This window comes from Acinetobacter puyangensis (genome assembly GCF_900096995.1).
Classification (GTDB): Bacteria; Pseudomonadota; Gammaproteobacteria; order Pseudomonadales; family Moraxellaceae; genus Acinetobacter; species Acinetobacter puyangensis.
Window position 1 is genome coordinate 115,344 of sequence record NZ_OANT01000004.1, and the last position, 57,671, is coordinate 173,014.

The following is a 57,671-nucleotide window of genomic DNA, read 5'->3' on the forward strand; positions in this document are numbered from 1 at the left end:
TCCTGCCAGTGACGTGGTACCAGCGTTAGACCAATACTTGGTAAGGCAAGTAATTTAAGCTGTTTGGCCTGACTGGCATCAAGTTTAAATTTAAAGTCGCAAGTTTGAGTGGTACATTTGTGAAAATCCCTAATCAGCCTTTCTCCATCACCATCAGCAGGATTTTCCGCCGTTACACCATAAAAAGGCACTGTAACATGATTCTGAAATTTTGCTTCACCAAGATAGTAAAGTTGATTATTGGCTTTTCGTTCCGCTGATGAATTATAAAATGTAGGGAAGCTCGGTTTAAAGGTTTCAACGTCGGCATGGCTAGGCTGAATCGTAGCCAATAATCCAAATAATAGCGGTAGATATAATTTTGATGTCATACTTTTCTAAAAATTAAATTGATGATTTTAAAATCTAGCAGAATTTAAGCGGTAAATGTGATGAAAATTTTTAACATGGCTCGGTTTTAGCAGGGCGTATTTTTAAAAAATTGCCCACTATTTTTAGAACAGATTACTTTGTTGTAGCACTGATTTTGTGGATGGCATTTTTGGGATACTCAGGCGATACAGTTGTAAGTGGTGAAATGTGGAAGGCTGTGATACAAAGGGATAGAATTTTTATTAGAGTCAGCGCTATGTTAGGTCATGTTTATGGCATTGTTCGTCGCCAATGTTCTCATTTAAGTCGTTCTTTTTGTTTGGCTGTTGCTGTGTTGGGGACGTCACAAGTTGCCATGGCAAGTCCGTCGGTCGATCAATTGAGTGATTGTCTGGTGAAAGCGACCACAGCAAGCGATAAAACTGCGGTATTACAATGGACCTTTGTGGCGTTGTCTGCACATCCCGATCTTGCAGCATTTAGCAATGTCACTGCCGAGCAAAAAAATCAGCTTGATCAAAAGTTGGCACAGGTCTTACAACGTGTGATTGTCGAGCAGTGTGCAGCACAAACCAAAGCCGTGATCCAAAGCGATGGCGTACAGGCAGTGGCAGAGAGCTTTCAGGAATTGGGTCGTCAAGCTGGTGAGGATATTCTTAAAGATCCGGCCGTGCGCCAACAGTTACAGGGCACTTTGCGCTATATTGATTTGAATAAGCTGGTAATGACTTTTTTAACGCCGGATATTTTTGGCAAGTTGGGGTTGTAGAAAGATTTTTTTTAAATCTTTCTATTAAAGCTGGGTATGGATTTTTAAATTTTGTCTTTATGTCGTGCTAGATTTAAAACTTTTCCAAAAAGATTACCGTGGTTTTCCCTAAAACTTCCTGTTTAAAAATTCGATAGCCTTTACGTTGGTAAAGTTGAAGGTTACGGATACTTTTTTCTCCGGTATATAATTCAAAGCGTTTCGCAGATGAATACTCTTGTTCTAATTGATCTAAAATAGCTGAACCTAATCCTTGCCCTTGAAATTCGGGGTGTACAATTAAACGTCCAATATAACAGGTGTTATTCTCAATATAAGCCTGACCACTGGCGATAATATGGTCATTTTTTTCAATTTTTAGAATCAATCTTTGGGGGAATTCTTCGATATATTACGTTAAAGTTTGGGTAAGCGGTGGAATATTATCATCATTATTGAGTTCGGCCTCGGATTGGTAAGCCAACTTTTGTAATGCCAATAATTCTTCTGAATCGGAAAGTCTGGCCTGTGTAATTAACATCATATTTGTCCTAACTATTTTTATTTAAATGAAAAAAACCTCGTACTCAACGAGGTTTTTATCTCATAAAAAATAAGGGTTAGTCAACAATTAACCAATCAACTTTTTCATCAATTCATTGACTTGTGCTGGATTGGCCTTACCACGAGAGGCTTTCATCACCTGACCAACCAGACCATTAAAGGCTTTGTCCTTACCTGATTTGTACTCTTCCACCATTTTTTCATTGGCAGCAAGGACTTCTTTAATGATGGCCTCAATCGCACCGGTATCGGTTTCCTGTTTTAAGCCTTTCTCGCTGATAATCTCATCAGCAGATTGACCGTTGGATTCCCACATAAAGCCGAAGACCTGTTTGGCAATTTTACCGCTAATGGTGTTGTCCATGATACGTGCGATCATGCCGCCCAGTTGTTCTGCCGATACAGGGGAATGGGTAATTTCAAGGCCAGCTTTGTTCAGTGCACCTGAAAGTTCACCCATGACCCAGTTGGCTGCGAGTTTGGCCTGTTTGGCATCACCGGCAAATTTCACCACATCTTCAAAGAAATCTGCCATTTCACGGGAAAGGGTCAGTACACGAGCATCATATTCCGGGATTTGGTACTCACTGACAAAACGTTCACGACGTGCCGCAGGCAGTTCTGGTAAATCGGCCTGAATGGTTTGAATTTGTTGTTCCGTGATATGCACAGGTAACAAGTCGGGATCGGGGAAGTAGCGGTAATCGTTGGCTTCTTCTTTGGAACGCATGGAGCGAGTTTCCATTTTATTCGGGTCGAATAAACGGGTTTCCTGAATAATACGTCCACCACTTTCCAGAATTTCAATTTGACGTTCGATTTCGACATCAATGGCTTTTTCGATAAAGCGGAAAGAGTTGATGTTTTTCAGTTCGCAACGGGTACCAAATTCATCGCCAGGACGACGCAGGGACACGTTACAGTCACAGCGGAACGAACCTTCTGCCATATTGCCATCGGAAATCCCGAGCCAGCGTACCAATGTATGAATGGTACGTACATAGGCAACAGCTTCTTCCACCGAACGCATATCCGGTTCAGATACGATCTCAAGTAAAGGTGTACCGGCACGGTTCAGGTCGATTCCGGTATAGCCTGCAAAGTCTTCGTGCAGTGATTTTCCGGCATCTTCTTCCAGATGGGCGCGGGTTACGCCAACACGCTTGGTACTGCCATCTTCCAGATGAATATCGACAAAGCCTTTACCGACAATAGGATTGTCCATCTGGCTGATTTGATAACCTTTAGGCAAATCCGGATAAAAATAGTTTTTACGGGCAAATACCGAGTTACGGTCAATTTCTGCATTAATACCCAAACCAAAACGAATAGCTTTGTTGACGACTTCGGCATTTAATACTGGTAATACGCCGGGCATGGCAAGATCAACCAGACTGGCTTGGGTATTTGGTTCTGCACCAAATTCAATACTGGAGCCGGAGAAAATTTTGGAATGTGTGTTGAGCTGAGTGTGGATCTCAAGACCGATAACGACTTCCCAGCCTTCAATGAGTTTTGCCATTATGCATTCTCCTCAGCAATTGCCGCACGTTTTGTATGCCAGTCAGTGACCTGTTGATATTGATGAACGATTGATAGCAATTGTGATTCAGACCAGTAGTTACCAATCAGTTGTAGACCAACTGGTAAGTTGTGCTGATCAAAGCCAACCGGTGCATTGATGGCGGGTAAACCTGCTAGGTTGACTGCAATGGTATAAATATCACCGAGATAAATTTCAACCGGATCCAGTGATGCACCGATTTTATAGGCAGTGGTAGGTGCAGAAGGCGCTGCAATCACATCCACCTGCTCAAACGCTTTTAAAAAGTCTTGTTGGATTAAACGACGTACTTTTTGTGCTTTGACATAATACGCATCGTAATAACCGGCAGACAGGGCATAAGTACCAATCAGAATACGACGTTGTACTTCTGCGCCAAATCCTTCCGAGCGAGAACGACGATAAAGATCATTCAAATCCTGCGGATTTTCACAGCGATAGCCATAACGTACGCCATCATAACGTGACAAGTTTGAAGAGGCTTCGGCAGGTGCGATCAGATAATAGGTGGGTACATAGGCATCGACCATGGATAGATCAATCTCGACCAGTGTCGCGCCCAGCTCTTCCAATTGTTTTAAAGACTGCTCGACACGCGCACGAACGTCTGCATCCAAACCTTTGACATCAAAATACTGTTTTGGAATCCCAATGCGTAAACCTTTGATGCTGGTTTGATTTAGATTGGCGACATAATTATCGACGTCTTGGTCAATCGAAGTGGAATCCTTGGCATCATGACCAGCCATCACATTGAGCAAATAGGCGCAATCTTCTGCTGAACGTGCCAGTGGACCACCTTGATCCATAGAAGAGGCGTAGGCAATCATACCGAAGCGTGAGACGCGACCATAAGTAGGTTTTAAGCCTGTCAGACCACAGAACGATGCCGGCTGACGGATAGAACCACCGGTATCTGTTCCGGTGCTAAAGGGTGCCAGATCAGCCGCAACGGAGGCTGCCGAACCGCCTGATGAACCACCTGACACATGCTGTAAATTCCATGGGTTTTTGGTTGCACCGTAATAGGAGTTTTCAGTGGCAGAGCCCATGGCAAATTCATCCATGTTGACTTTGCCCAGCGTGACCAGACCTGCGGCTTTGGCTTTGGCCACCACAGTCGCATCATAGGGTGAAATAAAATTATCCAGCATTTTTGAACCGGCAGTGGTTTTAATCCCTTGGGTACAAAAAATATCTTTATGGGCCAGTGGAATACCAGTTAAGACAGTGGCTTTGCCTGCCTGAATGGCTGCATCGGCAGTATCGGCCTGTGACAATGCAAACTCGGGCGTAACTGTGACAAAACTATTAACTTGCGCATCAATTTTTTCGATACGGTTTAAATAGTGCTGTGTCAGTTCACGAGAGGAAAACTGTCCTGATGACAAACCTTCAGACAGTTGTCGGATAGATAAACGGTGTAAATCAGTCATAAGTCTTTTCTTTATATATTCAAATTTATTTCAAAAAAACAATCGAACAAATTTTATTCAATCACACGAGGTACAAGATACAATCCATCCTGTGTTAATGGGGCGACAGCCTGATATTGCTCCCGATGATTGGTTTCACTTACAACATCGCTACGTAATGGCTGTGGATGGTCAAAAGGACTTTTCAAAGGTTCAATACCCTCGGTATTAATGCCTTTTAAATGTTCCATCATCAATAAAATTTTATTTAAACTTGTAGCATATTCAATTGCTTGTGCATCATTGAGTGAGAGTTTTGCAAGCGTTGCAATGCCTGATACTGTCTGTGCATTCAAGTCTGTAGATTGTTGCGCTTCCGATGAAGACATGCCGTCACCTAATTCATTTTCAAAAAAAATCAAAATATCGTGCGTTATAATAAGCGATTGACTTGTTCAAATCATCACATTTCGTTAAAGTTGCGGTCTTGAGTCGCCACTTGATTACACTGAGAACACCCGTGATATTTTTTAAACGAATTTTTGGCTGGTTTTCCCCAAATTTGGCCATCGATCTAGGAACTGCAAATACACTGATCTACGCACCAGATCGTGGCATTATTTTAAATGAACCGACTGTGGTTGCGATTCGTCAAAGCGGTTCGCAGAAAATTGTTGCCGCAGTTGGAGAAGATGCAAAGCAGATGCTGGGTCGGACACCTGCCAATATTGCAGCAATTCGTCCAATGAAAGATGGTGTGATTGCTGATATTGAAGTGACAGAGACCATGTTGCATCAATTTATTACCAAAGTAAATCAGCGTGGTTTACTGCCAAATCATCCAAAAGTTGTGGTGTGTGTACCGTGCAAGTCCACACTGGTTGAGCGCCGTGTCATTCGTGAAGCTGTATATAATGCAGGAGCACAAGAAGTCCGTCTGATTGAAGAACCGATGGCAGCAGCGATTGGTGCGGGTATGCCGGTTGAACAGGCTTGTGGTTCAATGGTGGTGGATATCGGTGGCGGTACCACAGAGATTGCTATTATTTCCCTCCAAGGCTGTGTTTATGCAGATTCATTACGTATTGGTGGGGATATGTTTGACGAACATATTATCAACTATGCACGTAAAGCACATGGCTGCGTGATTGGTGAAACCACAGCCGAACGGATCAAAAAAGAAGTCGGCATGGCTTTCTCTGATGGTATCGTAGAAGAGATCGAAGTCCGTGGCCGTAACCTTGCAGAAGGTGTTCCACGTTCATTTACCATGAATTCAGATGAAGTCCTGTCTGCCATTACCGATCCCTTACAAAGTATTGTCAGTGCGGTAAAAACTGCGCTTGAGCAAACACCACCGGAATTGTCTTCAGATATCGCAGAGCGCGGTATTGTGTTGACGGGTGGCGGTGCGCTATTGCGTAATCTGGATAAACTGCTGGCACAGGAAACAGGCTTACCTGTGGTGGTTGCAGAAGATCCTTTGACTTGTGTGGCACGTGGTGGCGGTAAAGTACTGGAATACTTTGATAATCCAAATCATGAAATGTTATTTATCGAATAAGTTTAAGGAAGAAAGACGGTGCAAACCATTTTAACCAGACAGCCACCGTCTTTTCGTTCGTTTGTTCTTGCGATTATTGTTTCGATTGTTGCCTTGTTTATCAATTGGCAATTTCCTCAAGTTGTTCAGCCTGTTCGGGATGTATTAAAAGCTGCCTATAATCCAATTTATGCAGTGGCGAATTATCCTGTGCTTTCAGGGGACTGGATGCGACTACAGGTCAAATCCGAACAGGATTTACGCCGTGAGAATACTGCCTTGCGTGCAGAGTTATTACAGGCTCAGGTTCGCTTACAAAAACTTTCCGAATTATCGGCCGAGAATGCCCGTTTGCGTGGTTTGGTCAATACCCCATTAATTATTGATGGACGTGTTTTGATTGCAGAAACCATCGGTGTTGATTCCAACCCCCTCAATCATATTTTAATTATCAATAAAGGCCGTGCCGAGCATGTGCAAGAAGGGCAAACCATACTGGATGATAAGGGCATTATGGGACAAGTCATCAGTGTCTATCCACATAGCGCCCGTGTCATGTTACTGTCAGATAAAGATAGCTCAATTTCGGTTCGTCTGGAGCGTACCGGAATGCGGGCCATTGTTTCTGGTAAAGGTGACTATGGTGAGCTTGAGATGGAGTATGTGCCTTCCAGTTCGGATATTAAGGTAGGCGATCAAGTTTATAGTTCTGGTTTGGGTGAACGTTATCCGGCAGGTTATCTGGTGGGTATGGTGAGTAAAATACAGCGCCATCATTCCGGTGAGTTTGCACAAATCATGGTGAAACCAGCAGCACAACTGGCAAGTGGGCATCATGTGGTGGTGTTATTTTCTCAGGGGCTAGCGCAGGAGCAACCGAATGCAACTCGCTAAAAAAGAAAATTTTCAAAGCAAGGACCCTTTATGGGCAATCATTTTTTCGATTGTGATTGCTTCGGTGTTAATGGTTTATCCACTATCTTATGAACTTAGCGCATGGCGACCTGCATTTATGTTGCTGGTCATGCTGTTTTGGGTGTTATGCCAACCAGCTTGGTGTGGCGTGTGGTTTGCATTTGTACTGGGTATGGTCACTGATTTGTTGATGGAAATGCCTTTGGGGGCAAATGCCATGAGTTTTGTCATATTGGCATTTTCTGTCCGATACTTTACTCGTGACAAAAGGGTAATGACCGAATCTAATCTATGGGCGATTTGCGCTTTGTCCGTGGTGGCATATTTATTACAAACCTGGTTAATTCTGATTATGTCTGGTGAATATGTATCGATTATTCGTCACTGGACACCTTTATTGAGCAGTATTTTAATTTGGCCATTGGTTTATTTTGGATTAAAAAAATGGCGCGCCGTATAATACTTGCTTCACAATCACCTCGCCGTAAAGAGTTATTACAACAAGTCGGTCTAGTATTCGATGTTGTGGTGGCCGATATTGATGAATCGGTGCAGACCGGTGAGTCCGCTGATGCTTATGTGCTACGCGTAGCAAGCAACAAAGCGCAGGTGGTTGCAGGACAGTATCCTGATGCCATTGTGATCGCTGCCGATACCACAGTAAGTATTGACGATCAAATCCTGACCAAGCCACAGGATTTACAGGATGCAATGCGGATGTGGCGTTTACTCTCCGGACGTGCACATACGGTAAAAACCACCGTTGTGATGTGCTGTTCAAATAAAATTTGGCATGATACAGTCACAACACAGGTCGACTTTAAAGATTTAACAGATACAGAAATGTTTGCTTATTGGCAAACAGGCGAACCGCAGGACAAAGCTGGCGGTTATGCTATTCAGGGTCGTGCGGCTGCATGGGTCAAACGAATTGAAGGCAGTTATTCCAATGTTGTGGGATTGCCACTGTTTGAAACATTACAATTACTCGCTCAGGCGCAGCACGCACAGCCTCTGAACTGAAAGGAATTTACATTTAACATTTAGGTTAATCATCATGGCTGATGAGTTGTTAATTAACATCACTCCGATGGAGTGCCGTGTCGCTTTAATTGAAAATGGCACGGTGAACGAGTTGTTTGTTGAGCGGGCTGCAAAACGTGGTCTGGTTGGAAATATTTATAACGGTAAAATTGTACGTGTTTTACCCGGAATGCAGGCTGCATTTGTTGATATCGGGCAATCCCGTACGGCTTTTTTGCACCTGAATGATATGGTCTGGTCACGGACCCAGTCTGCACCCAATATTTTTGAGCTACTGCATCCTGGACAGGTTCTATCGGTACAGGTGATGAAGGACATGTTGGGTTCGAAAGGTGCAAGACTGACCACTGATCTTTCGATTCCTTCGCGTTATCTGGTGTTGATGCCTTATGGCAATCATACCGGTGTATCACAGCGTATCGAGCAGGAAGAAGAACGTCTAAGATTAAGAAATTTAATCGAGCAATTGCAACAACAACTGAAATTACCCGGTAGTTTGATTGTGCGTACCGCGGCCGAAGGAATTTCCGAACAGGAAATTTGTCAAGACATGGCTTACTTGGCAAAGCTGTGGGAATATATTCAACGTAAACAAAAAGAAGTCGAAGCAACAGGACTGATTTTTGAGGAATTACCGCTACCACAGCGGGTCATTCGTGATCTGGCCAGTGAAGATACCAGTAAAATTTATGTTGATTCCAGAGAAATATTTCATAAATTGCAGGAATTCGTTGCCGAATTTGTACCCAGCATTCAGGATCGTTTGATTCATTATCCTGGCGAACGTCCGCTGTTTGATTTGTACAATGTTGAAGAAGATATCCAGAAAGCCTTACAAACCCGGGTTGATTTAAAATCTGGTGGTTATCTGATGATTGACCAGACCGAAGCAATGACTACCATTGATGTCAATACTGGTTCATATGTGGGTGGACGTTCACTCGAAGATACAGTATTTAAAACCAATCTTGAAGCAACCCAAGTGATTACCCGACAGCTTCGGTTAAGGAATCTGGGCGGTATCATTATCATTGACTTTATTGACATGCAGGAAGCAGAGCATCGTGATGAAGTGATGAAAATTCTCGAAAAAATGCTTGAGCGTGACCATGCCAAGACCAAAATTACTCAAGTGTCTGAACTTGGGCTGGTTGAAATGACACGCAAACGCACCCGAGAATCATTAGAACATTTACTTTGTGAGTCGTGTCCGACCTGTCAAGGCCGTGGTTATGTCAAAACAGCAGAAACAGTGTGTTACGAGATATTTCGTGAAATTATGCGATATGCAAGAGCTTACGAATCTCAGCGTGCTTATACCATCGTTGCGCACCCATCCGTGATTGATAGTTTACTCACCACCGAGGCAGCTGCAGTGGCGGATTTAGAGCATTTCATTGACCGCATCATTAAGTTTCAGGTCGAAAATTTATATACGCAAGAGCAGTACGACATTATTCTGAGTTAGCAAAAGTTACCAAACTGTAACCGAATTTATTCAATGCTTTGTTACATCTGCAATTTTACTTTTTGCCTATAGTTTTGAATACTATAACCATCATCAAGGTGATAGCCAAGTGTTAGCCAAAAGTCGTCTTTAATGATGATTTACAAGCCAAGAGGTGAATGATTATGGATGCAAAAGTGATTTTAAAAACAGGTGCGACAGCAATCGAATTTGCAAGATTTAATCGTTGCTATTTGCTTGCAGAATCCGGTGAAGAGATTAAAGTAACCAAAGAAATGGTACGTCTTGCATGTACACAGCTTTTATCGCGTTGTAAAAAATAATTCTTAGATTTACATTTACGCTGAAATGGAAAGGGAAATAAGTTTCCCTTTCACTGGTTGCGAGTAAAGACCGCGCTGATTCATCATATTAAGATAACTAACCAGAGAGATCTAGCCAACTTTCTCAACTTTAGATTGCGTCTTACACAGATGCTCAAAGGTTTGAATTTCTTCTTCCAGCAATCCCAATAATGACTGCATTCTTGGCATGGACTGACGACAGGCAGTTAACCCTACTTCAAGTTTATCCAAATAGCTGGTCATGGTGATATTCAGTGCCTGACCATCCAGTACAATTGAGGCTGGGTAGAGTGCATCAAGTTTTGCACCATTCCAGTAAAGCGGTTCGGTTGGTCCTGGTACATTGGAAATTACTAAATTAAAGGCCTGATGTTTAGGCATTAAGCCGGACAAAATATTGACACCTGCCGGACCATAGACCAAAGCACTGTAATTGAGGATTTGCTGCGCAGTCATGCGTTTAAAGCGCTCTTTGGCATGTTGCATACTACGCTGGATAATTGCAATACGTTCTAGTGGATTGGCCTTATGCGTCGCCAGATTGGCCAGAATCATGGTGATCTGGTTACCATGGTCTGAATCATCATTACGGATAGAGGCTGGGACCATGGCAATCAATGGTCGTTTAGGTAGTTGATTAATAGATAATAGATATGAACGAATTGCCCCTGCACAGACCGCCAGGACCACGTCATTCAACGTGGTATGCAAATTTGTTGCGATATTGCGAAAACGCTGTAATTCAAAGGATTGCGCAGCAAAACGGCGTGATGAACTGACACGTTGATTTAAAATACTGGCAGGTGCCTGAAAGGTGGACACATAATCCGGATGTTTACCTAATTCTTGCGTAATGGCTTGCGTGAGTTCACGTAACACGATTGGCGTGGATTGCAGTTGAGTTTTTGCCAGTTTAAACAAGGTTTTTACAACGCTAATTGGCTTGGTTTCCGGACGCTTCAATTTGTTATTTCGCACACACCATGGCGGTACAATGGTTTCGTTTGGCGCATGGGCCAGTGATTTTTCAATCAGGCGCATACCGGCAACGCCATCGACCATGGCATGATGAATTTTAAAATACATGGCAAAACGATTGCCTTCAATGCCTTCAATAATATGACACGTCCAAAGTGGTTTGGCCCGGTCAATCAGTGCGCTGTGTTCCTGTGAAATGTAGGTTAACAGTTCCCGAATTCGTCCTGGGGCAGGCAAAGAAATATGACGGAAATGATGATCCAGATCAAATTCTTCATCCACATCCCAAAATAAACCGTTTAATACCTGATTAAAGGGCGGGACAGGAATGGCTTTGGATTGCCGAATATCTTGCACTAAATCCTGAAGAAAATTGGGGGCTGCATCATCGGGAATTTTGAATAAGAACAAACCACCTACGTGCATAGGTTGTTGCCTTTTTTCTAAGGATAAAAAAATAAAATCGATTGGGTTGAGTGGTCGCATAAGTTCCGCCTTGATCTTCAAAAGCCTTCCGTGGAATGTTTTTATTTAAATATTTTCTCCCTCTAAAGCATACTAACATAACATCATGGATGTGAATATCTTTAATCGACGGAAGGAGAGGGAAATCACTGAAATGAGAATATTATAAAACCCTAAAATCATATGGTGTGTTTAAACTCACCAAAACAATGCTGTGTATCAAATAAAGGCTTTTATAACATCTTCAATCAACATCATTCGCTGTTGATAAAGTCTAGCATTGTCATTGTTTTTTTTAATCAGTTAATGGCTATTACAAATTTAGTATTTAGGGAAAGGCTCTTTTTTAGAAAATTTTGTGATTATTGTAAATCACCTTGATAAAGCTATTTAACAACAATGATTCATGGGCAGATTTTAGTCGCATTAGATGAATGGTTCTAGTATCAGGAAAATCAATAATTTTCTTCTTTAGGATATGCATTTGTTTGATATTGATGGGGGTTGATTCCGGTAGTATGGCAATACCGATATTAGATTCAATTAATCCCATTGCTGTGCTTAAGTATCTGACTTCACAGGCAATATCTAGATTCTCTAGCGTTAAGCCCATATTTTCGATGGCATGTTTAACTGTGTTATATACGCTGCTGCCAGGCATGGTAACAATTTGTGGGAAATGAATAACATCTTTTAGATAAATATCTTTTCTTGCTGCTAATTCATGATCTGGGGGAAAGAACACACGCAACTCATCTTCAAATAAGCGATTAAAAGTTAAATGTGGATCAGATAATTCTACTGTACCAATCCCGAGATCGGCAGTACCTGATTTAACAGCATGGTGAATTTCATTGGCATTTAAATCCTGAACAATAATTTTTACCCTAGGATATTCTTTTTTAAATTCCTTAATCCATAAAGGTAATAATGAACTGGCAATAGTCGGTAATACGGCAATATTAATACTGCCAAGAACATGCTCAGAAATATTTTGGCTGAATTCCAGTGCATATTCATATTCCGTTAATACAGCTTTAAGCGGCAGAATCATTTGCTGTCCTTCAGGAGTAATATGTACGCTCCGTTTCGTACGATCAAATAATTTCAGACCTAATTCTTCTTCTAATTGCTGAATTTGCAAGGTCAAGGTAGACGGAGAAATATATAATTGACTGGCTGCCCGTCCAAAATTTTTAAGTTCTGCCACCATGAGGAAAGCTTTAATATGTCTTAATCCCTGTTTCATGTAAAAGTCCTGTTTGGAATGTTTGAAAAACTTAAACCAAATTTGATGTTTAAACAAAAAAATCCAATTTTTTCGGTAAATAAATTATATAAGATAAGTTTTTGTACATTTTACCAGCGTTATTATCATAATATTTAAAGATAATTTAAGTCCAATGTTTTTTTTATTCAGTTTTTCCGAATACAGAATTTAAATAATATCGATTCAGACCAGTCACAAAACCGAATACGATGCAATGGAAGGAAACGCTAATACAAGGGAAAGATATGTTAGCAGGATTAGGATTAATCACCATTATTTTACTATTTGTCAGTATTTTGACAAAGAAATTGTCACCTTTAATTGCGCTGATTACTATTCCGATCATTGCCTCTTTAATCGGAGGCTTTGGTCTGGAAACCAGCAAATTTATTATCACAGGCATTAAAAACATTGCACCTATGGCGGGCATGTTTGTTTTTGCAATTTTATTTTTTGGCATTATGACTGATGCCGGCATGCTTGATCCCATTATCAACCGTATTTTAAAAACGGTTGGATTAAAACCGGCACGTATCACGGTTGGGACAGCATTACTGGCTTTGATTATCCATCTGGATGGATCCGGTGCAGTTGCTTTTTTAATTACTATTCCGGCGATGTTGCCTCTCTACGATAAGCTGGGTATGGATCGCAGAATTTTAGCGTGTGTTGCATCCCTAGCATGTGGGGTAAATTTTTTACCATGGACAGGTCCAGTTATCCGGGCATCGGCTTCATTAAATATTCCAGTGACCGAAATTTTTACACCATTAATTTGGGTACAGATTATTGGATTGGTGTTCACATTTAGTGTTGCTTGGCTATTGGGTAAAAAAGAAGAGAAGCGTCTGGGGCTTGCCAATGTGTCAGGTAACTCAGATTTTCTCACCTATGATATTGATAAAAAAGATTTGGCATTACGTCGTCCTCATCGCTTCTGGCCGAACGTTATTGTTACTGTGGTTGTTCTTGGTGTCATGATTAGCGGCAAAGTTGATCCGGTTGTGATGTTTATGATCGGTGTCGTGATGGCTTTATTATTAAATTATCCGCATGTAGATGAGCAAAGACAGCGTATAGATGCACATGCCAAAGCTGCTTTGAGTATGGTCAGTATTTTGTTGGCTGCTGGTGTGTTCACTGGTGTGATGAGTGGTACTGGCATGTTAAAAGAAATGTCCGAGCATGCTGTCAATTTTATTCCACCAGGTGCTGGACAACATATTCCATTTGTATTGGGTATTGTTGCCATGCCTCTATCCTTATTATTTGATCCAGATTCTTTCTATTTCGGTGTTTTACCAGTCGTTGCCCATACTGCCGAAGCTTTTGGTATCGCGCCTGTACAAGTTGCTCAGGCAGCAATTTTAGGACAAATGACCACAGGTTTTCCTGTCAGCCCATTGACACCTGCCACTTTCCTGATTGTTGGATTGTGCAAACTGGATTTGGCTGACCATCAAAAATATACCATTCCTTATTTATTTGCTGCGTCTGTAATCATGACGATTGCAGCGGCAGCATTTGGTGTATTTCCGTTTTAAGAGATTATATAAATGAATACATTACCAAAAATCCGTATAGGCAGCGGTGCCGGTTATGCCGGTGATCGGGTAGAACCGGCTATTGAACTGGCTGAAAAAGGTAATCTTGATTATCTGGTTTTTGAATGTCTGGCGGAGAGAACCATTGCACTTGCCAATCAGGAAAAATTAAAAAATCCGGACGCAGGCTATGATGCCTTGCTGGAAAAAAGATTCTATGGAGTTTTACCCTTTATTAATGATCAACAAGGCAATCGTCGTTTTAAGATCATCAGTAATATGGGTGCAGCGAATCCTGTAGCTGCGGCAAAAAGAATACGTGAGATTCTGGCAGATTTAAATATTCACGGGATTAAAGTTGCAGCGGTCACAGGTGATGATGTTCTGTATCAATTGCAAAATCGTGCTTTAACACTAGATAATGGTTTAAAAATCGATGTACTAGCTGCACAAGTCGTTTCAGCAAATGCATATCTGGGTGTTGAGGGAATTCTTGCGGCACTCAAACAGGATGCCGATATTATTATTACTGGACGTGTGGCAGATCCTTCCTTATTTCTTGCACCTTTGATCCATGAGTTTAATTGGTCGTTATCAGACTGGAATAAATTGGGTAAAGGTACAGTGATTGGTCATTTGCTGGAGTGCGCAGGTCAAGTCACGGGTGGTTATTTTGCTGATCCGGGTATTAAGGACGTCCCTCATCTGGATCGGTTGGGCTTTCCGATTGCCGAAGTGGACAGTGAAGGTAATGCCATCATTACCAAAGTTGAGGGTTCAGGTGGTTTTGTGACAGAAGCCACCTGTAAAGAACAGCTATTATATGAAATTCATCAACCTGATGCTTATCTCACGCCTGATGTGATTGCAGATTTTTCCCATGTTTATTTTAAGGCACTTGCACCTGATCAGGTGGCAGTTTATGGCGCAGCAGGCTATCCCAAGCCGGAAAAACTCAAGGTTACCGTAGGCTTTACCGATGGTTTTATTGGTGAAGGCCAGATCTCCTATGGTGGACCAAATGCCAGACAACGGGCAGATTTAGCACGAAAAGTTGTGTTGAGCCGGTTACAACAAACCAAAATTTGTTATGAGGATATTCGCGCTGATCTTATGGGAGTTGATTCACTTTATGGGGATTGTTCGCAATCCGCTAGTGACCATATCTGGGAGGTCCGCTTACGTGTTGCAGCACGCTGCAAGAAAAAAACCGATGCAGTGGCAGTAGCCAATGAGGTTGAGTCTTTATATACCAATGGTCCTTATGGTGGAGGTGGTGCTGTGAAAACGGTTCGGGAAGTTCTTGCGGTGGCAGCACTTTATTTGCCACGCGATGAGGTACATGTCAATGTGGTGATGGAGTCTGCATCATGAAACTACGAAAAATAGCGCATAGCCGTACTGGTGATAAGGGCGATACTTCCAATATTTCCGTGATTGCATTCGAATCAAAAGATTATGACTTTTTATGTTCAACTTTGACAACACAAGTGATTCATCAACAATTACAGCCAGCCCTGAAACATTTTGCTGTCGATGAAATAAAAATCGAACGTTATGAGTTAGCACAAATTGCTGCGTTAAATTTTGTGATACGTGGGATTTTGAAAGGCGGGGTAACTCGTTCACTTTCTCTCGATGCCCATGGCAAATCCCTATGCTCGGTAATTTTGAATATTGATCTGCCCGAATATGAAGAGAAAGGAATCTGAAGATGAAAAATAAAATATTTTGCAGTGCCAAAGCTGCCCTTGCTGATCTTGTCAATGATGGGCAAACCATCGCGGTCGGTGGTTTTGGATTATGTGGAATTCCGGAAGCCTTAATTGATGCATTAAAAGATACTGGTGTCACAGCACTTACCTGTATTTCAAATAATGCCGGTATTGATGATTTTGGTCTGGGTAAATTATTGCAAAGCAAACAAATCAAAAAAATGATTTCATCTTATGTCGGTGAAAACAAGGAATTTGAACGACAGTATTTAAATGGAGAATTGCAAGTTGAATTAACACCTCAAGGCACGCTGGCAGAGAAATTACGTGCAGGCGGTGCAGGTATTCCAGCGTTTTATACGGCCACTGGGGTCGGTACATTAATTGCTGACGGTAAAGAAATACGTAAATTTGAGGGCAAAGAATATCTTCTTGAAGCATCTTTAACAGCAGATATTGCTCTGGTCAAAGCTTATAAAGCGGATAAAGCCGGAAATCTGGTGTTTCGTAAAACTGCTCGTAATTTTAATCCAGAATGTGCCATGGCCGGTAAAGTAACTGTAGTAGAGGTGGAGCAACTGGTCGAAATTGGTGAACTGGACCCCGATGAAATTCATTTACCCGGTATTTATGTCAGCCGTATCGTGGTCAATTCACAGCCTGAAAAACGCATTGAACAAATGACGCTAAAAACAGAGGAAGTATAAATTATGGCATGGTCAAGGAATGAAATGGCACAACGTGCTGCACAGGAACTCGAAGACGGATTTTATGTCAATCTGGGCATTGGTTTACCAACACTGGTTGCCAACTATATTCCTCAGTATATGGATGTCTGGTTACAGTCCGAAAATGGTTTACTGGGAATAGGCGAGTTTCCGACCCGACAAACAGTCGATGCCGATTTAATTAATGCCGGCAAACAGACTGTAACTGCCCGTGCTGGTGCTTCATTTTTCTCCAGCAGTGAATCTTTTGCCATGATTCGTGGGGGACATATTAATATTGCAATTTTAGGTGCCATGGAAGTTTCACTTCAGGGTGATCTGGCGAACTGGATGATTCCTGGCAAGAAAGTAAAAGGGATGGGCGGTGCCATGGATTTGGTGGCAGGGGTACAAAAGGTTGTGGTATTGATGGAACATTGTGCCAAAGATGGTACACCAAAAATTGTCGATCAATGTAGTTTACCCTTAACAGGTAAAGGCGTGGTCAACCGAATCATTACCGATTTAGGTGTATTCGATGTGACTGCACAAGGCATTAAAGTGGTAGAGTTGGCTTCAGGTATGGAAATGCAACAGGTACAGGCTGTTACAGGTGTACCTTTACTTGTTTAAGGGATAAATTTAAAAAGGGATAACAATGACAGAAACAATCCTTATCACTGCTGTAGCACGAACTGCAATGGGAAGTTTTCAAGGAACGGTATCCGGATTGACTGCACCAAATCTGGGTGCGGTTGCCATCAAGGCAGCCATCGAGCGGGCCAATCTTAGCCCAAATGATATTGATGAAGTGATTTTCGGCTGTGTTTTACCAGCAGGCGTTAAACAAGGCCCTGCCCGTCAAGCCATGCGGGAAGCTGGATTACCTGATTCTACCGGTGCAGTCACCATTAATAAAATTTGCGGTTCCGGTATGAAAGCCGTCATGCAGGCAGCAGACATGATCAAAGCTGGTAATGCCAATATTGTGGTGGCTGGTGGTATGGAATCCATGAGCAATGCCCCATATCTGTTACCCAAAGCGCGTACTGGCTATCGTATGGGACATGGCGAGATCAAGGATCATATGTTCCTCGAAGGTCTGGAAGATGCGGAAACCGGTTTGTCTATGGGTGTGCTGGCACAGCAAATGGCCGATCAAAAAGGCTATAGTCGTGAACAAATGGATCAGTTTGCCATTCGCTCACTGACTCGTGCCCAGACAGCCATTGGCGAAGGTTACTTTAAAGACGAAATTGCACCGATCACGGTTAAAACCCGTAAAGGTGAAGTCATTTTTGCACAAGACGAACAACCGGCTAAAGGCAATATTGAAAAAATCCCGACACTGAAACCAGCATTTGCCAAAGACGGTACCATTACTGCGGCAAATTCAAGTTCCATCAGTGATGGTGCATCTGCATTGGTCATCATGTCTGAAGAGCAGGCACAGCAACGTCATTTGCAACCCTTGGCAAAAGTGCTGGCCTATGCATCCCATTCACAGCATCCGTCAGAGTTTACCATTGCGCCTGTCGGTGCAATTGAAAAAGTATTAAAACAGACTGGCTGGCAAGCAAGTGATGTGGATTTATGGGAAATTAATGAAGCCTTTGCCATGGTGACTATGGCTGCGATTGATGCTTTTGCGCTTGATGCAGAAAAAGTCAATATCAATGGCGGGGCCTGTGCATTAGGTCATCCATTGGGTTCATCAGGTTCGCGCATTATTGTCACGCTGATCCATGCCTTAAAACGCACAGGTGCTAAAAAAGGTATTGCAGCCTTATGTATCGGTGGCGGTGAAGCAACTGCCATTGCGATTGAATTAATATAAAAAATGAAAGGGAGGATACTTAAACTACTTTAGTTTAAGTATCAATATTTTATGCTTTTGATTTAAATTAATGAACGATATTCTTTGCAAAGTCTGAGTTCTATTTCTATCAAAAATGGTACGCTCTGCGGGACTCGAACCCACGTCGGTCGCTTAGGAGGCAACTGCTCTATCCAGTTAAGCTAAGAGCGCACAATATAATGATTATAAATGAAAAAGTTACTGCATTTGCAATAACTTTTAAAAAAATTAATCTTCTTTCTGTGTTGTGCTCGGGATTTCTTTAGGATTTAAGTAATCATAGAGTAATAGCATTGCGGTAATCCAGACCGGAATCATCAATACAGATTCCTGAAAACCCTGTGTCCACATGATATAGAGCACCAATGCAATAAAAATCAGCACCACATAATTACTCACGGGTGACCAAAGCGCAGGATATGAGGTTTTAATATTCATTGCCTTGACATAACGACGATATTTTAAATGGGTCAGTGTAATCATGGCCCAGTTCAATACCAACGCACCGACCACAATGTACATTAGATGTCCTAGAGCCTCTTTTGGAATAAAGTAGTTGAGTAAGACGCAACCAAAAATCAAGACGGCTGATAAAATAACCGCAGCAATTGGCACACCTTGTCGGTTGGTTTTGGTGAATACTTTAGGTGCATTCCCTTGTTTTGCCAGACTATAGAGCATGCGGCTATTGGCATACATGCCACTGTTATACACCGACAATGCCGCAGTTAGAATAATGAAGTTGAGTAAATGTGCAGCCCAGTTGATACCTAATTGGCTAAAGATCATCACAAATGGACTTTTGTCCAGTCCACCGAGATTTAACTGATTCCATGGCACCAGGGATAATAGAATGGTTAATGAACCTACATAGAAAATCAGAATACGAAAAACCACCTGATTGATGGCTTTGGGAATGGTTTTCTTCGGATCTTCAGCTTCAGCTGCTGCCATGCCGATCAGTTCAATGCCGCCAAATGCAAACATCAAAAAAGCCAGCATATAGAATAACCCATCGAAACCATTGGGGAAGAAACCGCCATGCGTCCACAGGTTACTAAAGCTCGCAGTTGAATTGGCATCGGCAGTGAGCAATAAATACAGACCAAATACAATCATCGAAATGACAGCTGCAACTTTGATAATGGCCAGCCAAAATTCCGATTCTCCATAAAACTTTACATTCAATAAGTTAATTAAGGTAATAATAATAAAGAAAAATAAAACCGATGACCATGCAGGAATATGTGGCCACCAGTAATTGATATATTTTGCTACTGCTGTGAGTTCTGCCATTGCCACCAGAATATATAAAACCCAGTAATTCCAGCCAGTGAGAAAACCAGGGAATTTACCCCAGTATTTATTGGCAAAATGACTAAATGAACCCGCCACTGGTTCTTCTACAATCATTTCGCCTAACTGGCGCATAATCAGGAATGCAATCAGGCCGCCAATGGCATAACCTAAAATAATCGATGGCCCAGCAGATTGAATAACTTCGGCAGACCCCAGGAATAATCCTGTACCAATTGCACCGCCCATTGCAATCAATTGAATATGGCGGTTCTTCAATCCTCGATGAAGCTCTGATTTTTGTTGACTCAAAGGATTTAACTCAAATATAAAAGACATATCATTTTAATAGATCAATACATTTTAGCCTAGCCGTTTGTTTGAACGCTACATTTTTAATTTTTTTAGCGTGCAATGACTTTAAATCAAATATCGTTTTAGAATAATAAGAAGATCATTATGATGGGTAATTTTTTAAGGAATTTCATTAAAGATGATCTAATGAAATTCCTGCGATGGATTGAAAATCGTGCTTAATTTTCTAAAAATAATTTTTAAGATAGACCTTAACGATCAACTTGCTTAAAAAATAAAACTAAAAATCCATAGGATGAGGACGAATGCAATCAGCGGATTCAGGATTTTAAAAAATATTGAAGGGGCAATCGGTGTGACATCCGCAAGTGTGCTATGGGTAGTAGCATGGTCTTGTGGATTGTGTTGCGCTTGTTGTTGAAGCATATGATTAAACTCCTGCATAATTTCATCAAAGTCAGGTTCATTTGAGGGTTGTGCTGATGTCAGCGATTTAAATTCCGGGTGATTGATACTGTCCCAAAACCATTGTTCAACCTGATCCTGCATCCACACATATTGTCCGTCTAATAACTCTTTAATTCCCGATATACCTAAATGCGCATTTTGATCGAGTTGGGTAATTTCATTGATCATCAGTGTTGCCACTTTATGACTTATGTCAGAGAGTTTTGTGGAGATTGGCTGGAAATATTCGAGGGCCTGTTGATCATGCGTAATCGTCTGCTGGGTAATGTCTGCAAGCCAGTTACTGTTTAATTGCTGGATCTTTTCATAGACTTTATTTTCATCCTGTTGTGCTGTTTCAATTAATGCAGACAGTTGAAAAGCAATCAAATGAATGAGGTATCGATTTTTAACTTGCTTGGGTTCATCGGCCAATAGATTTGGTTGCTGTTGTCCAACCTGTTGAGCAATGTAGCTGATAAAGTCAAATGCCATAATTGTTCCTTTTTATTTTCATCTTACTTTAATCCAATACGCGTAATGATGGTTTTTTCTTTGTTTCATCCTTGGATTCACCGGATTGGGTGGATGTTTCTTGATGTGCATCTTCATTTGAAGTGCTATCTTGACTATATTCCTGTGGATCAAAGAATAAACCCTGGCCATTTTCACGACTATAGATGCCAATTAATGCAAACATTGGCACATAAATGTCCTGAGAAACACCACCAAAACGTGCACTAAAGTGAATCGCTTCATTATCGATCTGGAATTGGTGTACAGCATGCGGTGCAATATTTAGGACAATTTGACCATCTTTAATATGTTGCTGTGGGACTTGCACAAATTTCTGGGTCGCATCGACAAGTAAATAAGGCGTAAGCTGATTGTCACAAATCCACTCGTATATTGCACGAGCAAGATAAGGGCGAGTTGGTGTCAAATTTGTTTCAGTCATTTCTTATAAACCTTAACGATTAAATTGCTTAAGTGTTTCACTATAACGTGTTTGCTCAAAAGTTGTTAGTGATTGCCTGAAACTGTCACGATTAAAAACACGCTGGCAATATAATAATAGCCCTTTAGCATGTTTGGGCGATATTCCAATTTTCCTGTACCACAGTCGAAGTAACATTGGTGCAAGCATGCAATCAATAATCGAAAATTGTTCAGACATAAAATAAGGATAATGCTGAAAAAGAGGGTTTAAGCTGCTTAAAATATCCGTCAACTCCCGTTTGGCAACACTTTGCTGTTGTTGATCCAGTGTGTCCGGGTGACGTAATAGAATATCTGCCCATTTAAACCAGTCTTGTTCAATCCGCCATAAAAACTGTCGTTGTTCGGCTTTTTCGGCAGGGTTGTCGGCATAGAGTCGATTTTGGCGATAACGATCATCTAGGTATTCATTGATGATCGAGGCCTTAAATAATTTGACTTGAGGATCGACCAATGTAGGCAAAGAACCATAAGGATTAAGTTGGGTTAAATCCTCTTCATCTTGCTCATCGACCAAAATTAAGCGATATTGAATTTTTTTTTCAGCCAATAGAAAACGAACGCTATGACTATAGTGGTCATTGGGATGGCTATACAAGGTGACACCATGAAAGGGAGTCTTATCCATTACCGACATATACTTTAAAATTAAATCAAGATGTTAAGCATACAATATAATGCCACAGTTAAAAAATAAAAATTGTGCAGATAGGTACTGATACTTAGACATAACCCCCTTTAAATTGGTATAAAGATTGCTTTATTCATGACATACACCCTCAACGGAGAATATAGTGTCCAAAACCCAATTAACATATAAAACATTGGCGATTAGCTTAACTTTTTTATTGAGTTCGACGGTGATGGCAAAACCGAATGTCACCATCGTTGCAACAGGCGGGACCATTGCCGGGGCGGGTGCAGATGCCACCAATAGCGCAACTTATAGTGCAGCCAAAGTACCGGTTGATACTCTACTCAATGCTGTGCCACAAATCCAGAATTTGGCTAATGTAAAAGGCGTACAGGCTTTACAAATTGCATCCGAGAGTATTAGCGATAAGGAATTATTAACCATTGCTAGACAAGTCAATGAACTGGTCAAAAAAGATGATGTAAATGGTGTCGTGATTACCCATGGAACTGATACGCTGGAGGAAACTGCATTTTTCCTGAATCTGGTGATTCATACCGATAAACCGATTGTTGTGGTGGGTTCAATGCGTCCTTCGACAGCGATTTCTGCTGATGGTCCTTTGAATCTTTATGGAGCAGTGGCTTTGGCGGCTTCACCTGAAAGCAGAGCTAAAGGTGTGCTGATCTTTATGAATGACAGTATTTTTGCAGCACGTGATACCAGTAAACGAATCAATATTCATACCAATGCCTTTGGTAGCCAATGGGGTGCATTGGGTATGATTGTAGAAAGTAAACCATACTGGTTCCGTGAGGGGATAAAGCGCAGTACCAATAAATCTGAATTTAATATTGACCAGATTAAAGGGGATAGTCTGCCATTGGTACAAATCACCTATGGTTCGGATTCCATGACGCCAATTGCTTATGATGCCTATGCTAAAGCAGGTGTTAAAGCCATTGTGCATGCTGGTACCGGAAATGGTTCTGTACCTAATTATCTGGTAGATACATTTAAGCAATTGCGTAGCGGTGGTATGCAGATTATTCGTTCATCCCGTGTTGCAGATGGCTTTGTGTTACGTAATGCAGAACAGCCTGACGACAAATATGATTGGGTGGTTGCGCATGATCTAAATCCACAAAAAGCACGTTTGCTCACTGCATTGGCATTGACTAAAACGACTGATACTAAGGAAATTCAGAGAATGTTTTGGGAGTATTAATCGCCTGAAATACTTTGTTCCGGTATGAAAGCAGCCGGAATTTTATGGAAACAATGACCTGACAAAGGCGATGCTTTTGTCGGGTCTATTATTGTGATTTACAAGGGATTGCTCAAATATATTTTAACTTAGGAAGATTTATCTATTCATAAAAGACTTTCGTAAAAAAACCTCGGAAAATCCGAGGTTTTTTGTCCAATTCGAAAAACGAATTAACGTTTTGAGAATTGAGGACGTTTACGTGCTTTACGTAAACCAAGTTTCTTACGTTCAACTTCACGTGCATCACGTGTCACGAAACCAGCTTGACGTAGTGCAGGTTTTAACGTTTCGTCAGAAGCGATCAATGCACGAGTAATGCCGTGACGAATCGCACCAGCCTGACCGCCAATACCACCACCTTTAACAGTGATGTAAAGGTCATATTTGCCAGTTGCTTCTAACAATTCAAGTGGTTGACGAACAACCATTTGAGCAGTTTCACGACCGAAATATTCTTCTAAAGTACGGTTATTGATTACCAACTTGCCTGAACCAGGTGATAAGAATACACGTGCAGTTGCGGTCTTACGGCGACCAGTACCATAATTTTGTGCCATGTGCTTTATCCCTTAAATGTCCAAAACTTGTGGCTGTTGTGCAGTATGTGGATGTTCACTACCTGCATACACTTTCATTTTCTTGATCATTGCATAACCAAGAGGACCTTTTGGTAACATACCTTTTACAGCACGTTCTAAAACTTCAGTTGGTTTATGCGCAATCAATTTTTCAAAATTGGTTTCTTTTAAACCGCCTGGGAATTCTGTATGGCGATAATATTTTTTATCAAGTGCTTTTTTACCAGTTACTTGAACTTGTTCAGCATTGATAACGATGATGTAATCACCAGTATCGACATGAGGTGTAAAAGTTGTTTTATGCTTACCACGTAAACGGCGAGCAATTTCAGTCGCTAAACGACCAAGTGTTTTACCTGATGCATCCACAACGTACCAGTCGTGTTGCACCTCAGCAGGCTTTGCACTGAGAGTTTTCATTCACTACTACCTATTATAGTTGGTTTGGAAAATAAAACGTCCAAACGAAAAGGAGCGCAAATTATATTGATTTTTGCAGTAAACATCAAATTATTTTTACGCCCAAAAGACTTTTATTTACAGCACATCATTATGCATGAAGCCACCATGCAATTGACGGTACAGACCCGGTGTGACGCCTGTCCATTTTTTAAAGGCACGATGGAAGGTACTGGTTTCACTAAAACCGACTTGTTGCGCGACATCTTCAAGGGTCAGTTCCGGACGTAATAGCAAGTGAATCGCAGCATCTCGGCGTAAGGAGTCTTTCACACCTTGATAGCTTTTACCTTCAGCAGCAAGACGGCGACGTAATGTTTGCGGCGATAGGTACAACATGGCAGCGACATCATTTAAGGTCGGCATTTCTTCACCAATCTGACTTTTGAGCACGTCACGAATACGATTGGTCAGAGAATTGGTGTTTTTAAATTTCACCAGAAGTTGTGCTGGTGCAGTTTTTAAAAACTCTTCCAGTGTTTCTTCGGTTTGGCGAATTGGCAAATCTAGGTAATCTGCGGCAAAGGTAATTTCTGTGCGATTGGCATTGAATTGCATGACTGGGGCAAAAAATAGGGCATCATATTCATCCGCATGATTGGGACGCCCATAACCAAAATGTACACGTTCCAGTGACAGGCGTCGTTCAATTAACCAAGAAGCCAGACCATGCCAGATCATCAGGATACTTTCGGTAATAAAGTGATCTGGATCACGATCGGAAGGGATTTGTGGAATCAAACGGGCTTCATGTTTGTCACGTTCTAATGTCACGGACCAGTCATCACCAAATAAACGATAAAATTCGGTGGAGCGTTCCAGTGCTTCGCCGAGTGTTTTACAATGAATAATCAGCTGACACATCATTGCAAATGTACCCAATCGACGAGGTTGAGTATCAAAGCCGACATGTTCATCTTGTGTGACCAGCCATAACATTTGTACAAATTTGGTGTACTGGTCGGGAGAGATACGTGCTTTGGGTTGGCGCAGTAATTCTGCCTCAATGCCGACATGGGAGAGCAAAGTATCGACATCCAGACCCATTTGTTTTACACCTGTTAAGGCTGCATTGACAAAATGGATGCTAATCGTATCACGACTCATATAAGTATCTTCCTGTTGAGTACAACTGTTCACTGACACTAAGTTATACCATAATTTTTTATTTTAAGATGATAAATTTTATTACATGCTACGTATAATTATGATTAAATTCATCGGCTTAATTTTATTTTTTAGCCACCTTAACTTTAGTCTAATATGATTTATTTTGGTAGAAAAAATCAATTGGAATGATTGAAAATAATATTGTCGTGACGTTTTTTTATGCGTAGTGTAGAGGCCAACTCTAATATTTTTAAGGAATGATAAATATGGAAGGTGCTTTATTCGGCTTAAAAGTTATTGATTTTTCAACGCTTCTTCCCGGCCCTTTTGCAACCATGATGCTGGCAGATATGGGCGCAGAGGTAATACATATTGAATCACCGACACGTATTGACCTCGTAAGAGTAATGCCACCTTATGCCAATGGACAGGCAACAGCACATAGTTATCTAAATCGTAATAAACAATCTATAGCGATGGATTTAAAAGATCAAAAAAGCATCGAGCGCATCAAGGGAAAGATTCAGGATTTTGATATTTTGCTGGAACAGTTCCGTCCCGGGGTAATGCAGCGCCTCGGTCTGGATTACGAAACATTGTCAAAAATAAATCCTAGACTGATTTATTGTTCGGTGACTGGTTATGGACAAACAGGTGACTATAAAGATCGGGCGGGGCATGATATCAATTATTTGGCTGTATCTGGTATTGCCGGACATTCGGGGAGACAAGCGAGTGGGCCACCACCATTAGGCATTCAAATTGCTGATGTGGCAGGTGGTTCATTACATGCCGTGATTGGCATCTTGGCCGCAGTGATTGAACGACAGCGCAGCGGATTGGGACAATATATTGATATTTCGATGACAGATTGCAGCGTGACCTTAAATAGTATGGCAGGCGCAGCGACTTTGGCAGGGCAACAACTTCAAAGCGCGGAAGGTGCTGTACTAAACGGGGCAAGTTTTTACGATTATTATGTGACAGCTGACCAACAGTATTTATCGATTGGGAGTCTGGAACCCCAATTTATGCTTGGTTTGGCAGAGATTTTACAATTACCGATTTTGGCAGAAAAAGGTGCCTCTCTTTTAGCAGAAGATCAGAAGTGTGTAAAACACGCTTTAACTGAAAAAATTGCCTCCCAGCCTTTGGCACATTGGGTCACATTATTTAAGACATTGGATCTTTGTGTAGAACCGGTATTAAGTTTAGCCGAGGCTTTAAAGTCTGAACTGGCGCAACAAAGACAATGGTTAGTAAATGTGCCTTTGGCAAATGGAGAGCAAACCGAGTCACAACTTGCGCATCCAATTAAATTTTCCCGATCTAAAGCCCGCTATGATTTTGTTGGGCAGCAATTGAATACTGGCACTTGGTAAAGAATGAGAATTATTGTCTATTCTATGATCAAGAAAACCAATAATGACCTTATTTAATAAAAATTACTGGCCGTTTGAAAAGCTTTTTGTTTATGCTTTGTGTGCTTGGATGTGAAAATGTAAAACTGGTTGGAAATTTAATTGAATTTCTCAAATCGTACACTATGTTATTCAACACATACTATAGATTAAACAGCAGACACAAAAATTTGCTGGAAATAGAGGACAATCGTCATGGCATATGTAACTGTAAATCCCTACACTGGAGAAACTTTAAAAACTTTCCCGAATGCAACTGAGCAGGAAGTTAAACAGGCGATTGAGGCTGCCTATGGAACGTTTTTACAATGGCGGGAAACAAGTTTTGCCGAACGTGCTGCAATTTTAAATAAAGCAGCGAATATCTTGCGAAATGAAACAGATAAATATGCAAAATATTTAACCCTTGAAATGGGTAAGTTGTTTACTGAAGCAAAATTGGAAACAATTCTTTCTGCCGAGATTTTAGAATATTATGCAAAAAATGCAGAAAATTTACTGGCTCCGGAAAAATTACCTACCGATGCGCAAGGTGTTGAAGCAGAACTTTATCATGAGCCGCAGGGTGTATTGTTAGCGATTGAACCTTGGAACTTCCCGTTCTATCAAATCGCTCGTATTCTTGCCCCACAATTGTCTGCTGGTAATACGATATTACTTAAACATGCTTCAAATGTACCGCAAAGTGCAAATATTTTTGAGCAGTTGATGCTTGAAGCCGGTTTGCCTAAAGGTGGCTTTAAAAACCTGTATTTAGCCCACGAACATACATCACTTATCTTAAACGATCCACGCGTTTGCGGTGTTGCATTAACAGGATCCGAAGCTGCCGGCGCAATTGTTGCTGCCGAAGCGGGTAAAGCATTGAAGAAATCTACGCTAGAACTGGGCGGCGCGGATGCATTTGTGGTATTGGAAGATGCTGATTTGCAAAAAACAGTAGATTGGGCGGTGATGGGTCGTCATTGGAATGCGGGTCAGGTGTGCGTATCTTCAAAACGATTAATTGTTGTCGATGCCATCTATGACGAATTCCTTGAACTTTACAAAGCGGGCGTTGCAAAATTAAAAGCAGGCGATCCAATGGATCCGGAAACGACACTTGCACCACTTTCTTCTCAAAAAGCAGCTGATGATTTGAGAAAACAGGTTGAAAAAGCTAAAGCGGAAGGGGCAGAAGTTGAAGTGATTGGTGCGCCAGTACCAGAACAAGGTGCATTCTTCCAGCCATTATTGATGACTAATCTGCATGAAAATAATGAAGCACGTTTGTGGGAGTTCTTTGGCCCCGTTACACAGCTTTATCGCGCCAAAGATGAAGCCGATGCGATTCGTATTGCCAATGATACGCCATTTGGTTTGGGTGGTTCTGTTTTCACCCAAGATCATGCGCGTGGTGTAAAAGTTGCAAAACAAATCTATACCGGTATGGTATATGTCAATCATCCAACGATGGTAAAAGCAGATTTACCTTTTGGTGGTGTAAAACATTCAGGTTTTGGTCGTGAATTGATTGGTTTAGGTATCAAAGAGTTTGTAAACCATAAATTAATTGGTGTTGCTGATATCGATGCACCTTTCTAATTCATCCTAAAAAAGCATTCAAAAAAGCTGATTCTAAATGAGTCAGCTTTTTTATTGTCATTTAAAATCTATGCTTATCAATAAAATCGAATTTTATTATACAAAAAAAGCATTTTATTGATGAGCAAAATACCGTTATGCTGCACCTCTTTATCATTATCTACTAGCCTTACGCCATGTATTTATATACCGACTTCGATCAACAGCTTGTCAATGAACGTGTTGCCCAGTTTCGTGATCAAACTGAACGTTATCTAGCGGGTAAACTGACGGAAGATGAATATCGTCCGTTGCGCCTGCAAAATGGATTATATGTTCAACGTTATGCACCAATGCTTCGTATTGCAGTGCCATATGGTTTGATGAACTCCAAACAACTGCGCAAGATTGCTGAAATCAGTCAAAAATATGATCGTGGTTATGCACACGTTTCTACTCGTCAGAATATCCAGTTAAACTGGCCTGCGCTGGAAAGCGTGCCCGATATTCTGGAAGAGCTGGCATCGGTACAAATGCATGCCATTCAGACCTCCGGTAACTGTATTCGTAATACTACAACCGATCAATATGCAGGCGTGATTGCAGGTGAACTTGCTGATCCACGTCCGACTTGTGAATTGATTCGTCAATGGAGTACTTTCCATCCGGAATTTGCATTCTTGCCGCGTAAATTCAAAATCGCCGTATCTGCACTGGAAGAAACCGATCGTGCAGCGACATCTTTTCATGATATCGGTGTGTATATCGTAAAAAATGAAGCAGGTGAGTTAGGCTATAAAATCAAAGTGGGCGGTGGTTTGGGCCGTACCCCGGTGATTGGTACATTCATTCGTGACTTTTTAGCACCTGAAGATTTAATTGGCTATCTGGAAGCAGTTTTACGTGTGTATAACTTGCATGGTCGTCGTGATAATAAATACAAGGCGCGGATTAAAATTCTGGTTAAAGCTTTAACACCACCAGTTTTTGCTGAAAAAGTTGAAGCAGAATTTGCTAAGATTCGTGATCAAAAGAAAGTATCGCCTGACCTGCTACAAAAATTGGATAAAGAATTTTATCCCTTTGATTATCAGGATTATGCAGATGAAGACTTCAGTGAATTATTTGCACAATATCCGAAATTCAAACAGTGGTTTAATGTCAACACCAATGCCCATAAAGTAAAAGGCTATCGCATCGTCACCATCAATCTAAAGCGTGCAGGTATTGCACCGGGTGACATGACCACTGAAGAAATGAACTTTATCGCTGATCTGGCCGATCAATATACCTTTGGTGAGTTACGCACCACCCACGAACAAAATATCGTGCTGGCTGATGTACCACAAAAAGATGTATTTGAACTGTGGCAAAAACTGGATCAGGCAGATATGGCACGTGCGCATATTGGTTTTATTACCGATATCATTTGCTGTCCTGGCGGTGATTATTGTTCACTAGCCAATGCCAAATCTATTCCAATTTCCGAAGCGATTACCCGTCGTTTTGAAGATCTGGATAGCGTATACAATCTGGGTAAACTGGATCTAAATATTTCTGGTTGTATGAATGCCTGTGGTCATCACCATGTGGGGAATATCGGTATTTTAGGTGTGGACAAAAAAGGTGCGGAGTTCTATCAAATTACCCTTGGCGGCAACTCCGATCATGATTCCTCCATTGGCGATATTCTCGGACCATCTTTTGCGGCCGAAGCTGTGCCTGATGTGATTGAAGAAATCTTAAATACTTATCTGGATCTACGCCAAAATGAAGAGCGTTTTCTAGATACCTATCGTCGTATTGGTATTCAACCATTTAAGGAGCGTGCATATGCTTAATTCTGCATTATTTAATTTACAATTAAAAGTGCTCGCCAAAGATGGTCGTATTTTTGAAAATAGCTATCAGGTTATTGGTGAAGATGGTGTGTTGCCACAGGGTGATGTGCTGCTAACAGTTGAGCAGCTTGATCAACTTAGTAATATCAGTGGTAAAAAAGCTTTGTATGTGACGGTTGATGCTTCACCTGAAGATCATCAATTTCCACTTGAACAACTCGACACTATTTTTATTGAATTTGCCGGATTCAATGACGGGCGTGGCTATTCTTTTGCAGCTTTATTACGTCGTCAGGGTTATCAGGGTGAGTTGCGTGCGGTGGGGGATATTTTTAAAGATGTTCTCAATTATTTAAAGCGCAGTGGTTTTGATAGTTTTGTGATTAAAGAAGGCAAAGATATCGAGGAAGCTGCTGCTGGCTTAAATGATTTTACCCAGCCGTATCAGTCATCTACAGCAGTTGCAACTGCACATTATCAAACCGGACGTTAAGCTGGTTAAATTTGAGAATCCCGCAAAATGTTTGCGGGATTTTTTATGAGATAAAATTAAATCAATTCAATGGCAACTGCGGTCGCTTCACCACCACCAATACATAAGCTGGCAACGCCTTTTTTCCCGCCTGTACGTTTAAGTGCATGAATAAGCGATAAAATAATACGGGAACCAGTTGAACCAACGGGATGACCCAAAGCACAGGCACCACCATGAATATTGACTTTTTCTGCATCAAGCTGGAAATCATCAATCGCTGCCATGGTTACCATTGCAAAAGCTTCATTGATTTCCCAAAGATCGACATCTTGTGCTTGCCAGCCAGCTTTCTCTAAAACTTTTTTAATAGCACCCACTGGAGCAATGGTAAATTCAGATGGATGTTGTGAGTTTGATGCTGTTGCAACAATTTTTGCCAGTGGTTTTAAACCACGTTGAGTTGCGATTTCGCTGGAAGTCAGAACAAGTGCAGAAGCACCATCCGAGATTGAGCTGGCATTGGCTGCGGTGATTGTTCCATCTTTTGCAAATGCAGGTTTAAGTGATGGGATCTTATCCAGTTTTGCATTTAGTGGCTGTTCATCTTGGTCAACGACAATGTCACCTTGACGCGATGAAATGGTCACAGGTGTGATCTCATCTTTGAAATATCCCTGATTGATGGCTACTTGTGCACGTTTTAATGAGCGAATCGCAAATTCATCCATTTGCTCACGGCTATAGTTGCGTGTATTTGCCATATCCTGTGCAAAAGAGCCCATTAAACGACCTGTTTCTGCATCTTCTAGACCATCTAAGAACATATGGTCTTTGATTTCGCCATGTCCCATGCGATAGCCAGTACGTGCTTTTGCTAAAATATAAGGTGCATTGCTCATTGATTCCATGCCGCCTGCAACCACAATTTCGGCGCTACCTGCCTTGATCATATCAGCTGCCTGCATTACAGCTTTCATGCCCGAGCCACATAATTTGTTAATCGTTACTGCACCTGTATGATCTGGTAGGCCTGCCAGACGCATTGCCTGACGTGCAGGACCCTGTTTTAAACCAGCAGGTAATACACAGCCCATAATGACTTCTTCGATGTCTGTGGGCTGTAATCCGGCACGGGCAACGGCTTCTTTAATGGTAATCGCACCCAATTCCGGTGCTGTTTTGGCAGATAAAGCACCTTGAAAACCACCCATTGCGGTACGTGCACCATTAATAATTACAATCTCTGTCATGTGTTTTCCTCCGTTGAATGTCAATTTCCATCAAATTCTTTGACTATATCGTCTTTATCTATTTTTGTACAAAACCTAGACTGACTATTCAGTAGATTTTGGGATGTATATGCACTTGAAAATGACCATTTAATTAAGCATAGAGCAATACTCAACATTGATGGGGTTCTATTCTGCTGTGTCCCATCGGGCTGACAACAATCCGACGTGTATTTTCAGACAAATTTGCACAATAATAGAAGGAACCATTAGAGCCTCGTGGTAAACCTGTATCGGGCTGAAAAACAATATTTCCTCCAATCCCAAAACCTTTCCAGTTAAGATTGCCATATTTTAAATCGAAGTGAAGGAATTGATAAATATCTTCATGTGGATCACGAATTCTATTTGAAGTCTTATCATGGAAGACCAATAATCCCATTCCCCAAGCCTGTTCATCACAAGTTATCCCATTATGACTGCCACAAATCGCGATTCTTTTTCGGTGTGAGAATGCATAATCTCGACTTTCTCGGAGAACAGTCTGAATGGTTGTCGATACTTTTTTTGATTCAATAAGTGCAAAAATGGAGGAAAAGTGTGGAGCTGATATTGTAATAATGACCACCAATATTAAAATTGTGATCATTAATTCGATCAAGGTAAAGCCAGATGGCATATGTTTTATGTTCATTCTCATCTTACTTTTTGTTTGAATTTTAGGCTAATATAGTTGAAAATAACAAAAAATTATAGTGACTAGAAACGATTCTGTTTAAAACTATAGAAAAAACTGGAAAATAGCACTACACTGATTTGCATCCAAATAGATTCTGTTCAATTTACTTAAATACAACGGAAATTGTAAACAAATTTGTCAATAATATTGACAAATGAAGGTTGTAAGCTATTGGAAAACATTTTTAATAGCGGTAAAATTAAGAGTAAGTGGCTTAAAATACATAAATCTGTGTATACTATGCGCGCTTATAATAAGTTTTAGGCTTGCGTTAAACAACAAATTGTTAATCTGGAGGAATTCCATGAAAATGAGTCGTATTGCACTTGCAATGTTAGTTGCTGCTCCATTTGCTGCAGCAAATGCTGGTATCACTGTTACCCCTTTGATTCTGGGTTATCACTGGTACCCAGATAGTGCAGATAAAAAGATTTCTGAAACATACACTGGTGTTAAAAATGATGCCACTGATATTAAAGATGATTTAGCTGTTGGTGCTGCAATCGGTGCAGAACTTACCCCATGGTTACAAGCTGAGTTTGAATATCAACAAACTAAAACTGATGCTGAGAATTTGCGTCAGGCTGGTAAAGTTGATGCTAAACATGAAAATGCAAGCTTAAACTTTATTGCTACTAGTGATGTTTTCACTGGTAACTATGACAGCAAAGTAAAACCTTATGCTTTGTTGGGCGGTGGTTGGTCACGTTTGTCTGTTGATGGTGCTGGTGCAACCAAAGATACAATCGGTAACTTAGGTGCTGGTGTATTATGGCAATTAAACGATGCTCTGACATTACGTACAGAAGCTCGTGCAATCCATAACTTTGATAACAACTGGTGGGAAGGCCAAGGCTTGGCAGCTCTTCAAGTTGTACTGGGCGGCCACTTGAAACCAGCTGCACCTGTCGTTGAAGTTGAACCAGTTCAGCCTCCTGTTGAAGTTCAACCTGAACCTGAACAACCAAAAGAAATCACAGAAGATCTTAAACTTGAACTTCGTGTATTCTTTGATACCAACAAATCTAATATCAAAGATCAATACAAACCTGAAATCGCTAAAGTTGCTGAAAAATTGGTTGAATATCCAAATGCAACAGCTCAGATTGATGGTCACACAGATAACACTGGTCCACGTAAGTTAAACGAACGTTTATCTTTAGCGCGTGCTGATTCTGTGAAATCTTCACTTGTGAATGAGTTTGGTATCGATGCAAACCGTTTAAGTACTCAAGGTTTTGCATGGGATCAACCAATTGCTGACAACAACACTAAAGAAGGTCGTGCAATGAACCGTCGTGTGTTCGCTACAATCACTGGTAGCCGCACAGTTCTGGTACAACCAGGTCAAGCAGCTCAATAATAAATTGTTACATTTTATATAAAAAAAGCAGCCTACGGGCTGCTTTTTTTATACCAAACCTTCATATTGTAATTTCTTTCTTCACTCTATAGTTCCCATCAATATAGATAATTCTTTATATCTACAAGCAATTTTTACATGGGTTCTACTGGAGAGATAGAATGAAATTGAATCATATGGCATGTGCTTTGTTGCTTGCTACGCCGTTTACTTTGGCGAATGCTGGTGTCACCGTGACTCCATTAATGTTGGGTTATACTTTTCAAGATACTCAAAATAATAATGGAGGCGACAAGGGTAATCTTAGCGATAGAGCTGAGATTCAGGATGATCTATTTGTTGGTGCAGCGATCGGAGTGGAATTGACACCTTGGTTAGGTTTTGAAGCAGAATATAATCAAGTGAAGGGCGATATCAATGTCGAAGGCAATCGACTAGATGGTGCGCAGTATAAACAGCAACAAATCAACGGTAATTTTTATGTGACTTCGGATTTAATTACCAAAAATTATGACAGTAAATTTAAGCCCTATGTTCTGGTCGGGGCTGGTCATTATAAATATGATTTTAATGATGCGACTGCCGCAGAATTGGGTCGTGCAGGACGTGGTTTGAAAGAAGAAGGGACATTAGGAAATGCAGGTGTGGGCGCATTTTATCGTATCAATGATGCCTTATCTTTACGCACTGAAGCACGTGCCACTTATAATGCTGATGAAGAATTCTGGAATTATACTGCGTTGGCAGGTTTAAATGTGGTATTAGGTGGTCACTTAAAACCAGCAGCGCCAGCAGTTGAAATACAACCAGTTGCAGAACCTGTACCCGTTCCGCCTCCAGCACCACAACCTAGAGTCGAAAGTGAAACCATTAACTTGTCTGCCGATGCTTTATTTAAGTTTAATGGTTCTTCTGTATCGGATCTCTTACCTCAAGGGCAGGATACTTTGAATCGTCTGGTACAATCGGTGACCAATTCCTATGTAACCATTAACAATATTGATATTGTGGGTCATACAGACCGATTAGGTTCGGAAAAATATAACTATGAACTGGGTATGAAACGTGCACAAACGATTCAGTCTTATTTGGCTAGTCACGGTATTAGTACACAAATGAATGTGTCTAGTGCGGGTGAATCGCAACCTGTCACCACCAATTGTACTGGTAGCAAAGCGACCGCAGAACTTAAAGCATGTTTACAGCCGGATCGTCGGGTAACTTTACACATTACAGGGGTTAAAAAAGTAGTGGTTCAACCGCAATAAATCTGTATTTAACTTTAGTGTCTTTATTTAAAGCAGCCCGTGGGCTGCTTTTTTAATGTGAATGAATTTATTCTAACCAATTCGTTTTGCGAAGATCCAACTTTTGTTGTTTACGCACTTTACGATGGACTGCATTGGGTTTTTCTGTTTCATGTATCCCGCCTTTATGGAGTAAGGGGGAGAGTGCAACAGGATTACGCATTTTGATTTTCGGCATTGCTTTGATTTTCATTTGATTATCCTTTAATACACATGACTTGTTTTAACGTATGTACCACTTCAATCAAGTCTGTTTGATTTGCCATTACCTGATCAATGTCTTTATAGGCACCTGGTATTTCATCCACCACAGCTTTGTCTTTTCGACATTCAATGCCTTGTGTTTGTTCAATCAAATCTTGTTGATTAAACAATAATTTGGCTTTACTGCGGCTCATTTTTCTTCCTGCGCCATGAGAACAGGAACAAAATGATTCTGGGTTGCCTTTACCTTTAACGATAAAGGATTTTGCGCCCATCGAACCGGGGATAATGCCGTATTCATTTTGTCCCGCTCGGATTGCCCCTTTACGCGTGACAAAAACCTCCTCATTAAAATGCAGTTCTTTTTGCACGTAATTGTGATGACAGTTAATCGCTTCTTTGGTCATCTGGAAGCTTGGTAGTAATGGCCGAATCGCTTCTAAAATCAGACGCATCATTTCACGACGATTTTCAAAGGCATAATCCTGTGCCCAATGTACTGCTTCGACATAATCATCAAAACTTGACGAACCTTCGGCAAAGTAAGATAAATCTTTATCGGGTACATGACCAAAACGATGTTGCGCTTCTTTTTTGGCCCGTTCGATAAAATATGTTCCAATCACATTGCCTAAACCTCGACTACCCGAATGCAGCATGATCCAAACATCGGTATTTTCATCGATACACAGCTCGATAAAGTGGTTACCGCCACCTAAAGTACCAATTTGTTTTTGCCAGGTGACATCAAAACTTCTTAACATTCTGCGTAGGGCAGGATGCTTGTCGGTGATGACCTTGAGCCGTTTGTCCAGTGGTGACAGTGTCGAGGCTTTGGCTTTGGTCTGTTTGTGCATTTCAAAACCGACCGGGACTTTGCGTTCAATGGCATTGCGTAAAGCACTTAAGTTATCGGGTAACTGTGATGCGGTTAAACTCAACCGCAAGGCATTCATACCACAGCCAATATCAACTCCCACTGCCGCGGGGATAATAGCGTTTTTGGTCGGAATCACACTGCCAACGGTTGCACCTTTCCCTAAATGTACATCTGGCATCACTGCAATATGAGAATGAATAAATTGCAGCTGTGCCATTTTGCGCAGCTGATTCATGCTGTCCTCATCTATATCATGTGTATAGATTTTGACGGGGACACCATAATCAGCTTTGGCATTTAAAATTTTTTGTATGGCCATAATATTTCTCTGATCAAATTTATTTTTGTCCGAATTTAAGGCTTGTTGAGATTTGATCTTTGCAATGAAAAATGAGAAAAATTATGGCTTAGACAAGGCAACCAGTGAAGCCAATATGAGCATATTGGCAAGCTGGTTAACGCAGTATAAGTCTAATTTAGCCATTTTCCATGCAAAAATAGAACCTAAAATTCTTTACTTGCGGCTTACATTTAATATGTGATTAATTCTCAACAAGCCCTAGGTTTCTTGTCTTTATTCTGGATCAAATAGACATAAAAAAACCTAGCGAATGCTAGGCTTGAATCTTGGCATTCGGACATATGATGGATACAACATATGTCCGTGAGCTGACGTATGCTGAATCAGGTTAAGTTGTTCTCTATAGATAAAAGCATAACGTCCTCCTCTAAAATATCTGGTGGCTAAAAATAGCGTGCGGCGTGATTGTAGAGTAAAAAATATTCTTGTCAAGACCTGACTGCCAACTTTTTCTTTTGTCAAAAAGGCGCAGATGTTAATCTTGAATAAGAAAATTTTAAAGAGAATTATCATGAAAATGTATCAGGTCGATGCCTTTAGCCAGCAATTATTTCAGGGCAATCCGGCAGCTGTGATTGTGTTGGAGGACTGGCTGGATGATCAATTGATGCAGAAAATTGCCTTGGAAAACAACCTATCAGAAACGGCATTTGTTAAAATTCTGGATCTCGATCAATACGAAATTCGCTGGTTTACCCCATTGGCAGAGGTAGATTTTTGTGGACATGCCACATTAGCCAGTGCATTCGTGTTATTTAAGGATTTCACCGAGCAACAAACCATTTATTTTCATGTGAAAAAATTAGGAATCTTTATTGTCAATCAGGCTGCTGATGGTAAAATTCAGATGAATTTTCCAATACGCCGTGCAGAGCCGATAGAAGATTATCCATCTATTTTACGTGATGCACTGCGCAAGCCATTTAAGGCAGTTTATCTCAATGCACAGGCTTATATCATTGAATATCAATCTGTTCAGGACGTTTTAGATGAAACACCGGATTTTGCAAAATTGGTAGAACTGGGAAATTTACGTACTGTAATTACCAGTGATAATCGAGATGTGGCAATAACCGCGACAGATGAAAAATATGATTGCGTTTCCCGTTATTTTGCGCCGGCAATGGGGATTAATGAAGATCCGGTGACAGGTTCGATTCATACGGCAATTGCACCTTTGTGGGCAGAAAAAATGGGAAAATCAGAATTGATTGCCTATCAGGCATCACAACGTGGAGGTACGCTGTATTGTAAAATTTTGGATCAAGAGCGTATTGAAATTTCGGGTTATGCACGCCTGTTTTTGGTGGCACAACTCTTTGTTTAATTAAAATTATTTTTAGAGAAAATAGCTTTATTTTTCTTATAAATTGGAAATTTCTAAGATTGGCCCAATACTATCAGCAGAAATATATTTTCAAGTGGTAAAAGGATCAATTATATGAGTACCCAGCATCAAGCCATTGCACGTTGCCGTGAATTTTTGGCTGATCATCAAATTGCGATGGGTGAAGCAATTAATATTCGACATTATACCGATTGGAGTAACTACAAGCATATTCAGCCTTTTGCTGTAGTGTTCCCGAAAACAACGGAACAAGTCTCGAAAATTCTTGCCATTTGTAATGAATTAAAGCAGCCAATTGTGCCGCAAGGTGGCATGACTGGGGTTGCTGGTGCTGGTATCGCCGAAGCCAATGAAATCGTGATCGCACTGGACAAAATGAATCAAATTGAAGAAATTGATCCCTATGCCTCAACCATGACTGTAGAAGCCGGCTTAACCCTAGAAGAAGCGCAGAATGCAGCACGGGCAGCGGATTTGTATTTTCCGGTCGATGTTGGTGGTCGTGGTTCTTGCCAGATTGGCGGAAATATTGCGACCAATGCCGGTGGTCTTTCGGTGATTCGCTATGGCATGATGCGTGATCACGTCTTGGGCATGGAAGTGGTCTTGGCCGATGGTCGTGTTTTAAATCTGATGAATAAAATGATTAAAAACAATGCCGGTTATGATCTAAAACAAAACTTTATTGGTGCAGAAGGTACACTGGGTATTGTGACACGAGCTGTACTAAAACTTTCGCCACAGCCCAAAGAGCTGACCACATGCTTATGTGCATTTCCGGATTATTTGTCCGCTGTAAAATTATTAAGACATTTGCAAAAACGCTTAACCACACCCAATGCATTTGAAGTGATGTGGGATGAGTATTATCAACTCAGTCTTTCTTGGATGCAAAATCATGCCAATCCTTTGAGCCAGCATTATCCGATTTATGCGGTATTTGATGTAGAAGGCAGTGCTGAAGATCTAGAAAATATTTTGGCGGAATTATTTGAAACCGGCGAAATTCTCGATGCTGTGATTGCGCAAACGCAGGCACAAGCGCATCAGTTATGGTTGATCCGTGAAACAGTGCCTGCCGAAATTTCTAGTACTGGTCGACCATTGTGTTTTGATGTGAGTATGCCGATTGGTCAATTGGGTGAGTTTAAGGCGATTTGTCAGGATCGCATTGCAAAACAATATCCGCAACTGGCGAGTTTATTCTTTGGCCATATTGGCGATAGTAATATGCACATTATTCTCGATTTAAAAGATCAGGAAGAACAGGTTATTGATGACTTGATTCATGGTCTTGATGAAATTGTTTATGATGTGGTACGTCAATTTAAGGGGTCTATTTCGGCAGAGCACGGCATTGGCTTATTAAAACGGGATTATTTGCATTACTCTGTCGATGAAAATGCATTAAATGTGATGAAGCAGTTAAAACAGTTATTTGATCCTAATGGTATTTTAAATCCGCATAAAGTGTTTAAATCAATTTAAACGATTATTTTAACATTATAATTTTCAGGGAGATTTGACTCTCCCTGAATACGTTAATCCATTGGCTTTGATCATTAGCAGTGCATTTACCCCTGATGCTGCCTTTGGTGGTTTTATTGGTGCATTAATGCAAGGGTTAAAGCGTGCCTCATTTTCGAATGAAGCCGGTTTTGGTTCTGCACCGATTGCCCATGCTGCGGTAAAAACCAAAGAGCCAGCCACCGAAGGTTTGGTTGCTTTACTTGAGCCATTTTTTGATACCGTGATACTCAATACCATTACTGCATTGGTTGTTGTGGTAACAGGATCCTATTTACTTAAGGAATATTCTGGCGTATTAATTACCACCCATGCATTTAATTCTGTATTACCCGGTTTTGATATTGTCCTCACCATTTCCATTGTATTGTTTGCTTTTACCACCATGTTAACCTGGTCTTATTATGGTCTAAAAGGCTGGCAATATCTGTTTGGTAATCGTGGTGCAACAGCCTATAAGTTTGTGTTTTGCGCTGTGAGTATTCTTGCGGCAACCATGAGCTTAGGTTCAGTTATCGACTTGGCAGATGCATTGGTATTTGTTCTTGCGTTCTTTAACGTGCTTGGTCTGTATTTCCTATTGCCGATTGTAAAAAAAGAAGTCAATGGCTTTTTGGCAAAAGTGAAGTCAGGTGAAATTAAACCGAATGAAGACTAATGAAGTAAAATCAAAATTTAGTTCGGCCTTTCGTCAATGAAAGGCTTTTTTTATGATCTTTTTAAATAATAATAGAAAGCATTATCAATTACAGGTATTATATGGCGACTTTATTTGTATATTAAACTTAATTTGGTAATGCCATGGGTTTTTCATCTGATCCAATAAATGAAAGTTTTTCCAGAATTTATACTGAAAACTACCACTGGCTAAGTCAATGGTTAAGCCGCCAATTAAAAAATAAAGCTAATCTGGAAGATATTGTACAGGATACTTTTTTAAAATTATTTACTGCCAAAACTGCACATTTAATCAAGGAACCTCGAGCTTATCTGGCAACCACTGCGCGTTGTATTTTCATTGATCAGGTGCGACATCAGGTTGTTGAAAAAAGGTATCTGGAATATCTGGAACAAAATGAACAGGAATTACAAGTTTCACCTGAGCAAAAAGTGATGATGCTTGAACTGTTGCATCGTATGACACTTGCGGTTAGTGATTTGCCGGAACGGCAGAGATTATGTTTATTAATGTATTATCTAGAAGGATTAGCACAGGAAAAAATTGCAGAGCAATTAAATGTCTCCAGACGTACAGTACAACTTGATCTGGTCAAGGCGATGGTCTATTGCCATCAATGGATGCAACAGCATTAAATGCAGCATTCCAACCAGCAGCATTCGAGCACTTCATCAGATACAGAATTGATGGAGCAGGTGGCTGAATGGTTATTAAAAATAGACAGTGCCGAATGCACTGAACAGGATCGCAAGGATTTTCAACATTGGCAGCAACAGAATCCCAAGCATGCCGAAATGGTGCAGCAAATGCAGGCCACTTTTCAGCAATTTAATCCACTTAGACAACAGGCACTTTCGCATCAAATTGTTGAGAAGGCAGTCCAACAAACCAGAGAAGATGAGGTCTTTAAACCTTATAAATTATTATCGATTATTTTTCTGGTATGTTTGCTTGGCTCGTTCTGGTATGTATCATTCACCCAGCATTGGTTTGCCGATCAACGCAATGATTATATGAGCTGGAGTGAACAGGTTTTACCAGATCAATCTGAGATTCGGATCAGTGGACAGACTGCCTATAATATTAAATATAATCAACAGCAGCGTTTAATTGAATTGCTGGACGGTAATATTCTGGTAGATGTAGCGAAAGACAGTACACGACCATTTATGATTGACACCCGTTTTGCCAGAATTCGGGCGTTAGGGACACGGTTTATTGTCCAGCATCATGATCGCGCAACGATTTTGACCATGTTGCATTCCAGTACAGAAGTAACTGCAACCCTAGCCAATGGACAGCTGCAACGACAAAAGGTGCATGCAGGACAACAGGTCATGATTGACGCACAGGGTATTCATGCCGTGCGTGATATTTCAATAGAAATGGCTGAAACTGCATGGCAAAAACATATGCTTGCCATTGATCTGATGCCATTGGATCAGCTTCTGGCAATTTTACAGAGTTATGATGATCGACATTTTAAATATGATGCACGGGCATTAAATGACATTGAAGTAACGGCGATGTTGCCACTCGATGGCAGTGGACTAGACCTATTACAACAGAGTCTGGCAATTACTGTAAGGCAAGATGTATGGGGACGTACCATTATCTCGAAAAAATAAATTGATAAAATATAATTCTGTACACGACAAAATTTTTTGATTTATAGAGAAATCCTTGGTTGCGTAGTGATGCTATAGCAAAACTCAAAATATAGACTACACTTTTTAAGTGTTGTCATAAGGGCTTATGCAATAAGCCCCTACAAATCAATAGCCCCTACGAATCAATAGGATATGTGGGTAGGGTGAGAGGCATTGCCTCGCAAGGGCGTTCGCCCAATTTAAAGATTTAAAAAAGATGATGTGGGTAAAGGTCAGCTTGGTCAAGCCGAGCATGACTGTATTATTTTGATCTCCTCTTATGTTTACTCCACAGTTTTCAATTTAAAACCAGTTTTCAATACGTAAATCAGTAACTTTAGAAAACTCTTTTACATTGTTGGTTACAATACAAAGATCTAAGGAGCGGGCATGTGCCGCAATCCATAAATCATTGGCACCAATGAGTTCACCTTTTTGAGTAAGCTCAGTACGAATATCGGCATAATGAAAAGCAAGATTGTGATTAAAATCGATAAAATTCAACTCATGAATCAATGCTTCAACACGCTGAGTTAATGGTGTAGAGTTTTTAAGTCTTGCACCAAAACGCAATTCTGCCTTGACCACCCAGTTAATGGCAGTGAAATGCGTACCAATATGAAACAGTTTTTGAGCAACTTTAGCTTGAGGATTTTTGATCAATTCGGAGCAAATATTGGTATCCAGTAAATAGCGAAAATCCATTAGTCGAAAATTCCTTTTGTCGTAAAAGGTAAATCTTCAATTTCTGGAAAGTCTTCATTCAATGGTTGCCAGCTTTGCAGTAATTGCTCAAGACCTGCTTTTGGTTGTACTGCTTCGATGATAAGTTTGTTTCCCTCTCGGTACAGGCGAACTTGCTCACTGTCAAACGCCATTTCTTTGGGAATGCGTACAGCTTGATTACTACCATTTTTGAAAAGGCGGGTTACTTTACTGTTCACTGGCGTACCTCACAAAAAGTATATGTTTTTAGTATAGGCTTAATCAAAAAATAGAACAAATGCAAAAGGTAATTGAATGGTTAAGGTTGTCATGATACACCTATTAATTTTGGCATTTGTCAAACGATCACAACATTCATTTTGGATGAAGTGAACAGGAGAATTAGCATTTATATAAACTAATTAATTGAATTTTATAGTAATAAAAAAATTTTTCTAAAACTTAGCTTATCAAATGAGTGATTAGCTTTAGGGATATATTTCTCATATGCAACGATGGATTTAAATAAATAGATAAATCATATTGTTAGATTACTTTTGCACTGAATAGATAAAAAAATTAAAAATATTTTGCATTTTGATTGCGCAGTTTGGATTTTCATCCGACCTATATATGAATAAACAGGTCAATACACAGTATTGGGATTTTACTTTTTACGGGGAAATGTGATGAAAAAGCCTCCATATTTAAAACAAACATTGGTAAAACCTTTAGTCCTTTCAATTCATTTGGCCATGACGACCGGCTTGGTGTTTTTCAGTCAGAGTGCAATCGCTGCTGATACGGTGCAAACCCGCAATTATGCAATTGCCACAAATTCGCTGAATCTGGTGTTAAACCAATTTGCTGCGCAGTCAGACGTTGCAATTGCGATGGATGCGAAACAACTGGCAACTATTCGCAGTGAAGGACTGAACGGAAACTATTCCATTGCCGATGGATTTGCCAGAATTTTGCAAAATACCAATTTCCAAGCACAAAAAAGTACCACAGGCTATGTAATTGTTGAAAAAGCGATACCACAAGTTCGGGATATGGGGCAGTTAAATCCGATTGATGTCACTGCAATAGGCAAAACAAGATCAAATGATCGCGTGGCACAGTTACCTGTAATTACGGTAAATGCCGATCAAAATACTACAGAAGGAACAGGTTCTTACACTACAGGTAAAATGCAGACCGCAACCAAACTGAATTTATCTATGAAAGAAACGCCACAATCAGTGAGTATTCTAACCCGTTCGCAAATTGACGATTTAGGTTTAACCACCTTGGATGATGCCGTGCAGAATGTTACTGGTTTGGTGATGCAAAAAGGATATTACCAAGGTGAGTCGGGTAGTTTTAGTGCCCGTGGTTTTGCCATTTCCAATATCAATGTCGATGGGTTAACACTGGATACAGGAGCAAATGGCACTTTTAATGCTGACAATGACTCTCTGGATATTTATGATCGTATCGAGGTAGTACGTGGTGCAACTGGGCTTATCACAGGTTCGGGAACACCATCGGCAACCATTAATATGGTACGTAAACGCCCAACAACAGAAACACAGGGTACAGTGTCTTTAAGTGCAGGAAGCTGGAATAACTACCGTGCCAGTGTAGATATTGGTGGTGCATTAAATGCGGATAAAACCATTCGTGCCAGAACAGTAATTGCTGCACAGGATAGCGATCAGTTTTATGATAATGCCGATGCGCGAAATTATCAGCTCTATGGAATAATTGAAACGGATCTTTTGCCAAATTTATTGGCAACATTGGGTATTCACTATCGTAAAGTGGACAATAATGGTGGAACACAAGGTCTTCCAAACCATGTTGATGGCAGTTTTTTTAATATTAGTCGAAAAACCAATTTATCCAATGATTTTGATTTCTGGAAGCAAGAAGATTTAACCATCTTTTCTGATCTGACTTATACTTTCGCCAATGACTGGAAACTAAAATTTTCAGGTAATTGGAAGCGACCTGAACAGGATATTTTATTTTCAACTCAAACCGGCAGTGGCAGCTTGTATTCCAACAATCCAGTTGATGGCAGCCCATTTTATCAAAGCACCCAACACTATAAATTAGATAATAAAGCAGACAGTTATGAACTGACTTTAAATGGCGACTATACTTTATTTAACAAGACACATGAATTGATTCTGGGTGCAAACTCTCGGGAGCGGTATAATAAGAACTGGGGTGGCTGGTCTGCGGATAGCTGGACCACAAATGCACCGGTTGTAAATCCTTATCATTGGGATTCCTCAAGTATTAGCAGACCTGATATTGATATGACCCGATGGAATATTAAGACTAAAACCAAACAAACCGGTTTATATGCTGCAACGCGTCTATCTGTGAGCGATAGCTTAAAATTTATTTTGGGTTCACGCTTTAACTGGTATGAAAGTGACAACTTAATCGCCAATACCAGTTACGATGAAAAAGGTGAAATGACCCCTTATGCCGGCGTCGTTTTTGATTTAAATCCACAGCATTCACTCTATGCCAGCTGGACAGAAATTTTTGAACCACAAAGTGATATTGATCTTAATGGAAATCAACTTAAGCCGATTACCGGTACAAATTATGAATTGGGATTAAAAGGCGAATATTTTGATGGTCGATTAAATACAAGTTTGGCAACTTTTTTAATAGAACAGCAAAATCGTGCAGTCGATGATTTATCTAGCCTCAATCCATGTCCGGGCAGTGCCTATGGTTATTGTAAACGTGCTTCTGGTGAAGTTGAAAGTAAAGGCTTTGAAACAGAAATTAGTGGCGCATTGACAGATCACTGGCAACTGACTGCGGGTTATACTTATGTAAAAACCAAATATACCAAAGATGTTGATACAAATATAATTGGTACAATTTTTAATCCAAGTTTGCCTCGCCAACAATTTAAACTTTCAACCAGTTATCGGTTGCCGGCACAATGGGAAAAATGGCGTATAGGTGGTAGTGTTTATGCACAAACTGCAACACAAGCCACCGATAATGAACTGATTAAACAAGGTGGTTATACCTTGTTATCATTAAACGGTTCCTATCAGGTTAATCCCAATGTTAATGTACAGTTGAATATTAATAATCTATTTGATAAAACTTATTATACTGGTTTGGGGTATGGAAGTGCTGGCACAACCTATGGAACACCTCGTAATATTGTTGCGACGTTAAAGTATAGGTTTTAATACGACAGGACATAAAAAATGCCGACTATATTGTCGGCATTTCTATGTTTTTCAATAATTTACCAGCTCAACGCCCCACCAGTTTGATAATCAGTCACGCGGGTTTCAAAGAAGTTTTTCTCTTTGCGCAAGTCCATCATTTCCGACATCCATTGGAATGGATTGTTCACACCCGGATATTGTTCCGGTAAACCAAGTTGTACCAAACGGCGGTTACAGATAAATTTCAGATATTCTTCCATCATGCTGGCATTCATACCCAATACACCACGTGGCATCGTGTCACGCGCATATTCGATTTCCAGCAGCGTACCTTCAAGGATCATCTGAATCACTTCTTCTTGGAACTCTTTGGTCCATAGGTGTGGATTTTCGATTTTGATCTGGTTAATCATATCGATACCAAAGTTCACATGCATCGATTCATCACGCAAGATGTACTGGAATTGCTCGGCAACACCATTCATTTTGTTACGGCGGCCCATACTCAAGATCTGGCTAAAACCGCAATAGAAGAAGATCCCTTCAAGTACACAATAGAACGCGATCATATTGCGCAGCAGATCCTGATCTGTTTCTGGCGTACCGGTACGGAAACTTGGATCACCCAAAGATTGAGTGTATTTTAAACCCCATGCTGCTTTACGTGCAACAGATGGAATCTCACGATACATGTTGAAGATTTCGCCTTCATCCATACTTAATGATTCAATACAATATTGATAAGCATGGGTATGGATAGCTTCTTCAAAGGCCTGACGTAAAATGTACTGACGACATTCAGGGTTGGTAATCAGGCGATAAATTGCCAGTACCAGATTATTTGCCACCAGTGAATCGGCAGTGGAGAAGAAACCAAGTGAACGTTTAATAATGGTACGCTCATCTTCGGTTAAACCATTTTCAGATTTCCACAAGGCGATGTCATGGTTCATGTTGACTTCTTGTGGCATCCAGTGATTGGCACACCCATCCAGATATTTTTGCCAAGCCCATTCATATTTAAATGGTACAAGTTGGTTAAGGTCGGCACGGCAGTTGATCATGGCTTTATCATCCACCTCAACACGACCAGCACCCATTTCCAGTTCTTCAAGACCTGGCGCAATATCAAGTGCTTCTAGAGATTTAGATGCTCGAACCAACGGATCGGTTGAATCTGTGGTTCTTCCAGCAGCAGATGGTTGATTGGATTGTGTAGCAGCCACGCTCTGCGGTGTTGGCTGTGCATCAGATACCACTTGCGACACAGGCGCTTTTTGCGGTGCGACGGGCGCAGGTTGGGCTGTCTTAGTCGCAGATTTTTGCGAATCATCGTCAAAATCGTCCCAGCTTAGGATTGACATATCATACTCTCTTTAGGCTAATTTATTAATATCTGTATGACATCTTTGATGTTCAGATGCCGTAACTTTAAGCTTAAATGGATATAAGCAAAATTAAGTACTGTCGATATCTGTTTTTAAAAACGCGGTATGGTTCAGATATCCCCATAACTTATTTTGATTACATGTGTGTTTGTCATGTTCTATCGGCAAATATCAGTACCTGACTGATTTTTACAATGTATGCTTTTCAAAAACCTTTTGCCAAGCATACATTCGCCATATTTCTGGCAACTTCACATTGCCTGATACGATGATCAGGCAATGTGTTGATTTAAGCTGTCACTGACATTCTACTGACAAGCTTCACAATCCGGATTGTCGATAGAGCATGCTTGCGGTACCGGAGCCGCCTGCGCAAAAGCGTCGTCCTGAGCAACTTGTGCTTGTGGTGCTTCGACTGTTGCAGCACCAACTTTTACAGCATTCAATGCACCGGTATTGATGGTCGATTTTTCCGCAGAGGTTGCACCCAGTGCACGCAGGTAATAGGTAGTTTTCAGGCCACGTAACCATGCCATTTTATAGGTGATGTCCAGTTTTTTACCGTTAGCACCAGCAATGTAGAGGTTCAGGGATTGTGCTTGATCAATCCATTTTTGACGACGTGAAGCAGCATCAACAATCCAGCGTGGCTCGATTTCAAATGCGGTAGCAAAAATAGTTTTTAACTCTTCCGGAATACGGGCAATTTTTTGTACAGAACCTTCGTAGTGTTTCAGGTCATTGACCATCACCACATCCCACAAACCACGTTCTTTTAAAGCACGAACAAGATAAGGGTTAATCACGGTAAATTCACCGGAAAGGTTGGATTTTACATATAAATTCTGGAATGTTGGTTCGATCGATTGCGATACGCCACAAATATTAGAAATAGTTGCAGTGGGTGCAATCGCCATCACGTTCGAGTTACGCATACCGTCTTTTTGTACTTTGGCACGTAATGCATCCCAGTCTTGTGTTTGGCTACGATCAACATCGAACATGCCTTCCGGACGGGTTTGCGCCACAAGATCCAGCGAGTCAATCGGCAAAATACCCTGATCCCATAGTGAACCTTTATAGCTTTCGTATGGACCACGTTCTACCGCCAAATCACTAGAAGTATGGATCGCATAGTAACTAATCACTTCCATAGAGCGATCTGCAAACGTCACTGCTTCGGTTGAACCATAACCAATGTTGAGTTCGTACAGTGCATCCTGAAAGCCCATGATGCCCATACCGACCGGACGGTGTTTCAGGTTTGAATTGCGTGCTTGGGGAACAGCATAGTAATTGATGTCAATCACGTTATCGAGCATGCGAACTGCAGTTTTAACCGTGCGTTGCAATTTCTCTTCATCGAGTGCGCCATCTTTAATATGACGAACCAGATTGATGGAACCGAGATTACATACCGCAATTTCATCCTGATTGGTGTTCAGGGTGATTTCGGTACATAGATTTGAGGAATGCACCACGCCTACATGTTGTTGTGGCGAACGCAGGTTACAGACATCTTTAAATGTGATCCAAGGGTGACCGGTTTCAAACAGCATGGACAGCATTTTGCGCCATAAATCCTGAGCACGTACTTTTTTATGCAGGATTTCTTTTTTATCTGCCAGCTCTTCGTAATATGCATAACGCTGAGCAAATGCCTGACCGGTTAAATCATGTAGATCAGGGGCATCAGATGGGCTGAATAACGTCCATTCGCCATTTTCCAGTACCCGTTGCATAAACAGATCTGGAACCCAATTGGCAGTATTCATGTCATGGGTACGACGGCGATCATCACCTGTGTTTTTACGTAATTCCAGAAATTCTTCAATGTCCAGATGCCAAGTTTCAAGATAGGCACAAACCGCACCTTTACGCTTACCACCCTGATTAACCGCGACAGCGGTATCGTTGACCACTTTAAGGAAGGGCACAACACCTTGCGATTTACCGTTGGTACCTTTGATATAAGAATTCAAGGCACGTACCGGTGTCCAGTCGTTGCCTAGACCACCAGCCCATTTGGACAATAAAGCATTGTCACGAATCGCACTGTAAATACCATACAGGTCATCAGGTACAGTGGTTAGATAGCAGCTTGATAACTGTGGACGTAATGTACCCGCATTAAACAGGGTCGGTGTAGACGCCATATAATCGAAACTGGATAACAGGTTATAGAATTCGATGGCACGATCTTCACGGTCTTTTTCCTGAATTGCAAGACCCATGGCCACACGCATAAAGAATAGTTGTGGCAATTCAAAACGCACACCGTCTTTATGAATGAAATAGCGGTCAAACAAAGTTTGCAGACCCAAATAGGTAAACTGATTACTGCGTTCTGGACGAATTGCTGCTGCCAGTTTTTTAAGATCGTAATTTAATAATTCCGAATCCAGTAAATCATGTGCTACACCTGTTTGCAGGAATGCTTCCAGTGCATCATTTTCCAGTGTATCTGAAGCCAGTCCAAGGAAGTTTAATCCAACCAGAACCAGATCATCACGCAATAAACGGGCAGTCACATACGTATAATTCGGTTCATGCTCAATACGGGTACGGGTTGCCATCATCATTGTGGTGGAGATGTCAGACTCTTTTACGCCGTTATACAGATTTTTCACTGTTTCATCGATAATGGCATCGACATCAATGCCTTCCAGACCTGCACTGGCTTTTTCCACTTGGGTACGTAAAGCAGCAAGATCCAGTGGTTTTAATACGCCGTCTGCACTGGTGATCTGTAAAGTCGGATGATGATTTTCATTTTTCCCAGAGCGTTCTGAGGCGCGTTTTTCACGATAAATGACATAGGCACGGGCAACTTTTTGTTCACCGGTACGCATCAGTGCCAATTCAACCTGATCCTGAATTTCTTCAATATGAATGGTGCCGCCAGAGGGTAGGCGACGTTTGAAAGTATTTAGCACCATTTCAGTCAATTCGGAGATACGGTCATGAATACGACTCGAGTCATGGCTTTGCCCGCCTTCAACCGCCAAAAATGCTTTGCCGATTGCGACTGATATTTTCTCTGCATTAAATTCTGCAACATCCCCTGTGCGTTTAATTACACGTATTTCACCGGGTGTTGAGTTGAGTACGCTCATGACAGCACTGCTCCGTTTCGTCATTTGGTTTTTATAGTGGAAGTGATGTTTATAAAACACTACAAGTTGTGTTTTATAAAAATATTAGACACAAGATAAGGGATTTTTTTCTGTGAATCAATCTTGACATTCCAGAACTTTTCTTTTCCTTCCGTCAATCGATTTATATTCCGACACTTAGCAAAAAAAATATTTTTGCGTGGCAAAAATAGCATGGATTGCGTGCTGCATAGGGTAACAGTAAGCCCCTGTTTTACGTTATAGATAACTTTGTGGATAACTCTATTTATATAAATATTTACAAATTTGAATTTTTCAATTGTGTGCGGTTTTTTGTAAAGGCTATGTAATTCCTCAATCCTTTGTTTACATAACTTTACTTTGTAACTGGTACAAGAGATACAAAAGCCAGAGCTGTGTATTTATTTGGTGAAAGGGGGCTTGTTTACAATGTAAACGAGTGTATATTGAACTCCATCGACACGGACTTATCTTTTTAATTTTTAATTAGATAGGTTTATTTATGCTGAGGAAGGATTATGACCCAAGAAGAAAAGTTACCAAAAATCTTGATCGTTGAAGATGACGAACGCCTTGCCACATTGACTCAGGAATATCTGATTCGTAATGGGCTGGAAGTTGGGGTTGAAACAGATGGGAACAGAGCAATTCGCCGGATCATCAGTGAACAACCGGATATGGTGGTTCTGGATGTGATGTTGCCAGGTGCAGATGGTTTAACCGTATGTCGTGAAGTACGCTCACAATATCATCATCCTATTTTAATGCTGACAGCACGTACCGAAGATATGGATCAGGTCTTAGGTCTGGAAATGGGTGCCGATGATTATGTGGCAAAACCTGTACAGCCGCGTGTCTTGCTGGCGCGTATTCGTGCATTACTACGCCGTACCGATAAAACTGCCGAAGAAGAAACCTCGCAACGTATCGAATTTGACGATTTGGTGATTGATAATGGTGGACGCTCGGTCACGCTTGCAGGCGAACTGGTTGATTTTACCAGTGCAGAGTATGACTTATTATGGTTACTGGCATCCAATGCCGGCCGAATCTTATCGCGTGAAGACATTTTTGAGCGTTTACGTGGTATTGAATATGATGGTCAGGACCGTTCAATTGATGTGCGAATTTCGCGTATTCGTCCAAAAATCGGTGATGATCCGGAAAATCCAAAACGTATTAAAACTGTACGCAGTAAAGGTTATTTGTTCGTAAAAGAATCAAATAATATGTAAGAATACGGCGATTAAAGATATTCGCCAATGATAAGGATTACACGTGTCATTTTTAAAACATAGTATTTTCTTGAGAATATACACGGGATTGGTATGTTTGGTGGCACTGGTTGCTTTGTTGGCGTATATCATTGTGCAGGTAATTAATTATCAACGCGCACAAGATTATCGAGAAGAAATGGCAGATGGTGTTGCATATGTTGTTTCACAAGTAATTGCAAGGCAACCCACACCACAAAGCCAACTGGATTGGATGATGGACGTTTCCCGAGTATTGGAGCTTCCATTGGATCTTGTCCCGGCTGCAAAGCTGGACACATCACGTAGTGAACGGCGACGGCTGGAATCAAATCATGCCATCGTGCGTTATAATGCCAAAACAGCTGTTGGCGACGTATATACCCGAGTTGAAGGTATTTCCGATGCCTATCTGCATATTCAGGTTAACAAGCTGTCCGAAGTCCAGATTAAGATGATTCCTATCTTGATTTTAGAAGATCTAGTCTACTATCCCGGAAGTGAAGAACAGCGTTTAAAAGAATTACAACCGTATTTTCCCTATCCTTTAAGTTTTCGCAACCTCTCTGATTTACATCTTGATATGGATCAGTTAAGTCGTTTGCGTATGGATAAAACACAAACGATTTTGCTTTATCGTGATAGTGCCACCATGCAGGGCACAACGATTACAGCAGTTTCAGCCTATACCAATGTGCCCAATAAAGTGCTGGTGCTTGGTCCTGTCCCGGTATTTAACTGGTTACCTTTTAGATTATTTGCTGGTATTACTTTATTTAGCTTATTTATGCTGATTTTGGGGGTATATGCCTTAATGCGCCCACTGGAACATAAAATCGGCAAAGTCAGACACGCTTTGAATGAAGTGCGTTCCGGTAATCTGGATACTCGAGTGACGGTTGAAGGTAGTGATGAAGTCGCCAATCTGGGTCTGAGTTTTAATATGATGACCGAGCATATTCAGCGTCTGATCGAAGCACAGCGTGAATTGACGAGGGCAGTTTCGCACGAGTTGCGTACGCCTGTGGCCCGAGTACGCTTTGGTATGGAAATGCTGGCCGATACTGACGACTATGATAGTCGGATCAAGCAAATGGAGATGATCGATAAGGATATTGAAGCACTAAATAGTTTGATTGATGAGATCATGACTTATGCCAAGCTGGAGCAGGGCACACCGTCATTGCATATTGAAACCTTTGCGTTAAAAGGCGTGCTTGAGCAGGTGTTGCAGGAAACAGAAGTCATCAAAAAAGATAAAAGAATTAGTAGTCATTTACCGGCAGAAGATGTGATGGTGGAAACGGAGTATCGCTATTTACACCGGGTCATCCAGAATTTTGTCGGTAATGCCTTACGTTACTGTGATACAACTGTACGTGTCAGTGGTGGCGTGAAAAACGGTATGGCATTTGTGACGGTAGAAGATGATGGTGCGGGTATTCCGGAAAAAGATCGAGAAAAAGTATTTGAGGCATTTGCACGTCTGGATGATAGTCGCACCCGTGCTTCAGGTGGTTATGGTCTGGGATTATCGATTGTGAGTCGTATTGCCTATTGGTTCGGTGGTTCGGTGACAGTCGATCAAAGCCCACTCCTTGGTGGCGCAAGATTTATCATGACTTGGCCCGCAATGAGATCTTCCGATCACAAGAAAAAATCGAAACGTAATAAAAAAGAAAGCTCGATCTAAGTTGATCGAGCTTTCTTTTTTTGCAAAGTTGCTGATAAAACTATTCGTAAATATGCGCGTCCGGTGCAATGACAGGTTGTCCTTGGTGCACGGCTTGAACAGCTTTTTCATTTAATTTAAATGAAATGGTATTGGCTTCTGCATCAATTTTAAAAGATGCAATAAGGCGATGTTCAGGATCATTCGCACCAACATGATAATTATCTGCAATATTTAAGATACCTTCCAAGTTTGATGTAGTGGCAGCGAAATCCTGTTGAAAAACATCATAAATATCGGCAAGTGGAAAAATAAATTCAACATCTGGTTTTTTTTCAATTTTATTGACCAGAAAATTAACTAAAGTTTGTGCAAAGAAAAAATAGTTTGGTTTATGGGTAAAATTTAAAGACATCGTTGTTCTCCTTTTCAATTTATTTATAAAAAATAGAGGATTTTGAAAGGGATAAAAAGCATCTTTTTGTAAATTCAAATGACGTTATTTGAAACTAATAGACGTTTGTCATCAGCAAAATTGCGTATCAAAAAATGCTAATAGCTTTCTGATTGCTGAATAATACAAATACGATTTCGTCCTTCACGTTTGGCTTGATAAAGTGCCTGATCGGCACGATGAATCAAGTGATCTAAATGATAGATATCATCCAGATTCTCAACATGGAATAAACCGATACTCAGTTGAATGCTGATACTTTGCTGGGCATTGATGGCTAAAGGATGTTGCATCAATGCCTGCTGAAGTTGCAATGCAATTAATTCGGCTTGTGCAGATGAAGTTTGATCGAGCAGAATGGCAAATTCCTCACCGCCAATGCGTCCAAATAAATCACCGTTTCTTAATGTGCTTTGTGTGATCTGGGCAAAATGACGTAATGCCAGATCACCGATTTGATGGCCGTGGTGATCATTAATTTTTTTAAAGTGATCGATATCGATCATTAATAAGGTCAGTTGATGAGATTTGTGTGTTGATGCGTTTTGTGTTTTATCCAACAGGTGCTGTGCTGACTGCATAAAATGATGTCTGGACATGGTTTTGGTCAATGAATCATGTTCGACCAGAAAGCGTAACTCCCTGAATAAAAAACGACGATTGGTGCTTACCAGACAGACGGTCATAGAAGAAATCATTAACATCAACAAGCCAATACGTGTGGATAGTGTAGTTGATAGATATTGTTCCAAGGGAAGGTTGGGATAAAAATGATTTAAATTGTAGAATAAAACCAGATAAACGATGGCATTGATTACAGCTAAACTAAAAAAATTATAACGTAAAGCTGCCCAAATCAGTGCTGCGATAGGAAAAGTCAGTGTTCCTGGACCATTGAAAATAGCGGCCAGTATGGTCGATAGAATTACAAGAATAAGGGGAATAATATTTGCCCATTTAAAGAGCTTGGCACCGATTGAAGAATAGAAGCGTTGAAATTGTCTAGATGTGGGAAATGTTAGAATCAAGGGTAAAAATAACACCATATTTTGCATCTCCCCGGTCCACCATAAGATAAATTCATAAAATAAGTAATCGGCATTCATGAAAGAATGGGGCAAATAAGGAATGGTGCAAATTGCGACTAAAGCACCCATGGCACTACTGATTGCGATCAGAATCAGAATATAAAAAAAGGTCAAGCCTTGATTGTATTGTTTGTAATGCAGTCGAAAAAAACGCATTAAAAAAAGTGCGAGCAGCACATTGACCAGATTGGCGAAAGTGAGTCCGGCGGTTAATTGAAAATTACTTCCAGTCATTAAATCGGCAGCGAAAAAACCAATGATTGCCCCAAAAATGCTTTCTATGCGCTGTAATGAGGGGAAGCGTAGGAGTAATCCTAACAATAATGCATTGGCAGGCCAGAAAAATGCTAAAAATGAGCTAGGGCGGGACCATATACCAATCAAGGCGCCGAGAAAAATTGCAATTGCGATTATGGCAAGACGTAGCATCATCAAAGAGAACGGTGAAATCATTCGAGATGATCGAATAAATGTTGTCATAGCCACAAGATGCTTTAGAACTTGCATAAAATTATAGCAAATAAAAGTAAACTAAAACACTTGGGATAAATATTAATTGATGTCAAAAATAGCCTTTATTTGTTGTATAATTTTTTTTAATGAATTGAAAATTAATAATAATTTTTTTTAATACTATTGATAATCTATCTTATTTGAATGTGGGTGTGGAGGCAAAAGGGAAATTGCTGCGAAAGTATAAGACTTATCTCTAGAAACCTCATCTTAAAATCAGTACAATAAATAAGATTTTATTAATGTGTTTGGTGTATTTTGGGGCCAAATACACTCGATTCTTAAATATTGAATAGGCCTGCCAGGAGTCATCCCCGCATGAGTGCCATTACTCCCTACGATTGGGCTACTATAGCTTTTGTCATTGGCGTCGCATTTTTATGTGCCTTTATGTTAACTGTGCCTTTGCTACTGGGTGGAAAATCCTGGGGGCGTGCAAAACAGGACCAGTTTGAATCAGGCGTAGTCAGTGCCGGTGGTGCACGTATTCGTTTGTCTGCCAAGTTCTATCTTGTTGCGATTTTCTTTGTGGTGTTCGATTTAGAGGCACTGTATCTTTATGCATGGTCAACCTCTGTCCGCGAAGTGGGCTGGGTCGGTTTTACCACGGCGGCTGTTTTTATTTTGGTGTTGTTGATTGGTCTAGTCTACGAGATGAGTACCGGTGCATTAAACTGGGCACCTTCAGATCGTCGTAAGGCTGCCGGCATTAAACCGAAAATCGGTTCACCAAATATGGATATTGCTGAGATTACACGATTTAATTCCATTGATGAGCTTGTTCAAGATCCTACAGGTAAAGTTCCTGCACAATCGGCAGTGAAACACCCTCAGGTTAAGCTTGAATCTCTCAAAAATAGTAAGGAGTAATACGGGATGAAATATACCCTTACCCGTGCGAATCCTAATGCGGATCAATATCCTCTTCAAGAGCGTCAAGTGGTTAATGACCCGCTTGAAGATGAAGTGAATAAAAATGTCTTCCTCACCAAGTTGGAAGACATTGCGCATACTGCGGTCAACTGGGGACGTAAAAACTCGGTTTGGCCTTTTAACTTTGGTACTTCTTGTTGTTATGTCGAATATGCAACAACATTGACAGGCGTGCACGATATGTCACGTTTTGGTGCGGAAGTTATTCGTGCATCACCGCGCCAGGCAGATCTAATGATTGTTGCGGGAACCTGCTTTATCAAAATGGCCCCGGTTATTCAGCGTCTTTATGAACAGATGTTGGAGCCGAAGTGGGTCATTTCAATGGGTGCCTGTGCAAACTCTGGCGGCATGTACGATATTTATTCTGTGGTACAGGGTGTGGATAAAATTATTCCTGTCGATGTTTATGTACCAGGCTGCCCGCCACGTCCTGAAGCATTGATTCAAGCATTGTTGCTATTACAAGACCAAATTCAATTGGAACGTCGTCCTTTATCTGCCGTCATTGGTGATGATCTCAAGCCTGTTTACAAGCCGAAGATGATGCCGGAACGTGATCGCAAGAATGCCGAGCGTATTGCAGTGAAAAACTTGCGTTCAATGGATGAAATTAAGTAATAGGGCTGACACCAAGAAAACAACTGTGCATCTGCACAGTATTGTCAGTTTAGCGAACCGAATTTTTTTAAAAATAGGAAGCCAAGCCAATGGCTGAAACTGAAATTGCTATGCCAGAAGCGGAAGTGGATTCACGTCCAGCATTTGCGATTGTAGAAGAGTTAAAAACCAAGTTTGGTGAAAACTTCTACGTGCAAACGACGTTTGATAATTTTCCGACTGTCTGGGTTGAGCGCTCTCGCATACTCGAAGTTCTGATGTTTTTAAGGACAGTTCCACGTCCTTATGTGATGCTATTTGACTTATCTGCAATGGATGAGCGTTTACGTACACATCGTGAAGGATTGCCTGCATCAGACTTTACCGTGTTCTATCATTTGTTGTCACTGGAACGTAATAGCGATATTCGGATTAAAGTTGCCTTGAATGAAGATGATTTGAATCTTCCGACGGCAACTAGTATCTGGCCAAATGCCAACTGGTATGAACGTGAAGTCTATGA

Annotated in this window: 56 protein-coding genes and 1 tRNA gene (2 of these 57 cut by a window edge); 31 read left to right on the forward strand and 26 right to left on the reverse strand. The window is 40.9% G+C overall.

The annotated features are described in order from the left end of the window. Window positions 1-371, reverse strand: partial view of a DUF4850 domain-containing protein gene (locus tag CRO21_RS09080; RefSeq protein WP_097079004.1) — the start only. It extends 403 nt beyond the left edge of the window; only the first 371 of its 774 coding nucleotides appear in the window; the start codon lies at window positions 369-371; its stop codon lies off the left edge, out of view. Between the two features lie 257 nt (window positions 372-628). Between CRO21_RS09080 and CRO21_RS09085 the strand changes: the two genes are divergently transcribed. Continuing rightward, window positions 629-1,141: a hypothetical protein gene (locus CRO21_RS09085; protein ID WP_097079005.1), complete on the forward strand. Its 513-nt coding sequence runs from the start codon at window positions 629-631 to the stop codon at window positions 1,139-1,141. A 73-nt stretch (window positions 1,142-1,214) separates the two neighbouring features. On the opposite strand, the gene CRO21_RS09090 is transcribed toward CRO21_RS09085, so the two are convergent. The 5 genes from CRO21_RS09090 to gatC all read right to left on the reverse strand — a co-directional run bounded on the left by CRO21_RS09090 (window position 1,215) and on the right by gatC (window position 5,052). Further along, a complete protein-coding gene (locus CRO21_RS09090) occupies window positions 1,215-1,508 on the reverse strand; it encodes a GNAT family N-acetyltransferase (RefSeq protein ID WP_213064416.1) in 294 nt (97 codons plus the stop codon). A 24-nt stretch (window positions 1,509-1,532) separates the two neighbouring features. Beyond that, a complete protein-coding gene (locus CRO21_RS17805; protein WP_265734860.1) occupies window positions 1,533-1,661 on the reverse strand; it encodes a hypothetical protein in 129 nt (42 codons plus the stop codon). Window positions 1,662-1,751: 90 nt separating this feature from the next. After that, a complete protein-coding gene (gatB, locus tag CRO21_RS09095) occupies window positions 1,752-3,206 on the reverse strand; it encodes an Asp-tRNA(Asn)/Glu-tRNA(Gln) amidotransferase subunit GatB (protein ID WP_097079006.1) in 1,455 nt (484 codons plus the stop codon). Further along, window positions 3,206-4,684 (reverse strand): Asp-tRNA(Asn)/Glu-tRNA(Gln) amidotransferase subunit GatA, encoded by a 1,479-nt coding sequence (gene gatA / locus CRO21_RS09100; protein ID WP_097079007.1) that lies wholly within the window; start codon window positions 4,682-4,684, stop codon window positions 3,206-3,208. Before gatA ends, gatB begins: the two co-directional genes overlap by 1 nt. A 53-nt stretch (window positions 4,685-4,737) precedes the next feature. Further along, entirely contained in the window at window positions 4,738-5,052 is a 315-nt protein-coding gene (gatC, locus tag CRO21_RS09105; protein ID WP_087621731.1) for an Asp-tRNA(Asn)/Glu-tRNA(Gln) amidotransferase subunit GatC, read from the reverse strand. A 134-nt stretch (window positions 5,053-5,186) separates the two neighbouring features. On the opposite strand from gatC, the gene CRO21_RS09110 reads away from it, so the two are divergent. The 6 genes from CRO21_RS09110 (at window position 5,187) to CRO21_RS17555 (ending at window position 9,956) form a co-directional block, all read left to right on the forward strand. Further along, complete coding sequence (locus CRO21_RS09110) at window positions 5,187-6,227, forward strand: rod shape-determining protein (RefSeq protein WP_097079219.1); 1,041 nt, start codon at window positions 5,187-5,189, stop codon at window positions 6,225-6,227. A gap of 18 nt (window positions 6,228-6,245) precedes the next feature. Then, the gene (gene mreC / locus CRO21_RS09115) at window positions 6,246-7,100 is read left to right on the forward strand and encodes a rod shape-determining protein MreC (RefSeq protein ID WP_097079008.1); all 855 of its coding nucleotides are present in this window, start codon (window positions 6,246-6,248) and stop codon (window positions 7,098-7,100) included. Beyond that, entirely contained in the window at window positions 7,087-7,581 is a 495-nt protein-coding gene (gene mreD, locus CRO21_RS09120; RefSeq protein ID WP_097079009.1) for a rod shape-determining protein MreD, read from the forward strand. Before mreC ends, mreD begins: the two co-directional genes overlap by 14 nt. After that, window positions 7,566-8,144, forward strand: a complete 579-nt coding sequence (locus CRO21_RS09125) for a Maf family protein (RefSeq protein ID WP_097079010.1) — start codon at window positions 7,566-7,568, stop codon at window positions 8,142-8,144. The genes mreD and CRO21_RS09125 overlap by 16 nt, the downstream gene beginning before the upstream one ends. Before the next feature lie 34 nt (window positions 8,145-8,178). Further along, complete coding sequence (gene rng / locus CRO21_RS09130; protein ID WP_097079011.1) at window positions 8,179-9,633, forward strand: ribonuclease G; 1,455 nt, start codon at window positions 8,179-8,181, stop codon at window positions 9,631-9,633. A gap of 164 nt (window positions 9,634-9,797) precedes the next feature. Next, complete coding sequence (locus CRO21_RS17555) at window positions 9,798-9,956, forward strand: PA1571 family protein (RefSeq protein WP_171294017.1); 159 nt, start codon at window positions 9,798-9,800, stop codon at window positions 9,954-9,956. 111 nt (window positions 9,957-10,067) lie between these two features. On the opposite strand, the gene CRO21_RS09135 is transcribed toward CRO21_RS17555, so the two are convergent. Continuing rightward, the gene (locus tag CRO21_RS09135; protein WP_097079012.1) at window positions 10,068-11,441 is read right to left on the reverse strand and encodes a WS/DGAT/MGAT family O-acyltransferase; all 1,374 of its coding nucleotides are present in this window, start codon (window positions 11,439-11,441) and stop codon (window positions 10,068-10,070) included. Window positions 11,442-11,766: 325 nt separating this feature from the next. Then, window positions 11,767-12,669 (reverse strand): LysR family transcriptional regulator, encoded by a 903-nt coding sequence (locus tag CRO21_RS09140; protein WP_097079013.1) that lies wholly within the window; start codon window positions 12,667-12,669, stop codon window positions 11,767-11,769. 266 nt (window positions 12,670-12,935) lie between these two features. On the opposite strand from CRO21_RS09140, the gene CRO21_RS09145 reads away from it, so the two are divergent. The 6 genes from CRO21_RS09145 to CRO21_RS09170 are packed head-to-tail and all read left to right on the forward strand — an operon-like array spanning window position 12,936 to window position 18,493. Then, window positions 12,936-14,234 (forward strand): CitMHS family transporter, encoded by a 1,299-nt coding sequence (locus tag CRO21_RS09145; RefSeq protein WP_097079014.1) that lies wholly within the window; start codon window positions 12,936-12,938, stop codon window positions 14,232-14,234. A gap of 12 nt (window positions 14,235-14,246) precedes the next feature. Beyond that, window positions 14,247-15,608 carry an acyclic terpene utilization AtuA family protein gene (locus CRO21_RS09150; protein WP_097079015.1) on the forward strand — a complete coding sequence of 454 codons (1,362 nt, stop codon included), beginning with the start codon at window positions 14,247-14,249 and terminating at the stop codon, window positions 15,606-15,608. Continuing rightward, window positions 15,605-15,946: an AtuA-related protein gene (locus CRO21_RS09155; RefSeq protein WP_097079016.1), complete on the forward strand. Its 342-nt coding sequence runs from the start codon at window positions 15,605-15,607 to the stop codon at window positions 15,944-15,946. Before CRO21_RS09150 ends, CRO21_RS09155 begins: the two co-directional genes overlap by 4 nt. A gap of 2 nt (window positions 15,947-15,948) precedes the next feature. Beyond that, window positions 15,949-16,656: a CoA transferase subunit A gene (locus CRO21_RS09160; protein WP_097079017.1), complete on the forward strand. Its 708-nt coding sequence runs from the start codon at window positions 15,949-15,951 to the stop codon at window positions 16,654-16,656. Between the two features lie 3 nt (window positions 16,657-16,659). Beyond that, window positions 16,660-17,289 carry a 3-oxoacid CoA-transferase subunit B gene (locus CRO21_RS09165; RefSeq protein ID WP_097079018.1) on the forward strand — a complete coding sequence of 210 codons (630 nt, stop codon included), beginning with the start codon at window positions 16,660-16,662 and terminating at the stop codon, window positions 17,287-17,289. Between the two features lie 25 nt (window positions 17,290-17,314). After that, window positions 17,315-18,493, forward strand: a complete 1,179-nt coding sequence (locus tag CRO21_RS09170) for a thiolase family protein (protein ID WP_097079019.1) — start codon at window positions 17,315-17,317, stop codon at window positions 18,491-18,493. A 116-nt stretch (window positions 18,494-18,609) separates the two neighbouring features. Here CRO21_RS09170 and CRO21_RS09175 read toward each other — a convergent pair. From CRO21_RS09175 to CRO21_RS09195, 5 genes are all read right to left on the reverse strand, one after another. After that, window positions 18,610-18,685: transfer RNA gene (locus CRO21_RS09175), tRNA-Arg, on the reverse strand. Window positions 18,686-18,742: 57 nt separating this feature from the next. Beyond that, on the reverse strand, window positions 18,743-20,122 hold the full coding sequence (locus tag CRO21_RS09180) for an amino acid permease (protein WP_097079220.1): 1,380 nt from the start codon (window positions 20,120-20,122) through the stop codon (window positions 18,743-18,745). A gap of 270 nt (window positions 20,123-20,392) precedes the next feature. After that, window positions 20,393-21,067, reverse strand: coding sequence for a hypothetical protein (locus tag CRO21_RS09185; RefSeq protein ID WP_097079020.1), 675 nt, complete (start codon window positions 21,065-21,067; stop codon window positions 20,393-20,395). 28 nt (window positions 21,068-21,095) lie between these two features. Further along, window positions 21,096-21,530 carry a ClpXP protease specificity-enhancing factor gene (locus tag CRO21_RS09190; RefSeq protein WP_097079021.1) on the reverse strand — a complete coding sequence of 145 codons (435 nt, stop codon included), beginning with the start codon at window positions 21,528-21,530 and terminating at the stop codon, window positions 21,096-21,098. Window positions 21,531-21,542: 12 nt separating this feature from the next. Continuing rightward, window positions 21,543-22,208 (reverse strand): glutathione S-transferase N-terminal domain-containing protein, encoded by a 666-nt coding sequence (locus CRO21_RS09195; protein ID WP_097079022.1) that lies wholly within the window; start codon window positions 22,206-22,208, stop codon window positions 21,543-21,545. A gap of 226 nt (window positions 22,209-22,434) precedes the next feature. Between CRO21_RS09195 and CRO21_RS09200 the strand changes: the two genes are divergently transcribed. Next, complete coding sequence (locus CRO21_RS09200) at window positions 22,435-23,433, forward strand: asparaginase (RefSeq protein WP_097079221.1); 999 nt, start codon at window positions 22,435-22,437, stop codon at window positions 23,431-23,433. 212 nt (window positions 23,434-23,645) lie between these two features. Here the strand turns inward: CRO21_RS09200 and rpsI are convergent, their stop codons facing one another. From rpsI to CRO21_RS09215, 3 genes are all read right to left on the reverse strand, one after another. Beyond that, window positions 23,646-24,032, reverse strand: a complete 387-nt coding sequence (gene rpsI, locus CRO21_RS09205; RefSeq protein ID WP_070068517.1) for a 30S ribosomal protein S9 — start codon at window positions 24,030-24,032, stop codon at window positions 23,646-23,648. Window positions 24,033-24,044: 12 nt separating this feature from the next. After that, window positions 24,045-24,473: a 50S ribosomal protein L13 gene (gene rplM / locus CRO21_RS09210; RefSeq protein ID WP_087621713.1), complete on the reverse strand. Its 429-nt coding sequence runs from the start codon at window positions 24,471-24,473 to the stop codon at window positions 24,045-24,047. Window positions 24,474-24,590: 117 nt separating this feature from the next. Then, a complete protein-coding gene (locus CRO21_RS09215) occupies window positions 24,591-25,619 on the reverse strand; it encodes an AraC family transcriptional regulator (RefSeq protein ID WP_097079023.1) in 1,029 nt (342 codons plus the stop codon). A 269-nt stretch (window positions 25,620-25,888) separates the two neighbouring features. Here CRO21_RS09215 and CRO21_RS09220 point away from each other — a divergent pair, with 269 nt between their 5' ends. From CRO21_RS09220 to CRO21_RS09235, 4 genes are all read left to right on the forward strand, one after another. Continuing rightward, on the forward strand, window positions 25,889-27,004 hold the full coding sequence (locus CRO21_RS09220) for a CaiB/BaiF CoA transferase family protein (protein ID WP_097079024.1): 1,116 nt from the start codon (window positions 25,889-25,891) through the stop codon (window positions 27,002-27,004). A 234-nt stretch (window positions 27,005-27,238) separates the two neighbouring features. Beyond that, on the forward strand, window positions 27,239-28,627 hold the full coding sequence (locus CRO21_RS09225; RefSeq protein ID WP_097079025.1) for an NAD-dependent succinate-semialdehyde dehydrogenase: 1,389 nt from the start codon (window positions 27,239-27,241) through the stop codon (window positions 28,625-28,627). Between the two features lie 176 nt (window positions 28,628-28,803). After that, entirely contained in the window at window positions 28,804-30,447 is a 1,644-nt protein-coding gene (locus CRO21_RS09230) for a nitrite/sulfite reductase (protein WP_097079026.1), read from the forward strand. Further along, window positions 30,440-30,940, forward strand: a complete 501-nt coding sequence (locus CRO21_RS09235; RefSeq protein ID WP_097079027.1) for a DUF934 domain-containing protein — start codon at window positions 30,440-30,442, stop codon at window positions 30,938-30,940. Before CRO21_RS09230 ends, CRO21_RS09235 begins: the two co-directional genes overlap by 8 nt. 56 nt (window positions 30,941-30,996) lie before the next feature. Here CRO21_RS09235 and CRO21_RS09240 read toward each other — a convergent pair whose 3' ends face one another. Both CRO21_RS09240 and CRO21_RS09245 read right to left on the reverse strand, forming a co-directional pair. Then, complete coding sequence (locus tag CRO21_RS09240; protein ID WP_097079028.1) at window positions 30,997-32,172, reverse strand: thiolase family protein; 1,176 nt, start codon at window positions 32,170-32,172, stop codon at window positions 30,997-30,999. A gap of 151 nt (window positions 32,173-32,323) precedes the next feature. Continuing rightward, window positions 32,324-32,845, reverse strand: coding sequence for a GspH/FimT family protein (locus CRO21_RS09245; RefSeq protein WP_171294019.1), 522 nt, complete (start codon window positions 32,843-32,845; stop codon window positions 32,324-32,326). Between the two features lie 349 nt (window positions 32,846-33,194). On the opposite strand from CRO21_RS09245, the gene omp38 reads away from it, so the two are divergent. Together omp38 and CRO21_RS09255 are read left to right on the forward strand one after the other, a co-directional pair. After that, window positions 33,195-34,253 carry an outer membrane protein Omp38 gene (gene omp38 / locus CRO21_RS09250; RefSeq protein WP_097079030.1) on the forward strand — a complete coding sequence of 353 codons (1,059 nt, stop codon included), beginning with the start codon at window positions 33,195-33,197 and terminating at the stop codon, window positions 34,251-34,253. A gap of 161 nt (window positions 34,254-34,414) precedes the next feature. Further along, window positions 34,415-35,521 carry an OmpA family protein gene (locus CRO21_RS09255; RefSeq protein ID WP_097079031.1) on the forward strand — a complete coding sequence of 369 codons (1,107 nt, stop codon included), beginning with the start codon at window positions 34,415-34,417 and terminating at the stop codon, window positions 35,519-35,521. Between the two features lie 67 nt (window positions 35,522-35,588). Here the strand turns inward: CRO21_RS09255 and CRO21_RS17560 are convergent, their stop codons facing one another. Next, window positions 35,589-35,753 (reverse strand): hypothetical protein, encoded by a 165-nt coding sequence (locus CRO21_RS17560; RefSeq protein WP_171294020.1) that lies wholly within the window; start codon window positions 35,751-35,753, stop codon window positions 35,589-35,591. Window positions 35,754-35,757: 4 nt separating this feature from the next. Further along, complete coding sequence (locus tag CRO21_RS09260; protein ID WP_097079032.1) at window positions 35,758-36,963, reverse strand: RtcB family protein; 1,206 nt, start codon at window positions 36,961-36,963, stop codon at window positions 35,758-35,760. 553 nt (window positions 36,964-37,516) lie between these two features. Between CRO21_RS09260 and CRO21_RS09265 the strand changes: the two genes are divergently transcribed. The 5 genes from CRO21_RS09265 to CRO21_RS09285 all read left to right on the forward strand — a co-directional run bounded on the left by CRO21_RS09265 (window position 37,517) and on the right by CRO21_RS09285 (window position 42,187). Continuing rightward, window positions 37,517-38,332 carry a PhzF family phenazine biosynthesis protein gene (locus CRO21_RS09265; RefSeq protein WP_097079033.1) on the forward strand — a complete coding sequence of 272 codons (816 nt, stop codon included), beginning with the start codon at window positions 37,517-37,519 and terminating at the stop codon, window positions 38,330-38,332. A gap of 114 nt (window positions 38,333-38,446) precedes the next feature. Beyond that, window positions 38,447-39,841 (forward strand): FAD-binding oxidoreductase, encoded by a 1,395-nt coding sequence (locus CRO21_RS09270; RefSeq protein WP_097079034.1) that lies wholly within the window; start codon window positions 38,447-38,449, stop codon window positions 39,839-39,841. Window positions 39,842-39,875: 34 nt separating this feature from the next. Then, entirely contained in the window at window positions 39,876-40,538 is a 663-nt protein-coding gene (locus CRO21_RS09275; protein ID WP_097079035.1) for an alanine:cation symporter family protein, read from the forward strand. Between the two features lie 143 nt (window positions 40,539-40,681). Next, a complete protein-coding gene (locus tag CRO21_RS09280; protein WP_097079036.1) occupies window positions 40,682-41,194 on the forward strand; it encodes an RNA polymerase sigma factor in 513 nt (170 codons plus the stop codon). Further along, on the forward strand, window positions 41,195-42,187 hold the full coding sequence (locus CRO21_RS09285; protein WP_097079037.1) for a FecR family protein: 993 nt from the start codon (window positions 41,195-41,197) through the stop codon (window positions 42,185-42,187). It abuts the gene before it with no gap. A 324-nt stretch (window positions 42,188-42,511) separates the two neighbouring features. Here the strand turns inward: CRO21_RS09285 and CRO21_RS09290 are convergent, their stop codons facing one another. Further along, window positions 42,512-42,913, reverse strand: coding sequence for a PIN domain-containing protein (locus CRO21_RS09290; RefSeq protein ID WP_097079038.1), 402 nt, complete (start codon window positions 42,911-42,913; stop codon window positions 42,512-42,514). Then, on the reverse strand, window positions 42,913-43,152 hold the full coding sequence (locus tag CRO21_RS09295; protein WP_213064417.1) for an antitoxin: 240 nt from the start codon (window positions 43,150-43,152) through the stop codon (window positions 42,913-42,915). The genes CRO21_RS09290 and CRO21_RS09295 overlap by 1 nt, the downstream gene beginning before the upstream one ends. A gap of 450 nt (window positions 43,153-43,602) precedes the next feature. On the opposite strand from CRO21_RS09295, the gene CRO21_RS09300 reads away from it, so the two are divergent. Then, window positions 43,603-46,128 carry a TonB-dependent siderophore receptor gene (locus CRO21_RS09300; protein ID WP_097079039.1) on the forward strand — a complete coding sequence of 842 codons (2,526 nt, stop codon included), beginning with the start codon at window positions 43,603-43,605 and terminating at the stop codon, window positions 46,126-46,128. 59 nt (window positions 46,129-46,187) lie between these two features. On the opposite strand, the gene CRO21_RS09305 is transcribed toward CRO21_RS09300, so the two are convergent. Together CRO21_RS09305 and CRO21_RS09310 are read right to left on the reverse strand one after the other, a co-directional pair. Continuing rightward, the gene (locus CRO21_RS09305) at window positions 46,188-47,474 is read right to left on the reverse strand and encodes a ribonucleotide-diphosphate reductase subunit beta (protein ID WP_097079040.1); all 1,287 of its coding nucleotides are present in this window, start codon (window positions 47,472-47,474) and stop codon (window positions 46,188-46,190) included. A gap of 332 nt (window positions 47,475-47,806) precedes the next feature. Continuing rightward, window positions 47,807-50,638, reverse strand: coding sequence for a ribonucleoside-diphosphate reductase subunit alpha (locus CRO21_RS09310; RefSeq protein WP_097079041.1), 2,832 nt, complete (start codon window positions 50,636-50,638; stop codon window positions 47,807-47,809). Window positions 50,639-51,153: 515 nt separating this feature from the next. Here CRO21_RS09310 and CRO21_RS09315 point away from each other — a divergent pair. Then, window positions 51,154-51,870, forward strand: coding sequence for a response regulator (locus CRO21_RS09315; RefSeq protein WP_097079042.1), 717 nt, complete (start codon window positions 51,154-51,156; stop codon window positions 51,868-51,870). Between the two features lie 43 nt (window positions 51,871-51,913). After that, window positions 51,914-53,581 carry an ATP-binding protein gene (locus CRO21_RS09320; RefSeq protein ID WP_097079043.1) on the forward strand — a complete coding sequence of 556 codons (1,668 nt, stop codon included), beginning with the start codon at window positions 51,914-51,916 and terminating at the stop codon, window positions 53,579-53,581. Between the two features lie 40 nt (window positions 53,582-53,621). Here CRO21_RS09320 and CRO21_RS09325 read toward each other — a convergent pair whose 3' ends face one another. Continuing rightward, on the reverse strand, window positions 53,622-53,975 hold the full coding sequence (locus CRO21_RS09325) for a hypothetical protein (RefSeq protein ID WP_097079044.1): 354 nt from the start codon (window positions 53,973-53,975) through the stop codon (window positions 53,622-53,624). Window positions 53,976-54,112: 137 nt separating this feature from the next. Further along, on the reverse strand, window positions 54,113-55,582 hold the full coding sequence (locus tag CRO21_RS09330; protein WP_171294021.1) for a GGDEF domain-containing protein: 1,470 nt from the start codon (window positions 55,580-55,582) through the stop codon (window positions 54,113-54,115). A gap of 351 nt (window positions 55,583-55,933) precedes the next feature. Between CRO21_RS09330 and ndhC the strand changes: the two genes are divergently transcribed. From ndhC to nuoC, 3 genes are all read left to right on the forward strand, one after another. After that, window positions 55,934-56,485, forward strand: a complete 552-nt coding sequence (gene ndhC, locus CRO21_RS09335; RefSeq protein ID WP_097079046.1) for an NADH-quinone oxidoreductase subunit A — start codon at window positions 55,934-55,936, stop codon at window positions 56,483-56,485. Window positions 56,486-56,491: 6 nt separating this feature from the next. Then, entirely contained in the window at window positions 56,492-57,169 is a 678-nt protein-coding gene (locus tag CRO21_RS09340; protein ID WP_087621690.1) for a NuoB/complex I 20 kDa subunit family protein, read from the forward strand. Window positions 57,170-57,258: 89 nt separating this feature from the next. Further along, on the forward strand, window positions 57,259-57,671 hold the beginning of the coding sequence (gene nuoC / locus CRO21_RS09345; protein WP_097079047.1) for an NADH-quinone oxidoreductase subunit C/D. 1,372 nt of this gene lie beyond the right edge of the window; only the first 413 of its 1,785 coding nucleotides appear in the window; it begins with the start codon at window positions 57,259-57,261; its stop codon lies off the right edge, out of view.

What these genes read in the sequence shown, in the direction of transcription:
- rplM (WP_087621713.1), bottom strand. Translation starts at nt 24,473, where the DNA reads ATGAAAACTCTCAGTGCAAAGCCTGCTGAGGTGCAACACGACTGGTAC.
- rng (WP_097079011.1), top strand. Translation starts at nt 8,179, where the DNA reads ATGGCTGATGAGTTGTTAATTAACATCACTCCGATGGAGTGCCGTGTC.
- CRO21_RS09165 (WP_097079018.1), top strand. Translation starts at nt 16,660, where the DNA reads ATGGCATGGTCAAGGAATGAAATGGCACAACGTGCTGCACAGGAACTC.
- CRO21_RS09225 (WP_097079025.1), top strand. Translation starts at nt 27,239, where the DNA reads ATGGCATATGTAACTGTAAATCCCTACACTGGAGAAACTTTAAAAACT.
- CRO21_RS09185 (WP_097079020.1), bottom strand. Translation starts at nt 21,067, where the DNA reads ATGGCATTTGACTTTATCAGCTACATTGCTCAACAGGTTGGACAACAG.
- rpsI (WP_070068517.1), bottom strand. Translation starts at nt 24,032, where the DNA reads ATGGCACAAAATTATGGTACTGGTCGCCGTAAGACCGCAACTGCACGT.
- CRO21_RS09140 (WP_097079013.1), bottom strand. Translation starts at nt 12,669, where the DNA reads ATGAAACAGGGATTAAGACATATTAAAGCTTTCCTCATGGTGGCAGAA.
- CRO21_RS09155 (WP_097079016.1), top strand. Translation starts at nt 15,605, where the DNA reads ATGAAACTACGAAAAATAGCGCATAGCCGTACTGGTGATAAGGGCGAT.
- CRO21_RS09145 (WP_097079014.1), top strand. Translation starts at nt 12,936, where the DNA reads ATGTTAGCAGGATTAGGATTAATCACCATTATTTTACTATTTGTCAGT.
- CRO21_RS09300 (WP_097079039.1), top strand. Translation starts at nt 43,603, where the DNA reads ATGAAAAAGCCTCCATATTTAAAACAAACATTGGTAAAACCTTTAGTC.
- ndhC (WP_097079046.1), top strand. Translation starts at nt 55,934, where the DNA reads ATGAGTGCCATTACTCCCTACGATTGGGCTACTATAGCTTTTGTCATT.
- CRO21_RS17555 (WP_171294017.1), top strand. Translation starts at nt 9,798, where the DNA reads ATGGATGCAAAAGTGATTTTAAAAACAGGTGCGACAGCAATCGAATTT.
- CRO21_RS09310 (WP_097079041.1), bottom strand. Translation starts at nt 50,638, where the DNA reads ATGACGAAACGGAGCAGTGCTGTCATGAGCGTACTCAACTCAACACCC.
- CRO21_RS09255 (WP_097079031.1), top strand. Translation starts at nt 34,415, where the DNA reads ATGAAATTGAATCATATGGCATGTGCTTTGTTGCTTGCTACGCCGTTT.
- CRO21_RS17560 (WP_171294020.1), bottom strand. Translation starts at nt 35,753, where the DNA reads ATGAAAATCAAAGCAATGCCGAAAATCAAAATGCGTAATCCTGTTGCA.
- CRO21_RS09280 (WP_097079036.1), top strand. Translation starts at nt 40,682, where the DNA reads ATGGGTTTTTCATCTGATCCAATAAATGAAAGTTTTTCCAGAATTTAT.
- CRO21_RS17805 (WP_265734860.1), bottom strand. Translation starts at nt 1,661, where the DNA reads ATGTTAATTACACAGGCCAGACTTTCCGATTCAGAAGAATTATTGGCA.
- CRO21_RS09215 (WP_097079023.1), bottom strand. Translation starts at nt 25,619, where the DNA reads ATGAGTCGTGATACGATTAGCATCCATTTTGTCAATGCAGCCTTAACA.
- CRO21_RS09135 (WP_097079012.1), bottom strand. Translation starts at nt 11,441, where the DNA reads ATGCGACCACTCAACCCAATCGATTTTATTTTTTTATCCTTAGAAAAA.
- CRO21_RS09260 (WP_097079032.1), bottom strand. Translation starts at nt 36,963, where the DNA reads ATGGCCATACAAAAAATTTTAAATGCCAAAGCTGATTATGGTGTCCCC.
- CRO21_RS09200 (WP_097079221.1), top strand. Translation starts at nt 22,435, where the DNA reads ATGGCAAAACCGAATGTCACCATCGTTGCAACAGGCGGGACCATTGCC.
- gatC (WP_087621731.1), bottom strand. Translation starts at nt 5,052, where the DNA reads ATGTCTTCATCGGAAGCGCAACAATCTACAGACTTGAATGCACAGACA.
- CRO21_RS09285 (WP_097079037.1), top strand. Translation starts at nt 41,195, where the DNA reads ATGCAGCATTCCAACCAGCAGCATTCGAGCACTTCATCAGATACAGAA.
- mreD (WP_097079009.1), top strand. Translation starts at nt 7,087, where the DNA reads ATGCAACTCGCTAAAAAAGAAAATTTTCAAAGCAAGGACCCTTTATGG.
- omp38 (WP_097079030.1), top strand. Translation starts at nt 33,195, where the DNA reads ATGAAAATGAGTCGTATTGCACTTGCAATGTTAGTTGCTGCTCCATTT.
- CRO21_RS09315 (WP_097079042.1), top strand. Translation starts at nt 51,154, where the DNA reads ATGACCCAAGAAGAAAAGTTACCAAAAATCTTGATCGTTGAAGATGAC.
- CRO21_RS09195 (WP_097079022.1), bottom strand. Translation starts at nt 22,208, where the DNA reads ATGTCGGTAATGGATAAGACTCCCTTTCATGGTGTCACCTTGTATAGC.
- CRO21_RS09270 (WP_097079034.1), top strand. Translation starts at nt 38,447, where the DNA reads ATGAGTACCCAGCATCAAGCCATTGCACGTTGCCGTGAATTTTTGGCT.
- CRO21_RS09240 (WP_097079028.1), bottom strand. Translation starts at nt 32,172, where the DNA reads ATGACAGAGATTGTAATTATTAATGGTGCACGTACCGCAATGGGTGGT.
- CRO21_RS09325 (WP_097079044.1), bottom strand. Translation starts at nt 53,975, where the DNA reads ATGTCTTTAAATTTTACCCATAAACCAAACTATTTTTTCTTTGCACAA.
- CRO21_RS09170 (WP_097079019.1), top strand. Translation starts at nt 17,315, where the DNA reads ATGACAGAAACAATCCTTATCACTGCTGTAGCACGAACTGCAATGGGA.
- CRO21_RS09160 (WP_097079017.1), top strand. Translation starts at nt 15,949, where the DNA reads ATGAAAAATAAAATATTTTGCAGTGCCAAAGCTGCCCTTGCTGATCTT.
- CRO21_RS09340 (WP_087621690.1), top strand. Translation starts at nt 56,492, where the DNA reads ATGAAATATACCCTTACCCGTGCGAATCCTAATGCGGATCAATATCCT.
- gatA (WP_097079007.1), bottom strand. Translation starts at nt 4,684, where the DNA reads ATGACTGATTTACACCGTTTATCTATCCGACAACTGTCTGAAGGTTTG.
- CRO21_RS09265 (WP_097079033.1), top strand. Translation starts at nt 37,517, where the DNA reads ATGAAAATGTATCAGGTCGATGCCTTTAGCCAGCAATTATTTCAGGGC.
- CRO21_RS09330 (WP_171294021.1), bottom strand. Translation starts at nt 55,582, where the DNA reads ATGACAACATTTATTCGATCATCTCGAATGATTTCACCGTTCTCTTTG.
- CRO21_RS09085 (WP_097079005.1), top strand. Translation starts at nt 629, where the DNA reads ATGTTAGGTCATGTTTATGGCATTGTTCGTCGCCAATGTTCTCATTTA.
- CRO21_RS09190 (WP_097079021.1), bottom strand. Translation starts at nt 21,530, where the DNA reads ATGACTGAAACAAATTTGACACCAACTCGCCCTTATCTTGCTCGTGCA.
- CRO21_RS09230 (WP_097079026.1), top strand. Translation starts at nt 28,804, where the DNA reads ATGTATTTATATACCGACTTCGATCAACAGCTTGTCAATGAACGTGTT.
- gatB (WP_097079006.1), bottom strand. Translation starts at nt 3,206, where the DNA reads ATGGCAAAACTCATTGAAGGCTGGGAAGTCGTTATCGGTCTTGAGATC.
- CRO21_RS09125 (WP_097079010.1), top strand. Translation starts at nt 7,566, where the DNA reads ATGGCGCGCCGTATAATACTTGCTTCACAATCACCTCGCCGTAAAGAG.
- CRO21_RS09305 (WP_097079040.1), bottom strand. Translation starts at nt 47,474, where the DNA reads ATGTCAATCCTAAGCTGGGACGATTTTGACGATGATTCGCAAAAATCT.
- CRO21_RS09290 (WP_097079038.1), bottom strand. Translation starts at nt 42,913, where the DNA reads ATGGATTTTCGCTATTTACTGGATACCAATATTTGCTCCGAATTGATC.
- CRO21_RS09235 (WP_097079027.1), top strand. Translation starts at nt 30,440, where the DNA reads ATGCTTAATTCTGCATTATTTAATTTACAATTAAAAGTGCTCGCCAAA.
- CRO21_RS09220 (WP_097079024.1), top strand. Translation starts at nt 25,889, where the DNA reads ATGGAAGGTGCTTTATTCGGCTTAAAAGTTATTGATTTTTCAACGCTT.
- CRO21_RS09245 (WP_171294019.1), bottom strand. Translation starts at nt 32,845, where the DNA reads ATGAACATAAAACATATGCCATCTGGCTTTACCTTGATCGAATTAATG.
- CRO21_RS09150 (WP_097079015.1), top strand. Translation starts at nt 14,247, where the DNA reads ATGAATACATTACCAAAAATCCGTATAGGCAGCGGTGCCGGTTATGCC.